Source organism: Methylocella sp., from assembly GCA_037200525.1.
Taxonomy (GTDB): Bacteria; Pseudomonadota; Alphaproteobacteria; order Rhizobiales; family Beijerinckiaceae; genus Methylocapsa.
The window spans coordinates 807,403-865,073 of record JBBCGG010000001.1 but is presented as its reverse complement, the minus strand read 5'-3'; the positions used below and the strand labels follow the sequence as shown (position 1 = coordinate 865,073).

49 protein-coding genes and 1 pseudogene (1 of these 50 running past the window's edge) are annotated in these 57,671 nt (G+C 59.4%); 30 read left to right on the top strand and 20 right to left on the bottom strand.

The window, feature by feature from the left end; genetic code table 11:
* Positions 1-289: 289 nt before the first annotated feature.
* Positions 290-2,158, top strand: coding sequence for an assimilatory sulfite reductase (NADPH) flavoprotein subunit (locus WDN46_03995; protein MEJ0092608.1), 1,869 nt, complete (start codon positions 290-292; stop codon positions 2,156-2,158).
* A gap of 10 nt (positions 2,159-2,168) precedes the next feature.
* A complete protein-coding gene (gene cysI, locus WDN46_03990; protein MEJ0092607.1) occupies positions 2,169-3,905 on the top strand; it encodes an assimilatory sulfite reductase (NADPH) hemoprotein subunit in 1,737 nt (578 codons plus the stop codon).
* A gap of 38 nt (positions 3,906-3,943) precedes the next feature.
* On the opposite strand, the gene epsC is transcribed toward cysI, so the two are convergent.
* The gene (epsC, locus tag WDN46_03985; GenBank protein ID MEJ0092606.1) at positions 3,944-4,888 is read right to left on the bottom strand and encodes a serine O-acetyltransferase EpsC; all 945 of its coding nucleotides are present in this window, start codon (positions 4,886-4,888) and stop codon (positions 3,944-3,946) included.
* 357 nt (positions 4,889-5,245) lie between these two features.
* Positions 5,246-7,582 carry an FdhF/YdeP family oxidoreductase gene (locus WDN46_03980; protein ID MEJ0092605.1) on the bottom strand — a complete coding sequence of 779 codons (2,337 nt, stop codon included), beginning with the start codon at positions 7,580-7,582 and terminating at the stop codon, positions 5,246-5,248.
* A 130-nt stretch (positions 7,583-7,712) separates the two neighbouring features.
* On the opposite strand from WDN46_03980, the gene WDN46_03975 reads away from it, so the two are divergent.
* Positions 7,713-7,889: a hypothetical protein gene (locus WDN46_03975; protein MEJ0092604.1), complete on the top strand. Its 177-nt coding sequence runs from the start codon at positions 7,713-7,715 to the stop codon at positions 7,887-7,889.
* Between the two features lie 279 nt (positions 7,890-8,168).
* Here WDN46_03975 and WDN46_03970 read toward each other — a convergent pair whose 3' ends face one another.
* Positions 8,169-9,599: a hypothetical protein gene (locus WDN46_03970; GenBank protein MEJ0092603.1), complete on the bottom strand. Its 1,431-nt coding sequence runs from the start codon at positions 9,597-9,599 to the stop codon at positions 8,169-8,171.
* A gap of 260 nt (positions 9,600-9,859) precedes the next feature.
* On the opposite strand from WDN46_03970, the gene WDN46_03965 reads away from it, so the two are divergent.
* The 3 genes from WDN46_03965 to WDN46_03955 all read left to right on the top strand — a co-directional run bounded on the left by WDN46_03965 (position 9,860) and on the right by WDN46_03955 (position 13,636).
* Positions 9,860-11,539 carry an FAD-dependent oxidoreductase gene (locus tag WDN46_03965; GenBank protein MEJ0092602.1) on the top strand — a complete coding sequence of 560 codons (1,680 nt, stop codon included), beginning with the start codon at positions 9,860-9,862 and terminating at the stop codon, positions 11,537-11,539.
* A 175-nt stretch (positions 11,540-11,714) separates the two neighbouring features.
* Complete coding sequence (locus WDN46_03960) at positions 11,715-12,212, top strand: host attachment protein (GenBank protein ID MEJ0092601.1); 498 nt, start codon at positions 11,715-11,717, stop codon at positions 12,210-12,212.
* Positions 12,213-12,346: 134 nt separating this feature from the next.
* Positions 12,347-13,636, top strand: coding sequence for a divalent metal cation transporter (locus WDN46_03955; GenBank protein ID MEJ0092600.1), 1,290 nt, complete (start codon positions 12,347-12,349; stop codon positions 13,634-13,636).
* Positions 13,637-13,663: 27 nt separating this feature from the next.
* Here WDN46_03955 and WDN46_03950 read toward each other — a convergent pair whose 3' ends face one another.
* The 4 genes from WDN46_03950 to WDN46_03935 form a co-directional block, all read right to left on the bottom strand.
* Entirely contained in the window at positions 13,664-14,425 is a 762-nt protein-coding gene (locus WDN46_03950; GenBank protein MEJ0092599.1) for an ABC transporter permease, read from the bottom strand.
* A gap of 2 nt (positions 14,426-14,427) precedes the next feature.
* Positions 14,428-15,348: an ABC transporter ATP-binding protein gene (locus tag WDN46_03945; GenBank protein MEJ0092598.1), complete on the bottom strand. Its 921-nt coding sequence runs from the start codon at positions 15,346-15,348 to the stop codon at positions 14,428-14,430.
* A gap of 137 nt (positions 15,349-15,485) precedes the next feature.
* The gene (pncA, locus tag WDN46_03940; protein ID MEJ0092597.1) at positions 15,486-16,124 is read right to left on the bottom strand and encodes a bifunctional nicotinamidase/pyrazinamidase; all 639 of its coding nucleotides are present in this window, start codon (positions 16,122-16,124) and stop codon (positions 15,486-15,488) included.
* A gap of 126 nt (positions 16,125-16,250) precedes the next feature.
* On the bottom strand, positions 16,251-17,246 hold the full coding sequence (locus WDN46_03935; protein ID MEJ0092596.1) for a zinc-dependent alcohol dehydrogenase family protein: 996 nt from the start codon (positions 17,244-17,246) through the stop codon (positions 16,251-16,253).
* A 336-nt stretch (positions 17,247-17,582) separates the two neighbouring features.
* Here WDN46_03935 and WDN46_03930 point away from each other — a divergent pair, with 336 nt between their 5' ends.
* The 7 genes and pseudogenes from WDN46_03930 to WDN46_03900 all read left to right on the top strand — a co-directional run bounded on the left by WDN46_03930 (position 17,583) and on the right by WDN46_03900 (position 29,663).
* Entirely contained in the window at positions 17,583-18,848 is a 1,266-nt protein-coding gene (locus WDN46_03930) for a glycosyltransferase family 4 protein (protein MEJ0092595.1), read from the top strand.
* 409 nt (positions 18,849-19,257) lie between these two features.
* A complete protein-coding gene (locus WDN46_03925) occupies positions 19,258-20,538 on the top strand; it encodes an oligosaccharide flippase family protein (protein ID MEJ0092594.1) in 1,281 nt (426 codons plus the stop codon).
* 413 nt (positions 20,539-20,951) lie between these two features.
* On the top strand, positions 20,952-24,275 hold the full coding sequence (gene carB, locus WDN46_03920; protein MEJ0092593.1) for a carbamoyl-phosphate synthase large subunit: 3,324 nt from the start codon (positions 20,952-20,954) through the stop codon (positions 24,273-24,275).
* 350 nt (positions 24,276-24,625) lie between these two features.
* Positions 24,626-25,099 carry a transcription elongation factor GreA gene (greA, locus tag WDN46_03915; GenBank protein MEJ0092592.1) on the top strand — a complete coding sequence of 158 codons (474 nt, stop codon included), beginning with the start codon at positions 24,626-24,628 and terminating at the stop codon, positions 25,097-25,099.
* Between the two features lie 353 nt (positions 25,100-25,452).
* Positions 25,453-26,219: pseudogene (locus WDN46_03910) on the top strand (IS5 family transposase).
* Positions 26,220-26,392: 173 nt separating this feature from the next.
* Positions 26,393-27,334 (top strand): family 2A encapsulin nanocompartment shell protein, encoded by a 942-nt coding sequence (locus WDN46_03905; protein ID MEJ0092591.1) that lies wholly within the window; start codon positions 26,393-26,395, stop codon positions 27,332-27,334.
* Positions 27,321-29,663, top strand: a complete 2,343-nt coding sequence (locus WDN46_03900) for a family 2A encapsulin nanocompartment cargo protein cysteine desulfurase (protein MEJ0092590.1) — start codon at positions 27,321-27,323, stop codon at positions 29,661-29,663. The genes WDN46_03905 and WDN46_03900 overlap by 14 nt, the downstream gene beginning before the upstream one ends.
* A 40-nt stretch (positions 29,664-29,703) precedes the next feature.
* Here the strand turns inward: WDN46_03900 and WDN46_03895 are convergent, their stop codons facing one another.
* The gene (locus tag WDN46_03895; protein MEJ0092589.1) at positions 29,704-29,895 is read right to left on the bottom strand and encodes a hypothetical protein; all 192 of its coding nucleotides are present in this window, start codon (positions 29,893-29,895) and stop codon (positions 29,704-29,706) included.
* Positions 29,896-30,757: 862 nt separating this feature from the next.
* On the opposite strand from WDN46_03895, the gene WDN46_03890 reads away from it, so the two are divergent.
* The 8 genes from WDN46_03890 to WDN46_03855 all read left to right on the top strand — a co-directional run bounded on the left by WDN46_03890 (position 30,758) and on the right by WDN46_03855 (position 37,423).
* On the top strand, positions 30,758-31,315 hold the full coding sequence (locus WDN46_03890) for a site-specific integrase (GenBank protein MEJ0092588.1): 558 nt from the start codon (positions 30,758-30,760) through the stop codon (positions 31,313-31,315).
* A gap of 1 nt (position 31,316) precedes the next feature.
* On the top strand, positions 31,317-32,123 hold the full coding sequence (locus tag WDN46_03885) for a hypothetical protein (GenBank protein MEJ0092587.1): 807 nt from the start codon (positions 31,317-31,319) through the stop codon (positions 32,121-32,123).
* 68 nt (positions 32,124-32,191) lie between these two features.
* The gene (locus tag WDN46_03880; protein ID MEJ0092586.1) at positions 32,192-32,449 is read left to right on the top strand and encodes a hypothetical protein; all 258 of its coding nucleotides are present in this window, start codon (positions 32,192-32,194) and stop codon (positions 32,447-32,449) included.
* Positions 32,450-32,452: 3 nt separating this feature from the next.
* On the top strand, positions 32,453-33,733 hold the full coding sequence (locus tag WDN46_03875) for a hypothetical protein (GenBank protein ID MEJ0092585.1): 1,281 nt from the start codon (positions 32,453-32,455) through the stop codon (positions 33,731-33,733).
* Between the two features lie 47 nt (positions 33,734-33,780).
* Positions 33,781-34,269: a hypothetical protein gene (locus WDN46_03870; GenBank protein ID MEJ0092584.1), complete on the top strand. Its 489-nt coding sequence runs from the start codon at positions 33,781-33,783 to the stop codon at positions 34,267-34,269.
* Positions 34,269-34,946: a hypothetical protein gene (locus tag WDN46_03865; GenBank protein ID MEJ0092583.1), complete on the top strand. Its 678-nt coding sequence runs from the start codon at positions 34,269-34,271 to the stop codon at positions 34,944-34,946. The genes WDN46_03870 and WDN46_03865 overlap by 1 nt, the downstream gene beginning before the upstream one ends.
* A 273-nt stretch (positions 34,947-35,219) precedes the next feature.
* Positions 35,220-35,477 (top strand): hypothetical protein, encoded by a 258-nt coding sequence (locus tag WDN46_03860; protein ID MEJ0092582.1) that lies wholly within the window; start codon positions 35,220-35,222, stop codon positions 35,475-35,477.
* Positions 35,477-37,423 (top strand): hypothetical protein, encoded by a 1,947-nt coding sequence (locus tag WDN46_03855; GenBank protein MEJ0092581.1) that lies wholly within the window; start codon positions 35,477-35,479, stop codon positions 37,421-37,423. Before WDN46_03860 ends, WDN46_03855 begins: the two co-directional genes overlap by 1 nt.
* 101 nt (positions 37,424-37,524) lie before the next feature.
* Here the strand turns inward: WDN46_03855 and WDN46_03850 are convergent, their stop codons facing one another.
* The 3 genes from WDN46_03850 to WDN46_03840 all read right to left on the bottom strand — a co-directional run bounded on the left by WDN46_03850 (position 37,525) and on the right by WDN46_03840 (position 39,959).
* The gene (locus WDN46_03850) at positions 37,525-37,770 is read right to left on the bottom strand and encodes a DUF3892 domain-containing protein (GenBank protein MEJ0092580.1); all 246 of its coding nucleotides are present in this window, start codon (positions 37,768-37,770) and stop codon (positions 37,525-37,527) included.
* A 1,288-nt stretch (positions 37,771-39,058) separates the two neighbouring features.
* The gene (locus WDN46_03845) at positions 39,059-39,271 is read right to left on the bottom strand and encodes a hypothetical protein (protein MEJ0092579.1); all 213 of its coding nucleotides are present in this window, start codon (positions 39,269-39,271) and stop codon (positions 39,059-39,061) included.
* A gap of 463 nt (positions 39,272-39,734) precedes the next feature.
* Positions 39,735-39,959 (bottom strand): helix-turn-helix domain-containing protein, encoded by a 225-nt coding sequence (locus tag WDN46_03840; protein MEJ0092578.1) that lies wholly within the window; start codon positions 39,957-39,959, stop codon positions 39,735-39,737.
* A gap of 246 nt (positions 39,960-40,205) precedes the next feature.
* Here WDN46_03840 and WDN46_03835 point away from each other — a divergent pair, with 246 nt between their 5' ends.
* From WDN46_03835 to WDN46_03810, 6 genes are all read left to right on the top strand, one after another.
* Positions 40,206-40,391 (top strand): hypothetical protein, encoded by a 186-nt coding sequence (locus WDN46_03835; protein MEJ0092577.1) that lies wholly within the window; start codon positions 40,206-40,208, stop codon positions 40,389-40,391.
* 1 nt (position 40,392) lies between these two features.
* Positions 40,393-40,764 (top strand): hypothetical protein, encoded by a 372-nt coding sequence (locus tag WDN46_03830; protein MEJ0092576.1) that lies wholly within the window; start codon positions 40,393-40,395, stop codon positions 40,762-40,764.
* Positions 40,761-40,991 (top strand): hypothetical protein, encoded by a 231-nt coding sequence (locus WDN46_03825; GenBank protein MEJ0092575.1) that lies wholly within the window; start codon positions 40,761-40,763, stop codon positions 40,989-40,991. Before WDN46_03830 ends, WDN46_03825 begins: the two co-directional genes overlap by 4 nt.
* Positions 40,988-41,248 (top strand): hypothetical protein, encoded by a 261-nt coding sequence (locus WDN46_03820; GenBank protein ID MEJ0092574.1) that lies wholly within the window; start codon positions 40,988-40,990, stop codon positions 41,246-41,248. The genes WDN46_03825 and WDN46_03820 overlap by 4 nt, the downstream gene beginning before the upstream one ends.
* A 356-nt stretch (positions 41,249-41,604) precedes the next feature.
* Complete coding sequence (locus WDN46_03815) at positions 41,605-42,321, top strand: Pr6Pr family membrane protein (protein MEJ0092573.1); 717 nt, start codon at positions 41,605-41,607, stop codon at positions 42,319-42,321.
* Between the two features lie 296 nt (positions 42,322-42,617).
* Positions 42,618-42,995: a hypothetical protein gene (locus WDN46_03810; protein ID MEJ0092572.1), complete on the top strand. Its 378-nt coding sequence runs from the start codon at positions 42,618-42,620 to the stop codon at positions 42,993-42,995.
* Positions 42,996-43,850: 855 nt separating this feature from the next.
* Here the strand turns inward: WDN46_03810 and WDN46_03805 are convergent.
* The gene (locus tag WDN46_03805) at positions 43,851-44,300 is read right to left on the bottom strand and encodes a hypothetical protein (GenBank protein MEJ0092571.1); all 450 of its coding nucleotides are present in this window, start codon (positions 44,298-44,300) and stop codon (positions 43,851-43,853) included.
* A 186-nt stretch (positions 44,301-44,486) separates the two neighbouring features.
* On the bottom strand, positions 44,487-44,906 hold the full coding sequence (locus WDN46_03800; protein ID MEJ0092570.1) for a phospholipase D-like domain-containing protein: 420 nt from the start codon (positions 44,904-44,906) through the stop codon (positions 44,487-44,489).
* A 174-nt stretch (positions 44,907-45,080) separates the two neighbouring features.
* Here WDN46_03800 and WDN46_03795 point away from each other — a divergent pair, with 174 nt between their 5' ends.
* A complete protein-coding gene (locus WDN46_03795) occupies positions 45,081-45,602 on the top strand; it encodes a hypothetical protein (GenBank protein MEJ0092569.1) in 522 nt (173 codons plus the stop codon).
* Between the two features lie 121 nt (positions 45,603-45,723).
* On the opposite strand, the gene WDN46_03790 is transcribed toward WDN46_03795, so the two are convergent.
* From WDN46_03790 to guaB, 7 genes are all read right to left on the bottom strand, one after another.
* Positions 45,724-46,605, bottom strand: a complete 882-nt coding sequence (locus tag WDN46_03790) for a sterol desaturase family protein (protein MEJ0092568.1) — start codon at positions 46,603-46,605, stop codon at positions 45,724-45,726.
* Between the two features lie 271 nt (positions 46,606-46,876).
* Positions 46,877-47,254 (bottom strand): DUF779 domain-containing protein, encoded by a 378-nt coding sequence (locus tag WDN46_03785; GenBank protein ID MEJ0092567.1) that lies wholly within the window; start codon positions 47,252-47,254, stop codon positions 46,877-46,879.
* A 61-nt stretch (positions 47,255-47,315) separates the two neighbouring features.
* Positions 47,316-48,836, bottom strand: a complete 1,521-nt coding sequence (gene adh, locus WDN46_03780) for an aldehyde dehydrogenase (protein ID MEJ0092566.1) — start codon at positions 48,834-48,836, stop codon at positions 47,316-47,318.
* Between the two features lie 369 nt (positions 48,837-49,205).
* Positions 49,206-49,694, bottom strand: a complete 489-nt coding sequence (locus WDN46_03775; GenBank protein ID MEJ0092565.1) for a Spy/CpxP family protein refolding chaperone — start codon at positions 49,692-49,694, stop codon at positions 49,206-49,208.
* A 617-nt stretch (positions 49,695-50,311) separates the two neighbouring features.
* The gene (locus WDN46_03770) at positions 50,312-52,474 is read right to left on the bottom strand and encodes a malate synthase G (GenBank protein MEJ0092564.1); all 2,163 of its coding nucleotides are present in this window, start codon (positions 52,472-52,474) and stop codon (positions 50,312-50,314) included.
* Between the two features lie 271 nt (positions 52,475-52,745).
* Positions 52,746-54,038 carry an RsmB/NOP family class I SAM-dependent RNA methyltransferase gene (locus WDN46_03765; GenBank protein MEJ0092563.1) on the bottom strand — a complete coding sequence of 431 codons (1,293 nt, stop codon included), beginning with the start codon at positions 54,036-54,038 and terminating at the stop codon, positions 52,746-52,748.
* A gap of 146 nt (positions 54,039-54,184) precedes the next feature.
* Positions 54,185-55,675 carry an IMP dehydrogenase gene (gene guaB / locus WDN46_03760; protein ID MEJ0092562.1) on the bottom strand — a complete coding sequence of 497 codons (1,491 nt, stop codon included), beginning with the start codon at positions 55,673-55,675 and terminating at the stop codon, positions 54,185-54,187.
* A 222-nt stretch (positions 55,676-55,897) separates the two neighbouring features.
* On the opposite strand from guaB, the gene WDN46_03755 reads away from it, so the two are divergent.
* Complete coding sequence (locus WDN46_03755; protein MEJ0092561.1) at positions 55,898-56,392, top strand: SRPBCC family protein; 495 nt, start codon at positions 55,898-55,900, stop codon at positions 56,390-56,392.
* Between the two features lie 93 nt (positions 56,393-56,485).
* Positions 56,486-57,671 carry the 5' portion of an MFS transporter gene (locus tag WDN46_03750; GenBank protein ID MEJ0092560.1) on the top strand. 236 nt of this gene lie beyond the right edge of the window, so the window shows 1,186 of its 1,422 coding nt (coding positions 1-1,186); the start codon lies at positions 56,486-56,488; its stop codon lies beyond the right edge, outside the window.

Genomic DNA, 57,671 nt, shown 5'->3' with positions numbered 1-57,671 from the left:
TCATATTGGATCACGTGGCAACTCGTTGAATTAGCTTATATTTACCAAGGATCCCCCAAGCCTAAGCTGGAAGTTATAGAGTCGCCGCAAAATTGACAAGTCCGTCAATCCGCTTGTTTCCAAGACATTGGGCCCTCTGCCGCGCAATTCCCGTCGATTTACCGCAAGTTTATCGCGGTTTGAATTCTGTACGATGGATTTAGCAAGCATCCTGGACAATCCTCGCGACCTTGGGTTGTGGCGGCTGGCGGAAACTGACAAAATAAATCCGAGGTTTGCAGATAATTACATGACGAGGACGCTAAACAGGAAAGCGAATTTGCAAAGTTGGGACCCAACTAAGCTTCCCGGAACGGAACTAATCGCCACGCAGCAATGGGATCAGATCGACGCTCTAGCTGCGACATTGAGTCCGCGGCAAGCGCTTTGGTTGAGCGGCTATTTCGCGGGCCTTGCGAGCGCGCGCGGCCTGACGGAGGCCACGCTGTCCGGGGCGACGACTCCGATCCCGCCGACGCCCGCCCAATCTGTGGCGGCGCGCACGCTAACAATCCTCTATGGCACGGAGACCGGCAACAGCGCGGCCCTGGCGCGAACCGCGGCTTCCGAGGCGAAAGCCCTAGGCCTCGAGGCGGTCATCGCCGACATGGGCGATTACAAGCCGCGCCGACTGAAGGACGAGCAGGACCTCCTTATCATCGTGAGCACTTATGGCGAAGGCGACCCGCCGCAGCCGGCTGTGGATTTCTTCGAGTTCATTGAGGGACGCAAAGCGCCCTCGCTGACCGGAGTGCGCTACGGGGTGCTGGCGCTTGGCGATTCTACCTACGAGCGCTTCTGCGAGGCGGGCAAGCGTCTGGACCGGCGCTTTGAGGAGCTTGGCGCGATCCGGCTTCTGCCGCGCGTTGATTGCGATGTTGATTATGACGACCCCGCCGCGGCCTGGACCGCCGACGCGCTGGCGCGCGTTGCTCTTGATCGCGGCCAGAGCGCTGAAAAAACCGTAGCTGCGGCGCTGACCGCGGCGGAGCCGCGACGCGGCGGTTTTGACAAGCGCAATCCGTTTCAGGCGACGATCATCGGCAATATCGTCTTGACTGGGCGCGGCTCCTCCAAAGAGACGCGTCACATCGAATTGTCTCTTGCAGGCTCGGGCCTCGGCTTCGAGCCCGGCGACGCGCTCGGCATTGCGCCGCGCAACGATCCCGCGCTGGTCGCGACAATCGCGGCGACCCTCGGATTTGATCCGGCGACGCCGCTAAAGCTCAAGGATGGTCAGGCACCGCTCGGAGAAGCTCTGGAGCGGAGATACGAGATCGCCGCCGCCACGCCCCGTTTCCTCGAGCATTGGGCGGAATTGACGGGCGCGAGCGCCTTGAAAGAGCTGCTGGGAGAACGCGCGGAGGAACGCGCCGTCTTTCTCCACGAGCACCACATTGTCGATCTTATCCGGCGGTTCCCGGTTCCGGGGCTGGAGCCTCAAACTTTCGTCGCTGGCTTGCGGCCATTGCAGCCGCGCCTTTACTCGATCGCCTCGAGCCTCGCGGCGAACCCGGATGAGGCGCATCTCACAGTCTCGACGGTGCGCTATATCCTGAATGGCGAAGTCCGCGCGGGCGTGGCGTCGGGTTATTTCGCCAAGCACGGCGAGCCGGATAGTCTCGCGCCTGTCTATGTCCAGGCCAATCCGCATTTTCGTCTGCCAGCGGACGACATTGCGATCATCATGATCGGGGCCGGCACCGGCGTCGCGCCCTATCGCGCCTTTATGCAAGAGCGCGAAGCGCGGGGCGCGCGGGGCCGTTCCTGGCTATTCTTTGGCGAACGCAACTTTCGCACCGATTTCCTTTACCAGACCGAATGGCAGGCCTACCTTAAAGACAAAGCGTTGAGCCGCATGGATGTCGCCTTCTCGCGCGACGGCGCAGAAAAGGCATATGTTCAGCACAGATTGCTGGAGCATGGCCGCGAGGTCTTCGCCTGGCTCGAAGAAGGCGCGCATGTCTATGTCTGCGGCGACGCCGCCCGGCTCGCCCCAGACGTCCACGCTGCTCTGATCGCCGTTGTAGAAGCCCATGGCAGCCTTGGCCGCGACGCCGCGGATGAATATGTGCGCGGCCTGCAACGCGACCACCGCTATCAGCGCGACGTCTATTGAGGACGACGAGATGACCAAGACCTTGCCTCATCCGGATCGCAGCCGCGATATCTCGCAGCCGCTTGACAAGCTAAGTCCCGATGAGCGGATGAAGGCGCGCAGCGATTATTTGCGCGGCACGATCAAAGAGGGGCTCCTCGACGCGATCACCGGCGCCGTCTCCGGCGAGGACAACAACAAGCTGATGAAGTTTCATGGCATCTATGTGCAGGACGATCGGGACCTGCGCGACGAGCGCCGCCGCCAGAAGCTTGAGCCTGCTTATCAGTTCCTCATCCGCCTGCGTCTCCCCGGCGGCGTTTGCACGGCCGCGCAATGGCGAAAGCTAGACGAACTCGCGCGGGCTTACGGCGCTGGTTCGCTGCGCGTCACGACGCGGCAGACGTTTCAATTTCATTGGGTGCTGAAGAATAATCTGAAGACGACCATCCAGGGTTTGCACGAAGCGCTGATCGATACGATCTCCGCCTGCGGCGATGATGTGCGCGGCGTCATGTGCTCGATCAATCCGAAGCTTTCCGCGCTTCACGCCAAAGTTTATCATGCTGCCAAGCAGGTCAGCGCTCATGTCATTCCGAACATGCGCGCCTATCACGAAATCTGGTACGGCGAGGAACGCGTGGCGACGTCCGAACCGGAAGAGCCGTTCTATGGCCCGACGTATCTGCCGCGAAAGTTCAAAATCGGTCTGGTCATTCCGCCAAGCAATGACATCGACGTCTATACGCAGGATCTCGGCTTCATCGCCATTACAGGAAGTGATGGCCTCGAAGGCTATAATGTCGTGATCGGCGGCGGCATGGGTCGCACGGACCAAGCGCCCAAGACATATCCGCGGCTTGGCGACGTGATTGGATTCATTCCCAAAGACGGACTGCTCGCCGCCGCCGACGCCGTGCTCGGCGTCCAGCGCGACCATGGCGATCGCGTCGACCGCGCTCACGCCCGTTTCAAATATACGATCGACGATCTTGGGCTGGATTGGGTCAAGCAGGACATCGAGACACGAATGGGTTTCGTCTTTGAGCCGGCGCGGCCTTTCCACTTCACGACCAATGGCGACGCGCTCGGCTGGGCTAAGGGCAAGGATGGCCGCCACCATTTCACTCTGTTCATCGAGAACGGTCGTATCGTCAATCGCGAGGGTTTTGCGCTTCTCGACGGGCTACGCGCCATCGCCGAGGTTCATGCCGGCTCATTCCGGCTGACGCCCAACCAGAATCTCGTGATCGCCGATATTCCGGCAAAAGCGCGTCCGAAGATTGCAGCGCTGCTGAAAGCATATGGGCTGGATCAACGCAATAAGCAGAGCGCTTTGCGCTTAAATTCCATGGCTTGCGTCGCACTGCCGACCTGCGGCCTCGCGATGGCGGAGAGCGAACGCTATCTGCCCTCGCTCGTCACCAAGATCGAAAAGATCCTCGCCGACAACGCGCTGGAGAAGGAGCCGATCACCATTCGCATGACTGGCTGCCCCAATGGCTGCGCGCGGCCCTATGTTGCGGAAATCGGCCTTACCGGCCGCGCCCCCGGCAAATACAATCTCTATTTCGGCGGCGGCTTTCACGGCGAGCGCCTGAACAAAATGTATCTCGAAAATATCGGCGAGGACTCCATTCTGGCGGCGATCGCCGAGGTCGCCGCCCATTATGCCCGTGACAGGCGCGCGGGCGAGCACTTCGGCGACTTCACCATCCGCGCCGGCTACGTGAAAGAAGTGCGGGCGGGGCGCGAGTTCAACGACTGAGCGCCGCGCCTTCCTGAAGCGGATACGCAGCAAACAACTCAAATGCCGCCGCCGTCATGGAAATGTTCGCTGCGCACGTGCGCCTGCGAGATCGTGCTGCCGGGAGGCACGCTCCGCGTCAACCAGACGTTGCCGCCGATGGAGGAGCCGCGGCCGATGGTGATGCGGCCAAGTATAGTCGCGCCGGCGTAGATCACGACGTCGTCTTCGACGATCGGATGGCGGGCGCCGCCCTTCATCAATGCGCCATGATCGTCCGTCGGAAAGCGCTTGGCCCCCAGCGTAACGGCCTGATAAAGACGCACCCGCTGGCCGATGACCGTCGTTTCCCCGATCACGACCCCGGTGCCGTGGTCGATGAAAAAGCTCTCGCTGATCTGGGCGCCGGGATGAATGTCGATCCCTGTCGTTGAATGCGCGATTTCGGCGATCATGCGCGACAACAGCGGCGCATCAAGCCCATAGAGAACATGAGCGAGCCGGTGATGAATCATCGCCGTGACGCCCGGGTAGCAAATCAGCACTTCGTCGATGCTGTGCGCCGCCGGGTCGCCGTCGTAGGCCGCGCGTATGTCGGTTTCCAGCAAACAGCGCACTCGCGGCAACTCGCTGGCGAAGGCATGAGTGACTTTGATCGCCCGGTCGAAATCGCTTTTGCTGATGTCGTCGCGGCCCGACCTGAATTCGAACTCAAGGCGAATCTGCTTGAGCAATTCCCTCAAGGTCACATCGAGCGTGTGTCCGACAAAGAAATCGACCCCCTCGCCGGTTAGGTCGGGCAGTCCCAGACGGTTGGGGAATAGAGCGGCGCTAAGGCCCTCCGTGATGCCGATCAACGCCTTGCGGGACGGTAGTTTGCAGGGCCCTTCTCGCCTCTCGTGATCCTTCAATCGCAAATTGCGCAGATCCGCGACTACTCCTTCGATATCCCAGTAGGGGCTGGCGCCTGCGCATGCGCTGAGCTTTTTGATCCTTGGGTTCATGCTGCGACCTTTTCTGATGGACGCCTTCGACCGAATGCCCGAGCGACTCTGCCTCGCCCGGATGCGAGCCCCCGCCGTTTGAAGGGGCTCCTTGTCGGACGTTACTTACCAGACCGCATTCATATAGTTAAATTTTGCGTCCTGCGCAGCCCAACGAGCAAGGCTGCGGCAGCAGAAGTCCCCACCGCCCAAGTGAACGATGTCGCGAGCGAGGATCGATAGTTCTGACGCTGACCATCATGGCCATCCCATGGAGGAGCGCCTTAAATCGGATCGATCGCGCCGACCGTCTCTTGGATTAGGTCAAAAAGCCGGCCGGAAAAGTTTGCGCCTTTTTTTCGCCGCTCCCCAGTTGACCTAAAGCTGAGCCAATCTCGGGAGAGCATCGCTTCGGTGCGCGTCATTTGCCGCCCTAAGCGTCACCGGAATGGACTTATAAGCTGGCGTGCCGCTTTTCGGATCAAAGGAATGTAGCGCCACCAATACGTTCCCCTCGGGATAATAGGCGGCGATCGAACCTTCGGCGATGTTGTAGGACACCGCCGTGAAGCCGCGCAGCGCACGCGGCTCCATGTTCGTTCCGGGCTCGTCCAAGGCTTCCAAATCCACTTTATCGCCGTGTTTGAGGCCGCGATCCTCCAAATCCTTCGGGCTCACAAAGATGACGTCTCGCCGGCCGGTGACGCCGCGATAGCGATCGTTGAGGCTGTAGATCGTCGTATTATATTGGTCGTGGCTGCGGATCGTCGTCAGCGTGAGGCTGTCCTCCACCGTCGCAGGCGGATCTTCGGCGACGCCTTTGACAACGAGAAAATTCGCCTTGCCCGAATCCGTCAGCCATTGCCGCTCGGAAGATGCAACGCGGAGGCGAAAGCCGCCAGGACTGAGAATCTTCTCGTTATATCCAGCAAAATCGGAAAACACTGCTTCGATCTTGTCGCGGATGCGTCCGTAGTCCGCAACCAAATGGTCCCAATCCACTTTGGTATGGCGAAGAGCAGCTTTCGCAAGGCCGGCGACAATCGCGGGTTCGGAGCGCAGATGCTCCGACGCGGGCTTCAATCCGCCGCGAGACGCGTGCACCATCGACATGGAATCTTCGACGGTGACCGCCTGCGGCCCGCTCTCTTGGACGTCGATCTCCGTCCGGCCGAGGCACGGCAGAATGAAGGATTCTTTTGCGGTGAGGAGGTGACTGCGATTCAGCTTGGTCGCGATATGCACCACGAGGTCAAGCTTTCGCATCGCCGGGAAAGTGATGTCGGGATCGGGCATGGCGACCGCCAGATTGCCGCCAAGGCAGATCATCGCTTTCGATCTGCCTTCGCTGATGGCCTCGACGGCCTCGACGGCGTTGTGTCCTTTGCCTCGCGGAGATTTTATGTCGAACACGCTGTCGAGCTGGCTCAAAAAAGCCTCCGTCGGAATTTCCGTGATCCCAACGGTGCGATCGCCCTGCACATTGGAATGGCCGCGCAACGGACAGATCCCGGCGCCCTCGCGGCCGATATTGCCTCTCAGCAGCAGAAGATTGGCGAGCTGCTGGACATTGGAGGTGCCGCGCCGATGCTGGGTTATGCCCATCCCATAGCAGAGGATGACGCGTTCGGCCTTGACGTAGACGGCCGCAGCCGCCTCGATATCCTCCCGCTTTAATCCAGAGCTCTGTTCGATCTCCTCCCAAGTTGTCTTTTCGAGATCGGCAACAAGAGCATCGAATCCGGTCGTATGCTCGGCGATGAACGCGCGATCGAGAACTCCTTCTCCGCCGGACTCCAGAGATTCCGCATCGGTGGCGAGGACAGCCTTCATCATCCCTTTCAGGAGGCCGGCGTCGCCGCCCACCTTGACCTGATAATATGCGGTGGCGATGTCCGTGGAGCGCATCGTTAACATTTCAAACGGACTTTGCGGCGAAGCAAAGCGCTCAAGTCCGCGCTCGCGCAGAGGGTTGAAGACGACGATTGGAACGTTTCGCTTTGCCGCCTCCCGCAGCGTCGCGAGCATTCGAGGGTGGTTGGTTCCCGGATTATGTCCGATGCAGAAGATCGCATCGCAATGATCAAAGTCCTTGAGCGTAACCGTGCCTTTGCCAACGCCGACCGATTCCGGCAGACCAACGCTCGTCGCCTCGTGGCACATGTTCGAGCAATCGGGGAAATTATTGGTGCCGAATTCGCGAACGAAAAGCTGATACAGAAAAGCAGCCTCGTTCGAGGCGCGTCCAGAGGTGTAAAACTCCACCGCGTCGGGGTCGGGGATAGCTTTTAGCCCCTCTCCTATGCGCCGGAATGCTTCGTCCCATTCGATTGCGACATAGCGGTCGCTCTGACGATCATAGACCATCGGATGGGTAAGCCGTCCCGCTCCTTCCAGCTCGAAATCCGTCCAAGTCCAGAGTTCGGATACCGTATGGCTTATGAAAAATTCGGGCAGCGTGCGCTTTGCCGTCGCCTCCCACGCGACGGCCTTGGCGCCGTTCTCGCAAAACTCAAATGAGGATCGATGATTTGGATCAGGCCAAGCGCAGCCGGGGCAGTCAAACCCTGTCGGCTGATTGGCCTTGAGAAGCGCGCGCACGTCCGTTCCAACGGCGGATTGCTCCTTAATCGCTTTTGCTACCGCATGGAGCGCCCCCCATCCGCCCGCGGGGCCGTAATAATTGCCAATGCCTGGAACGTCGTGCTTCGTCATTTCGAAATTTCCCAGCTTTAGCGGATGACTTCAGCCTGATCCGATAAGTCAACTGCGCCTCGGACGAGGCTCGCACTGCTTCAGCGCCTCTCGCCCGCGGCGGGTCCGTTTATTTCTCGTGAACCCGTGCTTGCAACGGGCCATCAAGTCATATTCAGACGATCTTCTGGAACCAAAAATGGCGGCAATTTCCGTTGCGTACAATGATTTGCTGCGCGGCAGCGTCAATATGCCGCCTCAGCTCCGCCCGCGCTGGGCGGTCCAGAGCAGAACAGGCGCCATTGCCGCAGTCCTGCCTAAAAATTGAGTGATTTTCGGCGTATCGAGCGGCAAGAATTTATGCTGCGCGCCCATCCGTCGGCCCAACGCAAAAAACACGATCGCGGGACGGCGCGATCATGTGCATGACGAATGAGGATTTCGGTAAGGCCGGCGACCGGTCGGAGCGACCCTCGCGAGCCAGGCCAGAACGACGCGTTCCGCCAAGCGCTTCAAACAGGGTAGCTTTCAGCTGTCGGAACGACGCATGATCGGCTGAAGTCCACCGATCATGCGCAAATCCGTCATCGCCGTTGATCGCAAGCGATCATTGCGGACCTGTTTTGCCCCAATCCAGCAGCTTCGAGGTAGCGCCTGTGATTGAATTCACTGCGGAATTTACGATGCCGAACGGCCCATCGCCCCCCGAGGCCGGCTGTTTTGGCGACGGTGGAGCTGCGACGGGGCCAGCGTCAACGACCTGAGCCGGCTTGGCGTCCGTCGCGCTCGCCGGCTTCGCGGCGTCCGCGTTCGCTTTGTGCGCGGGCTGGGGGCCCCCGGTCAATGCGGCCGTGGCGGAGGGTTTTGCTGTCGTCGTCGCATGGGCGGCCGCTTTCGCCGCCGGGGTTTTGGCGGCGGAAGCCTCGCGCGGCACGGGAAGAGGCGCGGCCTTTGCTGCGGCGTGAGCCGTCGCGTCTTTGGGAAGCGATGCCTTCGGGATAGAATTTTTTGGGGGAGCGTTTTGGTTAGAGAAATCCTGGAGCGCCGCGTCCTGGGAAATGACAGAGCCGTCCGGCCTGACCGACGCCGTCTTTACCCTTTTGGGTTCGATCGCAGCCGCGCCCTCGACCGGCGCCGCAAAACTCGGCGCCGGCGGCGCGAGGATGCTCGGCGCTTCAGTCACGGGCTCGCTCGCCGCCGGGCCCGTTGGCTCGGTCAGCGCGATCACGCGCGGCGTTTTTTCTTGTCCGGCAATGCCGGCGGTGGAGAATGATTGCGGCGAGGGAGCAAGGTTGGACGCGTCTTGGGTCGCTGCATTCTCGGTTGACGAAGCGTTGCCCGCATCCGCGGCGTCCGTCTCAGGCGCGGCAAACTTGGCGGCTCCGGGCTGAGCCTTGATGGTTGCAACCTCGGGCTGAGCCGGGACGTCGCGCTTCGAACCGGAATGAATCGCCAGGCCGGCGACTCCGCCAATTCCCGCAAGCACGATCGCCGCCATGAAATACAGCGGACGGCGCGAGCGGACCTCCGCCGCGCCGCTCAGCCGCGACGTCATTGTTTCATTCACATCGCGCAAATAGTCCGGCGCATCGATGGTGATCGGCAGAAAAGTCTCGGCTCCGGTCGCCATCGACATCGGCGCGGCGTCCTGTTGCAGCGCGCTCAGCAATCCGGCCTCGATCTCCGAGAAATCGCCGCTAATCAGCGGCGCCTCGGCTTCAGCTTCGCGAACGGGTTCCGCATTCGCCTCTGTGGTCGCCAATGGCCCTGCAGCGCGTTGGGCGGCCAGCAGAGCGGCCTCGATCTCGGCAAAGTCGCCGCCGATGAGAGGCGATTGCGCTTCAGCCTCAGTCGATGCATCTTCGCGCGCTTGCGCGGAAGGCTGTCCGGCGTCGAGGATTTCATGGCCGCGAAAGAGATGGATCAGTTCGGCGAGGGGTTCGCCATCCATTTGGTTCATAGGGCGTGGCCGGCGCAGGCGCCTTTCAAACTCTTCCAAATCGATCATTGGCTGCCGTTTCGTAACAGGCTCGCTCATGGTTCTGATCCCTCATTGCGCCCGCGTGGCGGACCACCAAGCCTCACATTTTGTTAAAGCTTCGCCTTAGTCTTTAAGTATTTATTAAGAGATCCGAATTGTGGCTGATCTTTGCCGTACACGCCATGCGAGCGTAAATGCGCTAAAAAAATATCGGTAATGGAACAGGCTAGACCACAGCAGGTAAAGACTTTACCAAAAACGAGACAGCATCCAGAAGTTTCTACTGTTATGCTTAATGCAACTTATAGGGATCTATCATGTCTACGTTCGAAGCGCGTTATGACCAGATGTTTCCGAAGCTTCGGCCGGAGGAGATCGATCGGCTGCGCCGCTTCGGCGAAGTCCGCCGATACCCCGCAGGAAGCCGCTTATTCGCTACTGGCGAACCCAGCCCAGGAATGGTGGTCGTGCTATCTGGGACGATCGTTATCGCGTCACACGATGGTTTGGATCACATTCTTCCGATCGGGCAGAGAGTGCCGGGCGACTTTCTTGCCGAAATCGGCCAATTATCCGGCGCCCCGTCGCTGATCGACGCAAACGCCAAGACTGACGTCGAGGCGCTGGTGATTGCGCCCTATAATTTGCGCGCGGTGCTGATCGCCGAGGCGGAGCTCGGCGAGCGGATCGTCCGGGCGTTGATCCTGCGCCGGGTCTCCTTGATCGAGAGCGGCGCCGGCGGCCCCGTTTTGATCGGGCCAGCGTTGAACCGCGACATGCTGCGGCTGCAAGGCTTCCTCGCGCGCAATGGACACCCGCATCAGGTGCTTGACCCGGATGAGGACAAAGACGCGAAAGCGCTCATCGAGCGCTATTCGCCGCAGCTGTCGGACCTGCCGCTGGTTGTCTGTCCCGATGGCACGGTGCTCAAAAATCCGAGCGAAGGGGAGCTTGCGCGTTGCCTCGGCGTGGCGGGAACGGACGCTTCCGACCGCATCTACGACGTGGCGATTGTCGGAGCCGGACCCGCCGGTCTTGCGACGGCTGTCTACGGCGCATCGGAAGGGCTGTCTGTGACCGTCCTCGACTCGCGCGCCTTTGGCGGACAGGCGGGAGCCAGCGCGCGCATCGAAAACTATCTTGGATTTCCAACCGGGATCTCAGGGCAGGCTCTTGCCGGGCGGGCATTTGTGCAGGCGCTGAAATTCGGCGCCGACATGGCGATCCCAACCGAAGTCACCCGGCTCAATTGCTCGGCCTCGCCCCTGACGCTGGATCTGGCGGACGGCCGCAAAATCGAGGCGCGCGCTGTCGTCGTCGCGTCCGGGGCCCGCTACCGGCGGCCGAATATTCCGCGCCTTGAGGAATTCGAAGGCCGCGGCGTCTGGTATTGGGTCTCGCCGATCGAGGCGCGGATGTGCCGGCAAGAGGAAATCGTTCTGGTCGGCGGCGGCAATTCGGCCGGGCAAGCCGCCGTCTTCCTCGCCGCCTACGCCAAAAAGATATGGATGTTGGTGCGAGGCGAAGGGCTCGCCGCCACCATGTCGCGTTATTTGATCGATCGCATTGCATCCACGCCAAACATAGAACTGCTCGCCCGGACCGAAATCGTCGCTCTCGAAGGCTCAATCGAGAAAAGGCTGGAAGGCGTAAAATGGCGCCACGCTCCAAGCGGCAAGGAGACGGAATTGCCGATCCGCAATGTCTTCCTGTTCATCGGCGCGGATCCGGCGACGGCCTGGCTAGACGACTGCGGCGTGGCGCTCGACGATAAGGGGTTCGTCCGAACCGGCTTCGATGCGGCGCCGAAGGGTAATTCGACGCAAGCGGAGGCTCGTCTCGACTTGCCGCTGCAATCGAGCGTCCGGGGCGTGTTCGCAGTAGGCGATGCCAGGTCCGGCTCGGTCAAACGGGTCGGCGGGGCAATCGGCGAGGGAGCCGCCGTAGTCGCTCAACTGCACTCTTTTCTCTCCGGCCTTCCCGGCAGCACGGCGTAACTATCAGACCCTTTGTCCTGATCGGAGCGCAGACGGGACCGGCGCGGCGCTGAAGGTTCGCCCAGCCTCAAGCAAGACAGATCGATCTTGCAGCGCGGCCGGAACGGAACGCCGGCTCAGCCGTTACGCGAGCGGGGCGACTCTAGCGTCGCCGTTTGCGAAGGGGCCGCGCGCGGTGACCGGCCGCGCAAGCGTTGAGGAAAAGTACGTTATGCCAAAACAGCACAGACTATGGTTCATTGTCGCCGATGGGGAGCATGCGCGGATTGTTGCGCCGGCGGAGGATGGCGCGCTGCGCACCGTGGACCGGATCGATTCCGCGACCGCCCATCTGCGATCGTCTGATCTTGGAACCGACAGGCCGGGCCGCGTCGATGAGAGCGGGTCATCGGCGCATCATGGCGTGACGCCCCGCACGGATCCCCATGAAGCCGCCAAGGAACTCTTCGCAAAGCATGTCGCTCATCTGCTGGTTGAGGCTTCCAAGCGGGAGGAATTTCGAGAACTCGTGCTCGTCGCGCCCAGCCATATTTTGAACGACCTGCGCGATAGCCTCGACATTTCGACCAAAGAGAAGCTGCGCGGCGCGCTCGCCAAGGATCTGACCAATACGCCGGATCACGAGCTCCAGCCCCACCTCGCTGAATGGGCCCGACCGGTGCACCGATTGTAGGGCCGCGTTCGGAAAGGCTGTTCCTGCGTCAACCTTTAGGTTGTGGGCGTTTTGTTGCGGTTGGCGCTTAGCCAAAACGCCCACTCCGCCTCAACTGTTCTCGCGGTCGCCGCCCGTTTTCAAATTGGGATCAGATGACCGATCGCATCGACGCAGATAACGAAGAGGCGCCGCGCGGCGGAGCTTTGCGCACCGTCTTCCGAGCCTTGGGACCTGGTCTCGTGACGGGCGCTGCGGACGACGACCCCAGCGGAATTGCGACCTATAGCCAGGTCGGCGCGCAATTTGGCTATCAGCTGTCATGGATCATGCTGTTCAGTTATCCGCTGATGGCGGTGACGCAGGCGATCGCCGCCCGCATCGGGTGCGTAACGGGACGCGGCATCGCGCAGAATTTGCGCCGTCACTATCCGCGCTGGCTGCTGCGAATCATCGTATTGCTGTTGCTGATCGCCAACGTCGCCAATCTCGGAGCAGACCTTGGCGCGATGGGTTCGGCGCTTCAGCTTCTCGTCGGCGGCCCCGCGCTGATCTATACGATCGCATTCGCGGCAATCTGCATTCTTCTCCAGGTGTTTTTGAATTACGCCCGATATGCGGCGGTGTTGAAATGGATGACGCTTTCGCTGTTTTCTTATGTCGTCGTCGTCATAGCCGTGGAGGTTCCATGGGGCGAAGCGCTCAAGAGCATTTTCATTCCGACGGTCGTACTTGATTCCGCACATGCGATGGCCATTGTCGCGGTGCTCGGCACCACCATCAGTCCTTATCTCTTCTTTTGGCAGGCCTCGCAGGAAATCGAGGAACAACTCCGCCGAGCGACGAACCCGCTCTACATCACCCCAGGCAAAGCGGCTCCCGAGTTTCAACGCATGAGCATCGACACCTGGGTGGGCATGGGGCTCTCCAACCTGATCTCCTTGTTCATCATCCTCGCCACGGCGGCGACCCTGCACGCCAGCGGAATGACCGAAATACAGACATCCGCGCAAGCGGCCGAAGCGTTGCGTCCGATCGCCGGGCCCCTGACCTTCGTCATATTCGCCGCCGGCATTATCGGCGCAGGACTTTTGGCCGTGCCAGTGCTGGCTGGGTCCGCCGCCTATGCCGTCTGCGAGACCTTCGATTGGGTAGAAGGCCTCGACCGCAAACTCGAGGACGCCCGCGCCTTTTATGGCGTCATTGCGCTGGCGACGCTCATTGGTCTCGCGCTTAATTTTGTAGGCATCGATCCGATCAAGGCGCTTTACTGGAGCGCGGTCCTGAACGGTCTTCTGGCAGCGCCCCTCATGATGGCGATGTTGCTGATCGCCAACAACCGGCGCATCATGGGAGAGCTTGTCCTGCCGTGGCCGATGACCGCAATTGGATGGTTGGCGACAGCCGTCATGCTGGTCGCGAGCATCGCCTTTCTGGCGCTTTGATCGTCGGCGCCGCGCTCGCGCCCGCAATCAGGCTCTGAGCTTATATCCCGTCCTGAAAATCCACCAGATCGCCGCCAGACACAGAATCAGAAAGGCGAGGGTCATCCCGAGGCTGACGCCGACGCTGACGTCGGACGTCTCATAAAAACTCCAGCGAAATCCGCTGACGAGGTAGACGACCGGATTGGCCAAGGTGACCGTTCGCCAGAACGGCGGCAACATATCGATGGAATAGAAGCTGCCGCCCAAAAACGTCAGCGGCGTCACAATCAGCAGCGGCGTCAATTGCAGCATTTCAAACCCTTCGGCCCATATGCCGATGATGAATCCGAACAGACTGAAAGTGATGGCGGTGAGAATCAGGAAACTCAGCATCCAAAATGGATGCGCTACGTCGAACGCCACGAACAGCCTTGCGGTGATGAGGATGATGACGCCGATAAGAATAGACTTGGTCGCAGAGGCGCCGACATAGCCGCAGACGATCTCTACAGCTGAAGCCGGGGCCGAAAGAATCTCATAGATCGTCCCCGTAAATTTCGGGAAGAATATGCCGAAGGACGCGTTGGCGATGCTCTGCGTCAGCAGCGAAAGCATGATCAGCCCCGGCACGATGAAGGCTCCGTAGCTGACCCCATCAATCGACGTCATATGCGCGCCGATGGCTGCGCCAAAGACGATGAAATAGAGCGCCGTCGAGATCACAGGCGAAACGATGCTTTGCAGCAAGGTGCGCCAGGTGCGGGCCATCTCAAAAAGGTAGATCGCTCGGATGGCGTGAACATTCATGGCTACGCCCTCACCAGACTGACGAAAATTTCTTCGAGCGAGCTTTGGCGCGTGTGAAGATCCTTGAAATCGATCCCAAGTTCGCCAAGCTGCCTCATCAACGCGGCGATTCCCGTTCCATCGCCTTCCGCGTCAAACGTGTAAACGAGCTGACATCCATCCGCCGACAGCTCTAGCTTGAACCCCGAAAGCTCCTTCGGAATGCGCTCCAATCTGCTGCGCAGCGCAAGCGTCAGCTGCTTCTCGCCGAACTTCTCCATCAAGGTCGCCTTATCCTCAACCAGAATGATTTCGCCCTTGCGAATCACCCCGATCCGGTCAGCCATTTCTTCGGCCTCTTCGATGTAATGGGTTGTGAGGATGATAGTGACTCCGGTGGCGCGCAAGGATCGCACCATCTCCCACATATCCCGCCGAAGCTCGACGTCAACGCCCGCCGAAGGCTCGTCGAGAAACAAAATTGTCGGTTCATGCGATAACGCCTTGGCGATCATGACGCGGCGCTTCATGCCGCCCGACAATGTCATGATCTTATTGTCTTTCTTGTCCCACAAGGACAGGTCCCTCAGCACCTTTTCGATATAGGCCTCGTTGGCGGCTTTGCCGAAAAGACCGCGGCTGAATCGGACCGTGGCCAACACCGTCTCGAACGAGTCCGTCGATAGCTCCTGCGGCACGAGGCCGATCTTTGATCGCGCGGCTCGGTAGTCGCGAACGATGTCATGCCCGCCCGCCAGCGCAACGCCGCTCGTTGGGTTGACGATCCCGCAGATGATGTTGATCAGCGTCGTTTTGCCCGCGCCGTTTGGCCCGAGCAAAGCGAATATCTCGCCCTGGCGGATCTCGAGATTAACAGCCTTCAGCGCCTGGAAACCGGAAGCGTAGGTCTTTGTCAGATCGGAAACGGAAATAATCGACGTCACGTTGATGCCTGATGGAGAAGATCTAAGTCGGGGTCGGCGCCCGACGACGCTAGGGCAATTGCTTCAATCGGGCGCGCTGGCCCGACGCGTCTTTAGATGTTTTAATGCATGATCTGACCCAAACTCCGGCTAACGCTCTAGCCGATGGCTTCAGCCGCGACAACCCTGACGCCTTGCGCGACGAAACTCTCTCGGGTCGCCTGTACGGAGCCATCCATATCAATTCCCCGGCAGGCATCCTCAATGACGATGGCTGCGAATCCTTGGCGTTGCGCATCCTGCGCTGAATAGCGCACGCAGAAGTCAAAGGCGAGCCCCGCGAGAAAAACCCTTTGAAATCCGCGTTCGCGCAAATAGCCGGCGAGCCCTGTCGGCGTTGTGCGATCGCTCTCGAAGAAAGCCGAATAGGAATCGATAGCCGGCCTAAAACCTTTGCGCAGGATCAGCTCCGCATGCGGGATCCTCAAATCCTCATGGAACGCCGCGCCGGGCGTTCCCCAGACGCAATGGTCGGGCCACAGGATCTGCGCGCCGTAATCCGCTTCGATTGCTTCGTAAACTTCTCGTCCCTGATGCGAGGCGGCGAAGGAGCGATGCGCGGGCGGATGCCAGTCCTGCGTCAGCACCACATGATCAAAACTCCGCGCGAGGCGATTGATCGGCGCGACAACTTCATCGCCATGCGGAACAGGCAGGCGGCCGCCGGGACAAAAGTCGTTTTGGACGTCTACGACGAGGAAGATATCGCTGGGCTCGATCCTGATCTTGGCTGTCATCGCCTCTCCATTACGCGCCTGGCTTGCGCACGCGCAGCTTGGCCCCTTGGCGATGCTCCATAGCACAATCTTCCGGCGCGTCGGAGAATGCGCCGCGACGCAGCCGAAGGGTCATGCGCTAGCCAATCATTCTACCGGCGGCGGCGTGAGAACGGCGGCGCCGGAGATGCGGCTGTGACGAAGATCGTCGAGCGCCTCATTGGCTCGTTCCAACGGATAGGAAACCGTCCTTGTTTTGACGGGAACCTGCGGCGCCAGGGCAAGGAACTCCTCGGCGTCCCGGCGCGTCAGATTGGCCACGGAGCGGATGACCCGCTCCTCCCATAGGTCGGCATAGGGGAATGCGGGTATGTCGCTCATGTGGATGCCGCCGCACACAACGGTTCCCCCTTTTCCCAGCGCGCGGAGCGCGGCCGGAACCAGCGACCCCACAGGCGCAAAGATCAGCGCCGCGTCAAGGGGCTGAGGCGGGGGCGTCAACGAGCCGCCAGCCCAGACGGCGCCGAGCTCCCGCGCAAAATCCTCGGCCGCCGCATCGCCCGGCCGGGTGAAGGCGTAGATCTCCCAGCCCTGATGCTCGGCTACCTGAGCGACGATATGCGCCGCGGCGCCAAAGCCATAAATGCCGAGACGGCGCCCTTCCCCGGCGAGGCGCAGCGAGCGATAGCCGATCAATCCGGCGCAAAGCAACGGAGCCGCTTCAACGTCAGTATAGAAATCGGGAAGCGCAAAACAGAAACGCTGATTTGCGACGGTGAATTGCGCAAATCCGCCGTCGATCTGGTAGCCCGTAAAGCCCGCTTTATCGCATAGATTTTCTCGACCCGAACGGCAGAACTCACAGACGCCGCAGGTCCAGCCGAGCCACGGGACGCCAACGCGATCCCCCAGTTTGAAGCGATCGACCCGCGCGCCTTTGCCCGCCACCACGCCGACGATTTCATGGCCGGGGATAAGCGGAAGCTTCGGCTGCGCAAGTTCGCCGTCAATGATGTGGAGATCCGTGCGGCAGACGGCGCAGGCGCGGACGCGGATCAGGACCTGATCTTCGTCAGGTTGAGGCATGGGCGTTTCCCGGAAAACCAGAGGTTTGCGCGGGCCTTCAAAAATCATCGCTTTCATTATGCGCAAACCTTTCTCAACTTTGGGCGCAACCGAACGCCGGCGCTTCGCAACTCGATCGATGCGCCGCCGCATTGCGATGATGGTCAGGGAGTTCGGCGCCGTCCATTCAGCCTGATTATTTGCCGCGCTTCCGTTTTCAACGCGACAGAGCTCAACGCTCCATCGCTGCTTCAAGATTTTTCCGTTGTTGACGCCGTGCCAATTGCGGAGGAATAGTTATTGTAGACGGAGTATCACGAGACCGCGAACCGGCCACGTCCGAAAATACAGCGTTCCCTAAGACTAAATTCCGACCTGCGCAGCGTCAAACCGTACCGGAAAATTGCGGATCGCATGACGATGAGGGTAGCGTTCGTCAACCAGCCGATTGATGTCATCCTGCCGCCGTACCAAACCTCGGTGGGAGCTTGCACCTACGGGACAGTTGGTTGCCTCGCTAAGTTCTGCGAGGTCGTTGTCTACGGGCAGCAACACCGGCATGGCGGCGCTCCCACATATTTGGTTGACCGCGGGGTGCGCTTCCACTTCTTCCCTCCAAACATGAGAGACCGCGTCCTTTATAAAACTGGACGCGAACTCATGAAACTCGGAATGACGACAACGCCCGCATCCTCCGCTGCCTGGTCGTTTCCCGCGTATGGCCGCCAGGTTGCGGCCGATCTCCAAAAGCAGCGCTGCGACATCATTCACGTCCAGCACAGCTCGCAATATGTTTCTGTGATTCGGTCCTTCAATCCCAAAGTGAAAATTGTCCTGCAACTGCACGCCGAGTGGTTTTCGCAGAACGATTATCCCACTCTCGCGCGGCGTCTCCGGAATGTCGATCTGATAGCCACAGTCAGCAATTACATCACCCAGAAAACCCGCCGGGATTTCCCGATGATCGCCAATCGCGTGGTGACCGCCTACAACGGCATCGACGCCGAAGAGTTCAGTCGCGACAGGGATTACCGGGTCGGCAGTCAGCGCGAGGAGAAGCGGATATTATATGCCGGCGCCGTTTCGCCTCATAAGGGAATCCACATTTTGCTGGACGCCTTCAGCATGGTCGTTCAGCGCTACCCTCGCGTCCGCCTGGACGTCGTCGGCCCCCATGGCGGCTATCCGCTCAGCGAGAACTTTGACCTTGCGGATAAGGCGACAATTTCGAGCCTCGCTCCTTGGTATGGCAGCGACTATCTATCCCATTTGAAGTCTCTCCTGACGGCGGACGTCGCCCCCAAAGTCGCATTTCTCGGCATGATCCCGCGCGCGGAGCTGGTCGACCGCTATTTCGACGCGGACATCTTCGCCTTTCCCCCAATTTGGGATGAAGGTTTCGGCATACCTCCCGTGGAGGCGATGGCGGCGGGCGCTCCCGTCGTGGCCAGCCGGTCCGGAGCCGTAGTCGAAACCGTCAAGGATGGCGAGACGGGGCTGCTGGTCGCCAAGAACGATGCGCCGGCCTTGGCGCGAGCGCTTCTTGAGATGCTTGAGAATGATGTCGCCAGAGAAGCCATGGGCCGGGCCGCGCGCCAGCGGGCGTTCAGCTGCTTCACTTGGGAGCGCGTCACCGGCGATCTTCTCAAAGAGTACGAAGGCCTCTCCAGAGCGAACTGAAGATCGCCTGGGGTTTTGGCGAACCGCGCCCGCCTTTCAACAACATGCCTTCCCAGCTGTTCCTCGCAGGGCGCTTGAACGCGAAGCTGCGCGCGGCGGCTGACTGAAGCCGCCCAGATCGTAACTCTGCATGGAGGCGGCTACAGACACAAGGCGTTGCTCCATGATATGAAAAGAAGGAGGGGCTGGAATTTGCGCCCTGAAAAGGCGATCTTCTCGTCCTCATTGACGCACTCAATTCAAAGGACCCCTCGCTGCTCAGTTTTAAACGCCTCATGTCCTCTCGTCGCTCGACGCCTTTCATTTAAATTCGTCGCTCGGATAAACGCGCCGACGGCCGGGACGGCGCAATGCTTTGCTTGTTGCTCATTGCTTTTACCTTTTGCAATCGCACACATGGGCTCCGCCGTTGAAAAAGGCATTTCTTTCACTGTATTGCGCGTTTGTAGCGCGTTACCTGATCTCATTTGCCTCCCTGCCGTTCTTGGCGCGGGTGCTCGGTCCATCGGGCCTAGGCGTGCTTGCGATTGCGACGTCTCTGGCGACGGCTATATCGATCATTGTTGAATATGGCTTCAGCATATCCGCGCTGAGGGAGATTTCCTCAGCCGAAGCCGACGATCGGAGCGGAATCTTGATAGGCGTCACCACGGTAAAGCTGGCGCTATTTGGCTTGGTGGGACTTGTTTTCGGAGTTTTGGCGCTTTTTGCCCCCTCAATCTTTCAGTTTCCCGCGAGCCTTAGCTTGATTGTCCTCCTCGGCGGAGCGCAAGGATTCAGCCTCAGCTGGTACTTTATTGGCACTGGCCGCGCGACAGCCTCCGCCGCTCTTGATGTCTCCGCCCAATTGATGTGGTTCATCCCTGTCTTTTTCTTGGTCCATTCGACCTCGGATATAAATACGGTTCTGCTTTGCCAGCTCGTCGCTCAGGTCATTGTTTTGGCTGTTGGACACGCGATGGCGTTGGGCAAGCTCAAGCGCATCTCGATCGACTGGCGCAAGTTGCTCGACCATTTAAAGTCCGGCGCCCCAATGTTCATTTTCAGGGCCGGAGGATCTGTCCATGCCGCGGCTATCGCGCTTATTCTTGGAGCGATGGCTGGTCCGGCCCAAGTTGGATTTTTGAACGCGGCCGATAGATTCGCAGGAACGATCATCAACGCCTTCAGCCCCGCCACTCAGGCTCTGATGCCCTATGTGTACAATCAAGCAGCGAAAGGCGGTCCGGATACGATGTATTTGGTGGCTAGATATATTTTGATAGTTTTGCTAGCCGTCAGCATTATTTTTACGTTAGGAACATTTTTCAGCGCAGGAATACTAATTCATATGTTTACCGGCTTTCAGTTTACTGAGTCAGTGCAAGTCTTGCAGATCCTCTCATTTATATTCCCGATCATCGCCATAAATTACGCGCTTGGATTATACTTGATGCTGCCTTTGCGGCTTGACGTCAGTTTCGTAGCGGCGGTTTCCCTCGGTCAGTGCGGCAGCCTAGGCTTCACCTATCTTTTGGCGCCGACCTATGGCGCCGCGGGCATCGCCTTCATTCGCGTGGTCACGGAGGCGGCAGTCGGAATGATGTTCGCCCTTGTGCTTTACAGGAAAGGGCATTTGAAGAAGCTGCTGGCTCAAGCGCCGATAAATCTCGGTGACTCAACATTGCGCCGCTATTTCCGATTGAAATGAGGCTTTGGATATCCAGCGCGCAATCCGATTGCGGACTGTGGATTAGGCTATCGCCGCGGGGGCAGTTTTGTTGCGGGCGGCCTTTTGGCCGATGCTTCGAAGTCCCGCACGCGACCTCGATTATTCTGGCCGGGATTTGCGCCCGGCTGGCGCAATCCGCGTCATTGCCGCTGCAAAGGCCAGCGGGTTCACAATCGCGAGATTCTAGTTTAGAGACACTTCGTTCTTCTTGACCGCGCTCGATCGCGCGGGCTTTGGCTCATCGCCAAAACTCGCTCGGGGAGCCTCCAACACTCGAAACGACCCTGTTTTGAGCCTTGGCGCAAGGACGCGTTGGCCGGATGGGCCCGGCGCGGCCCTTTTTTGCGCGCCGCCAACGTCTAACGCCCGCCGCAACGGGGAAAGAGTTTTTTGTGCCGAAGCGGACTGATATTTCGACGGTTTTGATCATCGGCGCAGGGCCGATCATCATCGGACAGGCCTGTGAGTTCGACTATTCAGGCACCCAGGCCTGTAAGGCGCTGCGGGAAGAGGGCTATCGAATCGTCCTCGTCAATTCCAATCCGGCGACGATCATGACCGACCCGGATATGGCCGATCGCACCTATGTCGAGCCGATCACGCCGGAAATCGTCGCCAAAATCATCGCCAAGGAGCGTTACTCCCACCCGGGCGGCTTCGCGCTTTTGCCCACCATGGGCGGCCAGACCGCGCTCAACTGCGCCCTCTCCTTGAAAAAAATGGGCGTTCTCGACGAATTCAATGTCGAAATGATCGGCGCCAGCGCCGATGCGATCGACATGGCCGAAGATCGCGAACGGTTTCGCGAAGCAATGACGCGAATTGGCCTTTCGACGCCGCGCTCGCATCAAGTCAAGACCTTGAGCCAGGCGCTGGCGATTGTCGACGATATCGGCCTCCCCGCCATCATCCGCCCCTCGTTCACCATGGGCGGCACCGGCGGCGGCATCGCCTACAACAAAAACGAATTCATCGACATTATCGAGCGCGGCATCGATGCATCCCCGACCAACGAGGTTCTGGTCGAGGAGAGCGTGCTCGGCTGGAAAGAATATGAGATGGAGGTCGTCCGCGATAAGGCGGACAATTGCATCATCGTCTGTTCGATCGAAAACATCGACCCGATGGGCATTCATACCGGGGATTCGATCACCGTCGCCCCCGCCCTGACCTTGACCGACAAGGAATATCAGGTCATGCGCGACGCCTCGCTGGCGGTGCTGCGCGAGATCGGGGTCGAGACTGGCGGCTCCAACGTGCAATTCGCGGTCAACCCGGTCGATGGCCGCATGATCGTGATTGAAATGAATCCGCGAGTCTCGCGGTCGTCCGCTTTGGCGTCAAAAGCGACTGGCTTCCCGATCGCCAAGGTCGCGGCGAAGCTCGCCGTCGGCTATACGCTCGACGAAATCGCCAATGACATTACCGGTGGGGCGACGCCGGCCTCATTCGAGCCGACGATCGATTACGTCGTGACCAAAATCCCGCGCTTCGCCTTTGAGAAATTTCCCGGCGCGGACAATATCTTGACGACGGCGATGAAGTCCGTCGGCGAGACGATGGCGATTGGGCGCACTTTCGCCGAAAGCCTGCAAAAAGCGCTGCGCTCGCTCGACACCGGGCTCAATGGCCTCGATGAAATCGAGATCGACGGTCTTGGCCTTGGGGACGACATGAACGTTCTCCGCGCGGCTTTGGGACGCCCGACGCCGGATCGGCTGCTGGTGGCGGCGCAAGCGTTGCGCTACGGCATGTCGCCTCGCGAAATCAATGAGGCGTGTCAGATCGACCTCTGGTTCATCGAGCGCCTGCAAGAAATCCTCGAGCTTGAGGCGATGGTCCGCGCTCATGGCGTGCCGCACGACGCGGCCAACTTGCGGATGTTGAAGGCGGCGGGCTTTTCCGACGGGCGTCTCGCCGATCTTTCTCGGGCGCCGCGAACCGAGATCACCGCGCTGCGGCACAAACTCGGGGTGCGGCCCGTGTTCAAGCGGATCGACACCTGCGCCGCCGAGTTCGCCTCGCCCACGGCCTATATGTACTCGACCTACGCGCCGCCCTTCGCCGGCGCCCCGGCCGACGAAGCCCGTCCGTCAGAGCGCGAAAAAATCGTGATTCTGGGCGGGGGTCCGAACCGGATCGGACAGGGCATCGAGTTCGACTATTGCTGTTGCCACGCCTGCTTCGCCTTAAGCGAGGCTGGGTACGAAACCATCATGATCAACTGCAATCCGGAGACGGTCTCGACCGATTACGACACCTCGGACCGGCTTTATTTCGAACCTCTGACGCCGGAAGACGTGCTTGAAATCCTCGCCAAGGAAAGCGAGGCGGGAAAGCTCAAGGGCGTCATCGTGCAGTTTGGCGGACAGACGCCGCTGAAACTTGCCCACGCGCTCGAAAAAGCCGGCATTCCCATTCTCGGCACATCGGTCGATTCAATCGATCTCGCCGAAGATCGCGACCGGTTCAAGCGCCTGCTCGACAAGATCGGCCTGAAGCAGCCAATGAACGGAATCGCCTATTCGGTCGAGCAAGCGCGCACCATCGCGGGAGAACTCGGCCTGCCGCTCGTCGTGCGTCCTTCCTATGTGTTGGGCGGCCGCGCGATGTCGATCATCCACGACAATGGCGCCTTGGACGATTATCTGCTCGGCACGCTGCCCGGCCTTGTCCCCGCCGACGTCAAGGCTCGCTATCCGAACGATAAAACCGGGCAGATCAACACTGTCCTCGGCAAGAATCCGCTGCTGTTTGACCGTTATCTGTCCGACGCCGTCGAGGTCGACGCCGATGCGATTTGCGACGGGAAAGATGTCTTCATCTGCGGCATCATGGAGCATATCGAGGAGGCGGGGATTCATTCTGGCGACAGCGCCTCCTCGCTGCCGCCGCGCTCGCTCTCGGCCGAAAAGATCGCCCAACTTGAGCAGCAGACGCGCGAGCTCGCCCTGGCGCTCGGCGTCGGCGGATTGATGAATGTGCAATATGCGCTGAAGGACGGCGAGATCTACGTGCTCGAGGTTAACCCGCGCGCGGCGCGGACGGTGCCCTTCGTCGCGAAGGTCATCGGCGCGCCGATCGCCAAGATCGCGGCGCGAATCATGGCGGGAGAATCCTTGCAAAGCTTCGGCTTGCGGACGCCTCGTTTCGATCATGTCGGAGTCAAGGAATCAGTGTTTCCTTTCGCCCGCTTTCCCGGCGTCGACACCGTGCTTGGGCCGGAGATGCGCTCGACCGGCGAAGTCATGGGCCTTGATCGCTCATTCGCGGTCGCTTTCGCGAAAAGCCAACTCGGCAGCGGCGCCAATGTGCCGACGTCCGGCTCGGTTTTCGTTTCAGTGCGCGATGTCGACAAGCCGCGCGTCCTCGGCACAATGAAGCTTCTCAAAGCGCTCGGCTTCAGGATCTTCGCCACCGGCGGCACATCGCGGTATCTCGAATCGAAAGGCGTTTCGGCGCACCGGATCAACAAGGTGTCGGAGGGCCGCCCGCATGTCGTGGACGCCATCAAGAATGGCGGCATCCAACTTGTTCTGAATACGACAGAGGGTAAGCAGGCGCTGGCTGATTCGCGCTCGCTGCGCCGCGCCGCCCTGCTGCACAAGGTGCCTTACTATACCACTCTTGCCGGAGCGATCGCCGCCTCTGAGGGCATCAAGGCCTATATGGCCGGCGATCTGGAAGTCCGGGCGCTGCAGGATTATTTTGATTGAATCCTGCATGGTCCTGAAAAATTTGTGATTTTTCTACAAGATCTTAACTTCGGAGCGGCGGTTCTCGACGAACCGCCGCGAAGTTGCATCGATCCTCTTTGAGAAAGCGGACCCGCAGACGTCACGCTGCGGCCGCCGCCGACCTTGAGAAAACGCCCCTCTTGCAGTGGGCATCATGAAGGTGTCTGCTATTCGGCGAACGGGTTCCGAGCGGTGATGCGCTCGAACCCGGAGCAGGCGTATGTGCGCCCGCGCAAAAAAGCCGACCATTCCCGGACGTGAGCGCACCTTGCGCCACGGCGAAGCGGTCACCATTGGTCAAGAAGAACAAAGACGCGAAAGAGAATCACATGGACAAGTTCCCCATGACGGCCGGCGGATATATCGCTCTCGAAGAGGAGTTGAAGCGGCGCCAGCAGATCGAGCGGCCGCGCATCATCCAGGCGATTGCGGAAGCGCGCTCGCACGGGGATCTTTCCGAGAACGCCGAATATCATTCCGCCAAGGAGGCCCAGTCGCTGAACGAGGGCCGAGTCGCCGAGCTTGAGGATAAATTGTCCCGCGCCGAGGTAATCGACGTGTCGAAGCTGTCCGGCACAACGGTGATGTTCGGCGCGACGGTGACGCTGGTCGATGAGGACACCGAGGAGCAGAAAACCTATCAGATCGTCGGCGAAAACGAGGCCGACGTGAAGGCCGGCCGGGTCTCGATTACATCGCCGACCGCGCGCGCCCTGATCGGCAAAAAAGTCGGCGATACCGTCGAGGTGAATACGCCCGGCGGCGGCAAGAGCTATGAAATCCTGAAAGTGGCTTTCGTCTGAGCCGTTTGAAGAAGCTGAGCCTTATGCTTCTGGACGCAGGCTTTGCCTGCGTCCAGGCAGGAAGGTTGCGCCGCACAAAAACTTGGCCGCCTTTTGCTTATAAGGCGATCCTGGTTGCTTAGGCCATCTTGCCAGCGCTCGCCGCTCGCTTCTGGTCAGGCGGCTGCTTTGGTTTGGAGCGTTTATAGTTGAGAAGCGCATCTCAGCCGGCGGTCAAACGGGCTTGCGCGCGCTCGTGTTCACAAAAACTATAAAGAACCCGCCAACTAGGCCGTTGTGACGAATTCGGCGTTTGGGGGATTCTCGCGAGGATCTTTCCATGATTCAAGGCTGATTTTTGGAGATCAGCCTTGATGATTCGGGATGTCGATGCGCTGCGAGACGATCAATGGGAGCGGCTTTGTGATCTTGTGCCAGGCGGAAGAGCCGGCCAGCGCGGGCCGCGCTGCGACAATCGACGCTTCGTCGACGCGCTGTTATGGATGGCCCGCTCGGGCGGCCGCTGGCGCGATCTGCCCGAACGCTTCGGCGACCATCAGGCGGTGAAACGCCGCTACTATCGCTGGATCGAGCGCGGCGCCTTGGACGGATTTCTTGAGGCATTCACCGCCGAGGCCGATCTCGAATGGCTGATGATCGACTCAACAATCGTGCGCGCCCATCAGCACGCGGCCGGCGCAAGGATCGCCAAAGGGGGGCGGATGCCCAAGGCCTGGGCCGCTCTCGCGGTGGTTTGAGCACCAAAATCCACGCCGCGACAGACGCGCTCGGCAACCCCGTTCGGCTCCTTCTCGGACCTGGGCAGCGCAACGACATCACAAAAGCGCACGCCCTGATCGAAGGCTTTGCGGCCGATGCGATCATCGCCGATAAAGGTTATGACGCCAATCACTTGCGCAAGGCTGTTCTTATGCGTGAGGCTGAGCCGGTGATCCCATCAAAATCCAATCGCCGCGCGCCGCTCCCCTACGACAAGGCGCTCTACAAGGAGCGCAATCTCGTCGAGCGTTTCTTCAATAAACTGAAGCAGTTCCGGCGCGTCGCAACCCGATACGACAAGCTCCTCGCAAACTACCGAGGCTTCGTATTGCTCGCCGCTATTGCTATCATGCTCAGGTAATTCGTCACTACTGCCTAGACTGTCGCAGCGAACGTTTTCAGCGTCGAAAATTGATAGAATTTGTAGACTCATCATTTTTCGCAGTAAACTCAAATAAAGGAGAATATTCTACGCAAGAAGTGCTACATCAGCTTCAGCTAGAGATCAGGCGATTCTAGACAAGGAGCTGTTAGATGGTCGACGAACCCGAGGGCCGCAGAACTCTGAGCGAACCGGCTGCGCGTCAGCTTGCCAACGCCACGAAAACACGGGCGCAATGGTCGGGAATTACCCCGCGCTGGCTCGTTTCTTTCCTTCCCTGGGTGCCTGTCGAAGCCGGCATTTATCGGCTAAACCGCGTCAAGGACACCGAAGGCGATGGCGACGTCGAATGCAGCCCGAGTCGGGAGCGCGATAGCGACCTGCCGGAGACCTTCGTCGACTACGAGACTGCGCCGCGCGAATACTTCCTCAACGCAGTCACCACTGTCCTCGACGTGCAGACCCGCGTTTCCGATCTCTACAATCAGCCCTATGACCAGATCCAGGAGCAGCTGCGGCTGCTGATCGAGAAGGTCAAGGAGCGGCAGGAAAGCGAGCTCATCAATAATCCAGAGTACGGTCTGCTGCCGAATTCCTCTCCGGCGATGCGGATCAGCACGCGGCGCGGTCCGCCGACGCCCGATGATCTCGATGAGCTGATCGCCCGCGTCTGGAAAGAACCCGCCTTCTTCCTCGCCCATCCGCGCGCCATCGCCGCCTTCGGCCGGGAATGCACGCGCCGTGGCGTGCCGCCGCCAACGATCAATCTGTTCGGCACGCCGTTCTTGACTTGGCGCGGCCTTCCGCTGGTTCCAAGCGACAAGCTGAAGATCGCAGCTGGCCCCGATGGCGGCGGCACCACCGACATTCTGCTTTTGCGCACCGGCGAACGGAAACAGGGCGTCGTCGGCCTCTTCCAGCCAGGCGTCCCAGGCGAAGTCACGCCAAGCCTTTCGGTTCGATTCATGGGAATCAATCGCAAGGCGATCGCGTCCTACCTGATCTCGCTCTACTGCTCGTCGGCGATCCTCACCCCCGACGCGCTCGGGGTGCTCGAGAACGTCGAGGTGGGGCATTATCATGAGTACGCCTGATCCGAAGCAAGCGGCGGCAACGGCTCCCATCGCCGCTCCGGCGGCTCCGCAATACGGGGGACAGGGGCCTGCCGTCATCGATCCCGGATTGATCGCGCGGATGGCGAACTCGTTCTTCAACGCTGCGCCGGGGCAGATGGTCGATCCCCAGGCTCTGGCCAATTTCATGGTGCAGGATCGTCTGCCGATCCCGCCGACGTCAGCGCCGGGGACTATCGGCGCGGTGGTTGCAGCGCCGGGGACGAGCATTCCGGGCGCGCAGTCTGTTCCTTTTGTCACAGAATTGCCGGGCGTAACCGCGGGAACCGCTGGAGCGCCGATCAAGCACGCGCCTGCCGCCGGACACGCAGCCGCCGCGGCGGATTCGCCCGCCGTAACGACAACGCCGGAATCGTTCGCCGCTTCCGTTGGGCTTGCGCCGGAAGAAGGCCCCGACCTCCCGCACCCGCGAGCCCATTTGCGCGAGAAGGCGCTCCTCGCGCTGGTGCAGGGCCTTGGCGACGTGACGTCACTCACGCCGTCCACATTTCCTTCGGGATTTTCCCATAGCAGCGCGCCTGCCGGCGGCTTGTCTCCCGCGCCTTCTTTTCCCGCGGGGTTTTCGCATGGCTCTGTCCCCATGGGCTCGCCGAAGCCGCCGGAAACATCCCTGTCATTCCTCAAAGAAGCCGGATTGGCGTTCGCGCCGCCGTCGCCCTCGGCCCCGGCGCAGAGCGTGACCGCGCCTCCAACTCACGCCGGTCCACCAGGGGTTCGAGGGAGCGCTCCAGTTGCGGCTGAAGTTCCCGGCTCTTCCATCGAGCAGCATCCGGCGTTCGCTTCGACAAACTACCCGACCGAGACGGACCTACGCCCCCACGGCGTTGGCGATGTGAGTCTGTTGGGCGCGGCGGCCTCGCCGTCCGGATTTAGTCAGAAATCCTCGCCCGGCGGATATCCCGCCGTTCCGGGCGAATCCTTGTATTTTCTAAACGAGACGCAGACCGCCGCGGCGCCCGCCGCCGCCAACGCCCCGACCCAGCATTCTTTTTTCGCGCCGGTCGCGCCCGAACTTAAGCCGCTCCTCACGCCGGACCTCGTCTCTGGAACCCGAGCCTTCGACGCCTATGCGATCAAGCGCGATTTCCCGATTCTGCGCCAGCAGGTTCATGGCAAGCCGCTGATTTGGCTCGACAACGCCGCGACGACGCAAAAGCCGCAGGCGGTGATCGACCGCCTCGCGCAGTTCTACGAGACCGAAAACTCGAACATCCACAGAGGCGCGCATGCGCTCGCCGCGCGATCCACCGACGCCTATGAGGCGGCGCGCGAAAAAGTCCGCAGATTCCTTGGCGCAAGCTCGCCAAACGACATCGTCTTCGCGCGCGGCGCGACCGAGGCGATCAACCTCGTCGCGAAGGCGTGGGGAGTCCGCAACGTCCGTGAGGGCGACGAAATTGTCATCACCTGGCTCGAACATCACGCCAATATCGTGCCCTGGCAGATGCTGTGCGCCGAAACCGGCGCTGTTTTGCGCGTCGCTCCGGTCGACGACAGCGGCCAGATTTTGCTCGATGAATATACCAAGCTGCTCGGGCCGCGCACGCGGCTCGTCTCCTTGCCGCAGGTCTCGAACGCGCTCGGCACGGTGACTCCGGCGCAGGAGATGGTTGCGATAGCGCATCGCCACGGGGCCTGCGTGCTGGTCGATGGCGCTCAGGCCGTCTCGCACATGCCTGTCAATGTCCAGACGCTCGATTGCGATTTTTACGCCTTCTCGGGCCACAAAGTGTTCGGTCCGACCGGCATCGGCGTTCTTTACGGCAAGCCGGAGGTTTTGGCGGCGATGCCGCCTTGGCAGGGCGGCGGCAATATGATCGCCGACGTCACCTTCGAGAAGACGGTCTATCAGGGTCCGCCCCTGCGTTTCGAGGCGGGCACCGGCAACATCGCCGACGCCGTCGGGCTCGGCGCCGCCATCGACTATCTCGACCGCATCGGGATGGGAAACATCGCCGCCTATGAGCACGAGCTTCTCGGCTATGCGACGCAAGGGCTGCTCGGCTTGCCGGGCCTTAAAATCATCGGGACCGCAAAGGAAAAAGCCGGCGTCATCTCGTTCGTCCTCAATGGCTGCCGCAGCGAGGATGTCGGCGCGGCGCTCGATCGGGAAGGCATAGCCGTGCGCGCTGGACACCATTGCGCGCAACCGATTTTGCGCCGCTTCGGGCTCGAGACGACGGTGCGGCCTTCGCTTGCGCTCTACAACACTTTCGAGGACATAGACTGCCTCGTCGCCGCGCTGCATCGCATCCAGCCCCGGCAAGACTATGGGCGCGGCAGGACATAATCCCTTCTCCTCTCGACGGAGGAGAAGCCGATCGGGGTCGTCAGTTTTCTGCGGAGGGAGCCAGCGCTCGCGCTCGTTCCGACGCGTCGGGCGGCAAGGGCTCGCTGCCGGCGAAGATCGCCTCGAAATGGCGCGTGAAGGCCGCAGCCGCGACAGGGCTTTCGATGATGATGAGATCATTGTCCTGTCGCTTCAGCCCGGAAGCGGAAAAATTCGCCGCGCTGGTCCGCAATAGCCGGCCGTCGATCTGATAGGTTTTCAGATTGAATAGCGGGACAAACTACGTCATTCCAAGTCACCCGACACGACAATAACATCATGTTATTATTATACTTTCTAACAAAGACCCAGACAAATCAGGAAGCGCCTAGACAGACCATATCGTTACCCTTATATAGGTTGGGTAACTAGGGTAACGAAAGTCTCGAACCGTGGCGCTTACTGCTAAGTTTCTTGAGACGCTGAAGCCCGGACCCAAACGCCGCGAGATAGCAGATGGGACTGTCCGAGGCCTTTTCTTCGTTTCGCAGCCTAGCGGCCAAGCCTCGTGGGCTGTTCGATATCGGGTTGCGGGGCGCCCCCGGAAATTGACTCTAGGACCGTGGCCGTGGTTGGTCTTAAGACCGCGCGAGAACTCGCCGGGCGGGCATTGGTCGCCGTTGCCGATGGCAGAGACCCCGCGGCCGAAAAAAAAGAGGCACGTCGCTCCGCGCGCATTCCCGCGGACCAGGACCTAATTGAGAAGGTCGTCGCGTCGTTCTTGGCGAACTATGCCAAGCGCAGGTTGAAAGAGGCGACCTTTATCGAAGTCAAACGAATATTAAAAAACGAAATTGTTGATGCTTGGCCTAAGCGGAAGCTATCCGAGATTAAGCGGCAGGACGTCCACCGCCTGCTTGACGATATCATCGAGCGCGGAGCGCCGTATGCCGCGAACCGCGCTCTCGCCTGGTTTAAGAAACTGTGCTCGTGGTCGGTCGAACGAGGGATAATTGAGATTTCCCCATGCGCGACCGTCACTTCGCCATCGCCCGAAAAGTCCCGCGACCGAATCCTGAACGATGAGGAAATAAAAGCCGCAGGCGGCCGAAGCGATCGGTTGGCCTTATGGGCATGTCGCCCAAATTCTCATTCTCACAGGCCAGCGGCGCTCAGAGGTAACCGACTTAGCGTGGAGCGAGCTTGACCTTGACGCGCGGACCTGGACCCTCCCCGCCGTACGAGCCAAAAACAAGCGCGAGCACACTATCCCGCTTTCCGACCCTGCGATCGCGATCCTGAAGACAGCTCCCCGGATTGCCGGAAGCGAGTTCGTTTTCACATTTTCTGGGGATAATCCCTTGGTGGGCTATGCGCTGATCAAGCGGCGCCTCGATGATCTTCTCCCGAAAGATATGATTCCCTGGAGATTGCATGACCTTCGAAGGACGTTTGCGAGCAACCTCGCCCGCATGGGGATCGCCGTTCACGTCACGGAAAAGCTCCTAAATCACACCGGCGGAACCTTCGGCGGAATTACCGGTGTATATCAGCGTTTCAATTATGCCGACGAGCAGCGCAGCGCCGTCGAAGCATGGGCGCACTTTGTCGAGGAGCTCACGCGTAGCAGGCTCAGTGGAAATATTCTCGAATTATCCACCGTGCGGGGATAGAATGGCCACAGAAAATAGAGACCTGCGGAGTCAATTGGTTCGAGAGTTTGGGAAGCTCAAAATTCGCGCCAATAAAGAGCCCGATCTCGCGCGGGAGATCGACGATCTGGTATTATTCGCAAGTCATATGCGAATGGTCGAAGATAAATCACGTCGAGCTTTTAGACCGTGCGAAACAACCTTGGCGGTTAAAGAGCTTGCCAGCATTTCAACACGTGCTGGATCCTTGGCCCACGCATTGGAAAGCCCTTCGCGCCACGCCAGAAGGTCATGCCTGCAATTGGCTGTTCGTCTTGAGACGATGCATCAAACGACGATTGACGCCCTCGCAGATACTCCAGCCTTCAAGACAGATCGCGACGACTACGTGCTCCTTGACGTCGGCTACGTTCGAACGCAATTTCCTAATGAGCTTCGCGCCGTCGAAATAGATCGTCGGCGATTGGCGGAGGATTTGCGCCCTCTCGCACGCGCTGCATCGATGGCCACCCCAAAAGAATCCCAAGACGCTGGTAGAGCTAGGGATAACTTCGCACACGGTGTTGGAAGGCACTTGGCTTACAGTTATCAACGGCTAACCGAGAGGGAGCCGACGATAGTGGTTGACCCACCAGAGAAAGCCCTCAAAGCGATTCCATACGCTGGACTGCCGACTCGTAAAGCTCTGGATCGCGCCGGCTATCCGCGCGGCGTGTTTCTTGATCTCATCACCAACGTGTTCCTCGCAATGCACATAGATACTGACCCTCTTCATGTTGCTCGCTCCGCCATAGCGCATCTGAAGAAAGTACAGCCCTTATCGTCATAGCTTAGCGTACCTAATCGGCGGCCTCCGCGCCATTGTAAGTCCTGTTATGTCACGACAGGAACTCCACAATGAATATGCCACTGGAATCATTAAGCAGTGCCTCGTCAGCAATTTTGGCGAAGGACAATTCAGAGAAACTTGTACCTGCCATGGTCGTTGCGGCGGAATTCGGCATCGTCCGACGCACCCTTGCGCGATGGCTCGAATACTCCGATCTAAATTTCCCGAAACCAAACGTAATCAATGGTCGCTGGTATTTTAGGCGTGCCGAGATTGAAGCCTGGAAACTAAAACGCGTCCGACTCTCTGTCTCGGAGGCGGTATAGTCGATGGCTTTTGAAACAGCGAACCCCGCGCGCGATAGCGTCGCGGCGGGGCTTGGCGAGCGCGGGGTGCTGCCGATCCTGGCGGCCTCGATGCAGCAAGCGCAGACCCTGATGAACTTCGCGCGGGGCATCTTCACTGACATACCGCGCTTCGCAGCCATGGCTGGGAGCATCACGGCGGACACGATTTCATTAAAGAACCGCGTGGATATCCAAATCCGGCCGGCATCCTTTCGAACGATCCGCGGTTTCAGCGCGGTGGCGGTTATCGCCGAGGAAGCAAGCATGTGGCAGTCGGACGACAGCCGCAACCCCGATAAAGAGATCCTCGCCGCAGTCAAGCCAAGCTTGGCCACGACCGGAGGCCAATTGTTCTGCATCGGCTCTCCGCACGCCAGGCGGGGCGAGATGTGGCGCACCTACCAGAAGCACTTTGGCCCCAACGGCAACCCGGCGATCTTGGTCGCCAACGGCCCGACAAAGCTTTTCAATCCGACGATCAAGCAGTCGGTTATCGACCGAGCCTATGAAGATGATGCCTCGGTTGCCGCAAGCGAATGGGGCGGCCAGTTCCGAAACGACCTGGAATCGTATGTTTCGCCGGAAATCGTCGACGCCTGCACAGTGAAGGGCGTTGCCCAAATCGAGTTCGCGAAGGGCAGATCATATGTTGCTCACGTTGATCCGTCGGGAGGCGGACAAGACAGCTTCACATTGGCGATAGGCCACGTCGAGGACAACGTCGGGGTTCTCGACCTGCTGCTTGAGAAGAGACCGCCATTCAGTCCTGAAGAGGTCGTCATTGAGCTCTGCGAGGCTCTCAAGACGTATGAGCTTCATGAGGTGACGGGTGATCGCTACGGCGCCGGATTCACTGTGGAGCTGTTTGGCAAGAACGGCGTCACCTACCGCCACAGCGAAATGACGACGAGCGACTATTTCAGCGGCTTCCTGCCGATCCTTAACAGTCGCCGGGTGCAATTGCTCGATCATCGTAGGCTCGCCGCTCAGCTGTGCGGGCTGGAGCGCCGCGCCTCCCGTGTCGGCGCGAAGGACAGTATCGGCCACCCACCTGGCGGACATGATGACCTTGCAGCCTCCGTGGCGGGATTAATGGCCCGGATTGTCGGCAACGACAACTGGTCCGAGCTATGGGGCAAATTCGATAAGGCGTTGGGCGGCGATTCTCCGCTGCCCGGACGAGATGACCTCGACGAAGACACCAGGGCGGCTTTGCAAGCGCGGGCGGCGCGTTTGCAGGCGCAGCACACATTCATTGGATAGATTTTGAAAGGCAGACCAGCATGAAAACGAGAGTGATTAAGAACGTAATGACCCATGACAAGCCAGAACCGCTTTGCGGCGCCAGAATGCGACATGTAAAGGACGGCGACCCGGCAATTGAGATCCTGCGGGGCTTCCGCGGCGCGTCACACAGCGGCCTTGAGTATGCCGGCGAACTCGGCGGGACGATGCCCACGCGTGGGGACGGCGCCACACGGGCTGTTTTGTGCAGCTGGACGCAGAACTGGGACGTCGAGATCGTTGAGGAAAACGGCACGAAATATTTCATCGCTTGGGTTCCGTTGCAGGGCGGCGAAGGCGGTCCACAAAGCATGTTCTCGGTCGACCCTATTACCAAACGGGCGACGTCCGTCGTCGGCGATAGCGTGCAGCGCAAGCCACGCGTGGCGCAATCGAACGTCGCTGCCGTGACCATGACCAAGTCGGCAAAAAAGGCGCTGGATACGATCGGCAGGAATACATCAGAGATGCGCTCGATTAACGAGATGAACGCCAAATTTTACGGTGTGAAATAATGGACAACGCGAGATACTGCATCGATGAGCTCGATACCGAGTCGCCATATCCCGCCCGTGACCGCCTTCGCGAGGCGCAGACGGCGCTGAAGACCGCGAATGCTTCATTGGAAGCGGCGGAAGCTGCATTGGGACGCGGCAAGGAACGGTTGGCTCTTCTTTCGGAGGAACGCGCTGCCGCCTTGGAAGAAGAGACCGCCGAGGCCCGCGCTCGGGCCGTCCACTTTGAGCACGGTGTGGCCGCTGTGATCCTCACGGGTTCAAGCCGTCGCCGCCGCGATCTGGATGACCAATTTCAAAGCCTTGAGGCCACGATTGCCCATCTCGCCGTCAAGCTCGACGAAGCCCAGCGGAAACGTGCTGATGCGGAATGTGAATTGAAGCGAGCCGTCCAAGCCGCAATTGACGAAGAGGCATCACCATTGCTTTCGCGCATGCTTGATTGCGAATTGGCTGCGGCCAGCCTTCGCACGGAGCTCCGAGCGCTGGCGTATAGCTGGGGGATAGCGCCAAGCGGTCTGGCCGACAAGCTGGCGCGCCGACCCGCAAATTACATCGACAACGCCCATCCGCTCTCGGCGGCGACGCAAAATCGTTCCGAAAAATGCAAGGTTGCATGGGCCGCGTTCGCCGCTCGCCTGCGGGACGATGCTGGTGCTCGTCTTGATCTTCCGTAATTCACCAGATTCGCCGCCGTGGGTGCACCTGGCAGCGATAGTCGCCGGCGAGTGGTTTCAGAGAAGCGCTGCTCGTCGGCGGCGCCAATTCAGTTCCGGCCCGGATGATAACCGGGCACACCACGCGGAAGCCGGCGTGCGGATAGATAGGCTAGCCGAGGCCGTTCCTACTCCGATTGGGACCGCGGGTCGGCGACAGAGGCCGCCGGTTAGGCTCCATACTTGGGGCCCCGGCGGCCCGTTCTATTCGCCCACAAGGCCAAGGAGACCGGAATGAACGATCTCGAAAAGGACGTGTCGCGACTAGCGGATTCACTGTTCGCCATGGCCCCGGTCAGACCGACGCGTCGTGACGAAATAATGATGGTTTTCGAGCAGTTCATACCGAATCTGACGAAGGTTGCCTTTGCGCCTGCGCCGTTGCCCCTTGAGCTTCGCAAGGCATTTTCTGGGTCAATGGAAGACATGGCCCGGCGAGCATTCATCAAGCGGCTCAACGCCCTGGAAGCGAAAAATAAGGACGCAAAATAATGAGTTCGGAAGTTTTAAAAGAATTTCTGGTCGCCATTAAGTACGACGTCGACGAAGCGTCGATCCGCAAATTCACGCAGGGGGTCGAAAGCGCGGCAGCTCGCCTCAGCGTCTTTGCTGCGGGCATTGTCGGTACCTTCGCTCTCGTCACCAAAGCGGTCGAGAGCTCGGCTGAATCGTTCGAGAAGCTCTTTTACGCGAGTCAGCGCACGGGAGCGAGCGCGGCTAACCTGAAAGCCCTCGCTTTCATCGCCTCCCAGTTCGGCTCATCCGCCGATGAGGCGTCGGCTGCAGTTGAAAACCTATCAAAAAGGCTCCGCGATACAGGGGGTGAGAATGGCGGCCTCGCCAAGCAGATGCGCAATATTGGCGTCAACATGTCGGGGGACAATGTCCAACGGCTTGAGTCCTTTATGGACCGTGTTGCGAAGATGCCTGTTGCGCAAAGGAATGCGTGGCTAGAGGCATACGGGTTCACTGAAAAGCTGTTTTATGCGCTGGAGAATCCTGCAGCCCGAAAGGCCTTTGACGATTATCTTAAGCGCACCAGACAAGCCGGCCTCGACGCCGATGGAGCGGCCAAGGGTTCGACGCGATTCATGCAGTCCTTGCGTGATCTCAGATCGATTATCGATAACCTTTGGGATAGCGCCGCTGCATCGCTTTTCGAAAAGTACGGCGATGTCCTGAAGCGGTTTGGCGATTATCTGATTGATCACCAGGCGCAGATAAAGGACGCAATCGTCAAGATCGCCGGAGCCGTCGTGAATCTCGCCGAGGAAGTCGGAAAGATTCTGCCGAGCATAGACTCCTTCGTCAGCAAGATTGGCGGATGGAACGTAGCGGTTAATCTCTTGGCCGGCGCACTCCTCCTCAAACTCATTCCGGGCCTTTCCCGCGTGTCGGCCCTCTTGCTTGAGCTCACGGCGGTTCGTATGCCGATCTGGCTGCTTGGACTGCTCGGCGTCTCCGGCGGCGCAGCGGCAGCGGTCGGCGTTGGCGTGGCTGCTGGTGTCGGTGGCTACATTGCTGGCGGCGATGACCCAGCCGATGCTGGCGACGGCAGCCTGTGGGGCAAGATTAGGGGCGTCGGCCGACGTATTGGGCGCGGCGTGAAGAACGTGCTCGGCTTGGGCGGCGACAAGACATCTGACGCCAGCACAGACGGCGGCGGTTCCGGAGCCAGTCACGGCGATGTCGAGGCGTATATTCGTCGCGCTGCTATTGCTCGCGGCATTGATCCCGATGTCGCAGTGAGAGTTGCGAACAGCGAAGGGCTCAGGGGCTACACGACGACAGGTCGCGATCCTGGCGGAGACTCGGGGACGTCCTTTGGCCCGTTCCAGTTGCACTACAAGAACAACATCCCCGGCCTGTCGAACCCTGGACTCGGGGACGCCTTTACGAAAGCGACTGGTCTGAACGCCCGCGACCGAAGCACCTGGCGTCAACAGGTCGACTTCGCCCTGGACGAGGCCGCAAAAGGTAGCTGGGGGCCGTGGCATGGCGCGGCCAATACTGGCATCGGCGCGCGACAGGGGCTGGCCGGCGCGCGTCCCATTGGCGTCAATATGACGAACCCGACGGCAGTAGCGAACAATGGCGCGCTTCCTCCCGGCGTTCCGAAAGCGGGGACTGGCTATCGCGCGATTCCTGGACTGGAGAATTGGGGGATCGGCGGCGCACAGGCTGCTGAGGGTAAAAACCCCTTTGGCGGACTAGACGTCGGTGGATTGCGTGACAAGTTCAAGACGGGAGGCCTCGGCGTTTCCGCTGCCAGCAATGCATGGCACAACACCACTAATAACAGTTACTCGCCGAGTCAGAACGTCACCATTCACGTCGATGGCGCGGCTAGCCCAACTGACACCGCGCAGGCAATTGGTGGAAACCTCAGAAAATCTGGCAGCGATCTAGTCCGCAATATGAGCCCGGAGGCGCAATGACGCCACCGAGCTCCTCGATCTTCGGATCTCTGCGCTGGGATACTTTCTATGATCCGGCCACTTTGACGACCAACGTCAGCCTCACGGACATTCGTCAAGCGCTAGAAGATTGTCATTCCATTCATTGTCGGCGTATGTCGTACATATTTGCCGTTCGGACCATTGATTACGCCAACGTTAGCTCTCTTTCCCTTGACCAAGGTATAAAATGTGTCTGACTTGGAGTCGATTAGGGCTATTACCTGCGAGCGGGGCAATTTGGAATTGCCGACACCCAAATGGGTTATGCCTTCGTGGGTGTCGTTGCGAGGCTGTTTGTTTATACACGTCACTTGTCTGTCTGCCATGATTGAAATTCCTTATAAGTAATATCGAGACAACAGCGGGCGCGACGGCAAGAGTCAATGTTCCGCTCAAGTCGCAGACGGAATCTCACAACAATCTTTGAAAGAGGGAGCGTTTCACGGTTGGCGCTATGGAGAAGCGCCGATCTGTCGAGGATAAATGAAATCTTTGCCGCGCAGACCCTAGCCCGGCAGACCGGGCGAAGCATTACCGCTCGGCGCAAGGATATCTACGAGGAGGTGTACCCAGAAACGAAACGCGGGGGGGACAGAAAATCAAACCGACAAGTTGGCGGTTTGAACCAGGGCGCGTTTGCCGCCGCGACGGCGGCTGCCACGGCAAGAGACCGGTCGCGCCTTGGTGATTGGTGTTCAACTCAACACCTAACCCGCCGGGAAACTGCCTTTACTTCGGTTGCGGAGGCGCGCACAATTCTGAAGCAATTTTCATTTATTTCGAGTGATTTCAATGCATAAGCCTAAGATGATTTCATCGGCAGCCGCGCTGACGCTGTGCTTGATGCCAACCTTCGTTGCATCCACAAGGGCTGCCGAGACGTGCGTGCAAAAATCAGTTCAGCCGATGAGTTTGGCTGACTTTGGTTGGGTTCGTGGAGTCCCGAGCTTATCTGGTAATGGCCTCTGGAAGTTAAGCCAAGGGTCGACCGTTCAATGGTGCGGCCTCATCCGGACTGACTTTCGCGGAATCACGTGGGCTTGGGTTAGTTTTAAATCGGTTCAAGAGCCTTGGGACCAAAAGGGCTGGATGAGCTCGCGCATTCTGTCTCCGTACAATTCGGTGCAGAGCACACCTGCACCCGCAGCACCGGTTGCCTCAGTCCCCATCCAGAACGGACGCTCCGCCTATGTCCCGCCAGCGGGTTACACGCTTCCACTTACAGAGACACCCGCATCTACCGAAGACAGGTCAGAGCTTGGACGCCCGCAAGATATCCCGGCGGAGGAGTTCAGGGAAATCCGCAGTAACTGCGCAACCAAGTGGAGTGACCAGGACTATGCCTACACGATGAGGGCAGATTGCGAGAAAACCGAATTCGACGCGATTCGCAAAATGCGAAGCAGCAACCGCTGACCTCTAAGAGCGTCAGACAAGTGACTTAACGCCCGGCAACCGTCGCAATTAGTGATTTGACAGTTGTAACATTCCGCCTAGAAATTGCCACATTATATAACGGCCAAATTTGCAGTAGTGGGGGGCGGTGGCCGAGCGTACGGCGGTCATCCCCTCCACCCGTCGTCTTGACGGAAACCTCGCGGCGCCGCGAGGCCCTTAGGGCCGTTCGAACGGTATGCCGGTCGCTTCGAGGTACTCAGTGAACCGTTTATCGAAGAGTTTTCTGATCTCCCGATTGGTGTTGGGATCGGGGATAAACATCTGATGATCTTCTCTAATTGGATCATCAGGCGGCATCTGCGCTTTCCACGCCTGATACGCTTCGTCCACCCGACCAGTCAGATCGGCATCAAATCTGACCCATTGCATCTGTTATCTCCTGACGACCTTCAACAGGGGGACTCGATCATCGTCGCGTCCAGCCTCCAGGGACGCCTCCTTGGCTTCTTCGGATAGGGCGGCGGCCTTTGGGACGCCCTGACCAATCCTTGACTATCTCTTGCGATCTTCGGGCGATTTCCCTATGGGAGCCGTCCGCTGGCAAGTCCAGAGTAAGTTCGACTCGTGCGATTATGTCATAGAGCGCCAAATAGGTATCGCCGCCTTCAATCCGTCGAAACAGTTCATATGCCCATTCATCCAGGACCGCTTGATGCTGTGGGGCCGTTAGATTCCAAACGTCCCTCATCACCACGACAATTCTGTCAGTGAGCTCGGCGCTCTTTTTCATCGTCGTGACCGCCAGCAGAGAGATTAGCGGTTCTTATGGCGTGGATTACTTCTCGTCCAGCAGATCCCTGAACTTTAGAATCTTTCGCAACTACAATAGCTTTCACTTCCGCAGCCTCACGCCAGGCCCTCCGCCGTTCTCGGCGATGAATTCGACGCCGGCAGCCTCAAGGGCCGCTCGAATGGCAGCAAGATTGTTGTCGATTGGCGTTGAACGTCCCGCCTCGAAGTTTCGAACGGTGCTCAACCCCACCCCCGCAGCAGCGGCCAGGTCAGCTTGGGACAGTTCAACAAGACCGCGGCCAGCGCGCGATTGGGCAGGAGTCATATGACCTCTCATAACGAATATCGTTCTCTATAACGTTTTTCGTTTGACAGGTCCACAAATAACGAATTAGCATCACCATAACGCAAATCGTTATAGCGCTAGGAGCAACCACGATGCCAAACAGCACAGTTCCGGCAGCCGATAGCGGCTTGCCAAATCTCAATCACGGAACGAAAGACCAGAAGCCATCGATGGCCGAACCCGCCCAGCTCGCGCGTCAATGGCCGGATTACATCGACGCTGAGCTTGCCATCGACCGCACCCAATACGCTCATGCTCATCGGAGGGCTTGCGGCGCGGAGCCTCGAAACCGCTTTCGGCGGCGAGCGGGAGGCGATGGAAGAGCTGTTTACGATGGCGCTGGACCAAATCACGACAGTTAAGACGTGGTTCCACGAGTTCATCACCGAAGCCAAGCGGGAGGGGCTATGACATGACGAGGAACCTCGAGGCGTCATTCAAACTCATCGGCTTTATTGAAGAGCACAGAAAGGCCCGCCTCTCGATCAATGAGGCAGAGGAGCGCCAGAAGGCCATCGAAAATACCCGCGGATATATGTCGGACTCCCAAAGCCGCGCCCTCTATGACGAGGCAACCAAAGCCTTCAATGATGGGGTCAGCGGCTATGACAGTGCCCTCAAGTCTATTTGCGAGCATCGGTGCGCGGAGCCCGAGGACGAGCTCATGAGGCTCAGATACCTGGCCGAAGCCGCTGCCGCCTACGGCTGGCCGGATTCAGGAGTCGACACCGACCTTTTTAAACCTTTGCTCGACGGCGTCCGCGAAGGGGAGGGCCTAAAATGACGAAAAATACCGTGCCGTCAAAAACCGAGTTGCACGAGTATGACTTATCTGACGCCACCGTTGACGTGACCAACCTTCGCAATCTGTTGGGAACAATCAATGATTTGGTGGCGGAGATGGATCTCGGCAGCGGTGCTAACCGAAATCACGCACTTGCGCGTGTTAATTCGCTTCTGAGAGTGGCGGAGGATTTCGCCGATCATATCCGCGAGAGGGCCGAAGCATGACCAAATCACTTAACCGGAAGTCAGAAGAGCCGATGATCGATCAAATCGACGCCGGTCTGGATCTGCTGAATACCGCCTTTCTTGCCTTGATGGCGGATCGCGGATTTCTTGATGACGACGCGATCAGCTCTGTCGCGGCGACTCTGCAGCACGCAATGAACCGTCTCGGGCCGATTCGGGAGAAAATCAATGACGAGCACGGACGGGACACGCTTGAGTATATTAGGCAAATTCAGGAAGAGAGAGTCGAAACATGACCCAGCCGCTTCACCGCACGTTATGGGCGCGCATTCGGATTCGGGTCGTCACGGGCTTATTGGCTCTGGCCTCTCGGATCACCGATGACCTCGAAAGGACGGCCAGCTGGCGCTAATTTCGGCGGATACGGACGGCACCCCCGCCAGCGCTAAGAGACGCGGCGGGCAACCAGACAGAAGCTACCCCCGTATAGTATGTACGCTATAACGTTACCGACGTCTTAAGATTTCGCTGGTTAGAAATAAAACTGCATTCTGAGTGGTTTACGAGGGAAACATTAAGGTGGTTGGCCGGTGCCTTTAACCGTTGAGTCGCCGATCAATCGTGAAGAGTTCAGAGATCTGATGAAGATCGCATGGGTGCTTCACGGAGGTCAGCTTTACGCTCATGGGAGACACCCGTAATAACGCTTTCGTCCACGCTTCACCGGATTTACGCAGGCGCCCTTGCCGTCATCGCGTGGCTGGGTCTTGGCGCTCAAGTCGCTCAGAGCACCGAGGACGCTTTGTCGGAACATGCTTCGATAGCGACGCAGCTTGTCGATCAGTTCAGTCGTTTCTCGATCCAAACCACTACGCTCGTGGCGCTGGTCGCGACCATCGCGTTTATACGGCCTCGGACCAAGTCTTTGCTGTTGAGGCCAAGCGTGCAAGCGGCGCTGGTCGTTTATGTCGCCGTCGTCGGCGTAGTTTTTGAGGTGCTGCTTCGGTCCGACGCACCAGGCCTGCAACTCGTCGACCGGGTTTTCCACGGGGTGATTCCGATTCTCTACCTGGTATATTGGTTGATATTCGCGCCCAAAGGGAATCTGTCGATGCTCGATCCCGCGCTGTGGCTAATTTATCCGCTTCTCTTTTTTGCCTATACGATGGTCCGCGGTGAGATCTTCGGCGTTTATCTTCGGCGCATCCAAGAAATCATCAAACACGGATATGGGGAATTTTTTACCGATGCGCTCGCTTTCTTTGCGGCGTTTCTCGCAATCGGTTTTATCCTCGTTGCGATCGATCAAGCATTTGGGGAATGGCAAAGCCGCCGTCGAAGCGAGCAGGGCCAAGTCCCCGAATCCTGAAAAAAGATCGATCAAATTTTTGGGATGTGAGACATAGCGGCCGTCTGAAAGTCCGATTGTCATACGAACGACATGCGTTTCCCCGTACAACTTGGCCTCTGGTTGTTCGGGCGGCGTAGCCAACCCTTTGATTTTCCCCACACTCAGCTGAAGCTCCGCGAGACTGGGTCGGCTCAGCGGATCAGAGTTGGGGCGGTGTCGCCGAACGAATCAACTGCTTAACGCGAAAAAGTGCGCCTTCCTGCGGCCCTGGCCCAGGGCTTGCATTTAACCCGCAGCACGATTTGTCACATTGTATGACAATTGCGCTGGCCCTTGGCGCTGCGGAAGGCGGTAACTGGCTTGTGGAGGCCAAAATGAAGACATGGATTATAGGCCTAAGGATCGCCTCGATATTCCTTTACGGCCTTAGCGTTGTTACGGCGCTATTTTCCTTTGAACTGTGCTTGAAGGGGAATTATTCGCTTCCAGCGTTAGATCGGATTTGGATCGCTAGTGGCGTTATATCTCTGCTCTTGGCTTTCCATGTCGAAAACGTGGAACAGAGAATCGCTGGCAACGGCCAGGACGAACAGCCTGTTGAATCGAAAACTGCATTATTCGCTAAATTCATAGCCCGTCGCGTCAGAAGTAGTTCAGATGCAATCTACCCCAACGCCACCCCTGCGGAATAAATGCAGTCGCGCTGTGCTCAAAAATAGCCTGGCGCTAAGCCAGGCTATTAGTTGGGGAAACGAGGAGGAATCCGAAAAGCCGCGACGGCGATTCCCGGCCGAGGCGCCTCGAGACAGAAGCAAGAACCGAGCCATATTTAAGATGGCGGCGCGTTATATCGAAAGGACGGGCAACTAGCTCTAAATTGAACTAGCGCTGTTCTGGCGAGTCGGCAGCTAAGGTGACACGAATCGCCGACCGCCTTGGACTCAACTCGAGAAAAACGAATGCGCGATAAGGACGGCAAATGACATCCCAGGAATGCGCATCCCATCAAATTCCATTTCTGCTCTTGTCGTAGAAGTTGCGCCTGAGTTTTCGCAAGATTCCGTACGGCCGAACTCGCGGTCTCCGGACCCAAATATTTAGAGATTGCATGTATTTGATTGATTGCTTGCCTTAGGCCTAGGCTATCAATGGGTGCCTTTGCCAATGCAAAAGCACCTAAAAGACCGAGTACGGCTGAAGTTGTTTCCGCATATCTTCCATACGTGATCGCGCCAATAGATTCGAGCATGTGCTGGCGAACCTAATACGCGACTGCGGCCGCTCGACGACTTTCGATCTCTAGACTTTTCGCTTCGGAATCGCAGTAGTAGGCGTACGCCGCAATTTGTTCCAAGGAAGGCGCGTCGCCCGGTCTCCCACTTTCAAGTTGAGCTATTCTCGGCTGGCTGACGCCTAACAGATCCGCCATCCTGGCCTGCGAAAGCTGCTTCTCCTCTCGCATTTCACGAAGTTTTTTGGCTACGTCGCGAATGAATTGGAGCTGAGACTTAGCGACGGTGACCGCTGGATTGCTCTTCGCGAGACGGTCAAGGTTGTTCATGTTCTTTGCCTTCTTTTATCCTAATTGCCATTTCACCTAGAAACTCGTTTCGCGCGCCGCAGGTTTCATGCGAGCACACGCCTTCGTTTTTCCTGATGCAGGTCCTAAATGCGCAAACTCCCGGCGCAAAATACTTCCATCCTATAAACGTCAAGTCTCTGGTTTGAACTCGTCCATTGCCCCGAACTTTCAGGGCCGCTATCATGCTAGACTCCACGCAGAAAAATATCTCGTTTGACCCCGCGCTCGACCAATCATTTTTTATGGTCGAAAAACCATCGCAAACCCAGTTATCAATAGAGGCCACAATAGCCACCGCACCCAAAAGGGGAGATGAAGTTCTTGGCGAGGCAGATAGTTCGGCCACTAAAGCGTCCATCTCCACATATGTATTAAATAACGTCGAGCCGATTGCTCCACTCAGAAAAAATAGCATTTTTGAACTCAGGAGTTATAAGGTGGGACTTATAATTTGTCAATTCGCCGCATTCAACGTGGGAATATTTGTCTCCTTCAGACAGAATGCGCTAACCGATAGGCTGCCGCAATAAGGTATCATCCGCCTGAACATCGGCGGTACAAACGGCACCAAGCGTCACGCAAGGACCCCACCCTCCTATTATCACCCCCACGTTACCCTTTTGGTCTGCGGCGAAAATTCTCCCCCTGTATCGATCTGATAGGTTTTGAGGTGCATCAACGGCGCTCCTGCGCGCTTCAGCCCGATTTCGATCGAGGGATCGGAAATCAGCTCGAGAAAGGGCGCGGCCGGCTCGCGCTCGCCGATGCGGCCATAGTCGAGATAGAGGCGAACCTTGACGCCGCGCCGCGCCGCGCGGCTCAGCGCCTGCATGACCGGCCAATCGGTCAGGACATAGGCGGCCATGTCGATGCTCGCTTTGGCCTGATCGATCAGCGCGACGTCAATATTCTCAAGGTTTTCCATTGGGGCATAGTGAACGATCGGCGCTTGATCGGAGGCCGTCGCCGCCAGCGCGACGAGAACAAGTCCGACGCCGAGAGAACCGTGAAATCCGGCCATGCATGCCTTTCACTCTGCAATTTCCGTTTCTCGGTGCCAGATTCGCCTGTCCCCACGCTGACGCGCGAAGTTTTGGCTTAAAGCGAGGGAGGCTCAGTGCGCTTGCTAACGCCGGAACGGCGCCGCAAGGTCGATTTGACCTAATGGGTCGTAACCTCAGAGGAGTGAGACGAAATGGGTCGAAGCCTTCGGCATGAACGTCAATTGCTGAACGTGGACGAAGTCGCGCTGGTCGCAGCCTCTCACCATCCAGCGCTCGGCGACTTGTCCGATAAGGAACTCGCTGAACTGCGGAAACTCGTTCGCGAACGCCGTGAACGCGCTCGCCAAATCGCCGCGCGCCAGCGGCGGGAGATGCGCGGCAAAGCGGAGCCGCGGGGGGCGCGCCCGGTCAGCGACGATACGGGATCGCGCGGCAAGCGCGACGTGCTCGCCGCAGCCGTGCAGAGGCTGAACAAAGAGGCTGCTCGCCGCGAGGCCAAAGCGGCGCGGGATGCGCTGAAAGATAGCGCCGTGCGGGCGCTCGAACTCCGCCGCGCGCGCGAGGCGAAGGCGAAGCGCCCCGCCTCAGGGCGCACGCCGGGCGAGGGCATGAAGGCGAAAGCCAAAACGCCGCGCGCGCCGCGCAACCCCGCCAAGGCCGGAGAGATCAGCAGCCGCACGAAGAGCGTGCAGGCCAAGCGCGACGCGAGATAGTTGCTGGCGCGGCGATTCCGACTAACGACCCTGTCGGATGGGGCAGCGCGCAGAGGCATGATCGCTTCAGGTTGAAACGATCATGCCCTCTCTAATTTCAAAGCATTCGGCGAGATTGAGGCTACGGCGCCCGGCCTGGCGGGCCCCAGACGCGGTCCCAGCCTTCGCGCCAGCTGCGCGCGCGAAATACATCCTTGGCCAACTCCCGAAGCTCCTCATAGGCGACGACGAACGGGTTGGCGGGCTTTGAGCGCGCTGGAATCATGCCATAGACGACCGGGATGTCCGCGCGCTCGGCCTGATAGGTTCCAAATAAATGATCCCACGCCAGCAGCACGCCGCCGAAGTTCTTGTCGATATATTGCGCGTTGCTGGCATGGTGCACGCGGTGCGCCGAGGGCGTGTTGATCACCCATTCCAACCAGCCGACGCGGGGCGCCAACTCGGTATGGATGAAGAACTGGTAGACAAGACTCGCCGACGCCATTCCGAACACCCATTGCGGCGGAAAGCCGAGCCAGACCAGCGGCAGGTAGAACAGGAATACGCCAGAGAGCAGCGGCGTCCAGGCGAGGCGGACGGCGGCGGTGAGCACCATGCGCTCGACGCTATGATGCACGCTGTGAGAGGCCCACATCAGCCGCACCCGGTGCGAGCAGCGGTGCTCCCAGTAGAAGGCGAAGTCGGTCAACAGGAATAAAGCGACCAGAGCCCCCATGTTGTGAAACGAAACGTCGATCGTAAAGATGCGGAAATGGTAGACCGTGACGGCGATGACCCCGAGGATCAGCCCGTTGGCCGCCGCCTGGGCGATGGTGTGGCCAAGCGCAATAGCCACGGAAACGAGGCTGCCTTTCCACGGATAGCGGCCGCCGCGCGCTTTGATAACCAGCATCTCGGCGAGGACGGCAAAGAGAATGACGGGAAGAAACGCCGCGACCACGTGGTTCGGCGCTCCATCGGCCAACTGCCGAAGCTGCGCGAAACTGAGATTGAGCTCCACGGCGACCCGCCTCTCTTGTTACATCGCTCGATCGAGGCCTCGCCTTGGTTAATCGCAAAGCGATGAACCGCTGGAGATTGGGAGGCGCCGCGTCGTGATGATTCGGGACTGAAATTGCGGAACTTGACGCCAAAGATTTCAAATAAATTCAGGGTATGAATTTATCGCTTATATCGTATTTATCCGAGTATTGGCCCTGATCCCAAATTCCATAAAATACTTGTCCCGCTGTCTTCAACACGGGAGGCCCGACTACGTTGCGCGCCGGGCATTACTCCGCGGCGATAGGCTTCGCCGCGTCGAGCTCTGCGAGTTCAGCTTCGTTGAACACATGGCCGCGCGTCAAAAACCGCACGCCGTCAGGAGCTTCGAGCGAAAAGCCGGAGCCGCGGCCTTTGACGACATCGATGATAAGTTGCGTGTGCGACCAGAGTTTGAACTGCGCCGCGTCGATGTAGACGGGGCAGCCCCCGATCTCTCCGAGCAGAACGTCGCTCGGTCCCGTTCGGAATTCCGCGAATGGGAAACACATCGGCGAGCTGCCGTCGCAGCAGCCGCCCGATTGATGAAACAGGAGAGCGCCGTTCTTCTCTTTGAGGCGGCCGATCAGCTCTAGCGCCTGCTCTGTCGCAATGACCCGCTCGACCATGCCGCGCGCTCCCGTTTCAGAAGGTATGGAGCATGATCGCGATGATCATGCTCCGGATGTCTTAAAAGAACCCGAGGGCTTTGTTGCTGTAGCTGACGAGCATGTTCTTAGTTTGCTGATAGTGATCGAGCATCATCTTATGGTTCTCGCGGCCGATGCCTGATTTCTTGTAGCCGCCGAACGCCGCATGAGCCGGATAGAGGTGGTAACAATTGGTCCAGACCCGTCCGGCCTGGATGGCGCGGCCCATGCGATAGGCCCGCGTGCCGTTGCGGGTCCAGACCCCCGCCCCGAGCCCGTAAAGCGTGTCATTGGCGATCGCCAAGGCTTCTTCATCGTCCTTGAAGGCCGTCACCGACAGCACCGGTCCAAAAATCTCTTCCTGGAATACCCGCATCTTGTTGTGGCCTTCGAGAATCGTCGGCTCGACATAAAAGCCTTTGGCGAGTTCGCCGCCGAGATTCGCCCGACCGCCGCCGGTCAAAACCTTGGCGCCTTCCTGCCGGCCGATGTCGAGATAAGAGAGTATCTTCTCGAGCTGGTCATTGGAGGCCTGCGCCCCGACCATTGTCGATGGGTCCAGCGGATTGCCTTGCTTGATGGTTTTGACCCGCGCCACGGCGCGCTCCATGAAGCGATCATAGATGCTCTCCTGCACCAGCGCGCGGGACGGACATGTGCACACCTCGCCCTGGTTCAGCGCGAACATGGAGAAGCCTTCAAGCGCCTTGTCGAAATAATCATCATCCGCGTCGGCGACGTCGGCGAAGAAGATGTTCGGCGATTTGCCGCCGAGCTCCAAGGTCACCGGAATGATGTTCTCCGAGGCGTATTGCATGATGAGGCGGCCCGTCGTCGTCTCGCCGGTGAAGGCGACCTTGGCGATCCGCTTGTTTTGCGCCAGCGGCTTGCCGCATTCGACGCCAAAGCCATTGATGACGTTGAGGACGCCGGGCGGCAGGAGATCGCCGATGACGTCCATCAGCACCATAATGCTCATGGGGGTTTGCTCGGCCGGCTTCAGCACGATGCAATTGCCGGCGGCGAGCGCCGGGGCGAGCTTCCACACCGCCACCAGCAGCGGGAAATTCCACGGGATGATCTGCGCCACGACGCCGAGAGGCTCATGGAAATGATAGGCGATGGTGTCGTGGTCTATCTCGCTGATGCCGCCTTCCTGAGCGCGCAGGGCGCCGGCGAAATAACGGAAATGATCGACCGCCAGCGGGAGATCCGCTGCCTTGGTCTCGCGGATGGGCTTGCCGTTGTCGACCGTCTCGACCATCGCCAGCACGTCGAGCTTCTGCTCGATCCGGTCGGCGATGCGCAACAACACAAGCGAGCGCTCGGCCGGCGACGTGCGGCCCCAGGCCTCGCGCGCGGCGTGGGCGGCGTCGAGGGCCAGTTCCACGTCTTCCGCGGTCGAGCGGGCGATGGTGCAGACGACATTGCCGTCAATCGGCGAAATATTCTCAAAGGTCTGGCCTTTGACGGCTGGGACCCACTTGCCGCCGATGTAGTTGTCGTAATGTGGACGGATCGCGATCTGACCCGCAAGATCCGCCAATAGCTTCTCAACCATGTCATTCCTCCCTGTCGCGGCTGCTTGGCCGATGTCTTTGTCGGGCACCTTACCATATCTATTGCGCCCTGGAGGAATGAGATAGATGATTTACGCGCAGCCCGCCAAAGCCTTTTTGCGCCTGTGATTTCGAGCGGCTTCTGCTAGCGCTCGCTCGCTGCGGGCTTTCGAGGCAAGCGGAGCCCGCCGCGCGGGGCTGAAGCCCTTCATGCGCTCGGTTGGCGGACCATTGATAATCAAAACGGGGCGATGAATGGGATTGGAAGAGTCTTACATTTCGAAACTTTGCCGGGCTTTGCTCGCGCTCGATGCGATCCGCCTGAGCGGATCGCTTGTTTTCATGAGGACTGCGTCATCGCTAACTGCAGCTCAACCGCGATTGTGCTGCCACTTGCCATGTTCGTTGTGGCCCATGCGGAGCAGAACGGCGAAACGTTGCTTCTGCGCATCATCAAGGCTCTTGTAAAGAGGCTCTGCGGCGGCGACGAGCGTCTTGATTTCTGCGGAGCGGGTGGCAAGATTGTCCGCCCTGAAGCTAAGACGCGCCAGCGCATCGGGGCGCTCGCTCTCATTTTTGCGTTTTTCACGCCAAACGGCAAAGCGGGCGAGGCGCGCATTGGCGGCGTCGCGAAGGGTCGCCTCTACCGGCGCCCAGTTCTTTTCCTGCTCCGCCGTCAGTCGAAGACCGGCTCTCAGCGCGGCGATTTTTGCGTCCTGGAAGGCCGAAAAGTTCTCGGCCGAGAAGCGGTGATGTTCAGCGCGGCCGTTTTCCTCGCTGGGAGCGGCATAGGCTCCGGCGGAAAAGCATTGAGCCGCCAGCAATGCTGATGTAGCGGCGATAGCGAAGATTTTCTTCATGGGTGAACCTCGACGGATCGACTAAGCGAAGACTAAAACAAGACGGAGGATGGCGCAGCCCTTGAAATGGGCAAATTAAATCTTCGTGAGAGGCCGATTCAATCAATTTGGCGCGTTCTTATGGTTAAGCCCGCAACGAAAGATTGCGGCGGCGCAGCGCAATTTGGTCTTTCGTGCAACAAAGCAATAAGATCAATGCGCGTTCATTCCAGCGGACACTTTGGCCCAATTGACACATTGATGTCGTCGAAACATTGCAATGGCCGACAAAGAGCAGCGGAGACTGGATCGACACCTCGACGGGTTTGAAGGAAAGCTGCCCAGCCCTTTCGGGCGATGGGTTTCCTGGCTTCGAAAACCGTCCGCGCGCGGGGTCCGCATTCCAGTCGGGGTTTTCTTCATTCTCGGCGGCATCTTCAGCGTCCTTCCGGTGCTGGGACTTTGGATGCTGCCGCTCGGCATTCTCCTGCTCGCCATAGACATTCCCGCGCTCCGGCGGCCGACCGGACGCGCGCTCGTTTGGGGAAGACGCCGATGGTCCAAATGGCGAAGGCCGCGACCTCCCCCTGGGTAAGTCGCGCGCGCCGCCGCGGAGTCCCGTCGCCGAAGGAATTTCCTCAGACCGTCGCCGCCTTGGCCTCTCGTCGCCTCGCGGTCAGGATTGCTTCGGTATAGCCGTTCGGCTGTTCGCGCCCCTGGAAGATCAGATCCACCGCCGCGTTAAAGGCTGGGCCGTCGAATTTCGGCGCCATGGGACGATAGAGCGGATCCTGCGCATTCTGCCGGTCGACCACCAGCGCCATGTTCTTCAAGGTCGCCATGACCTGCTCTTTCGTCGCGACGCCCTGATGCATCCAGTTGGCGATATGCTGGCTTGAAATACGCAAGGTCGCACGATCCTCCATCAGTCCGACATCATGAATGTCCGGCACTTTGGAGCAGCCGATCCCCTGATCGATCCAGCGCACGACATAGCCCAAGATGCCCTGGCAATTATTGTCGAGCTCCTGCTGAACGTCGTCGGGCGCCCAATTGGTCTTGGCGACCGGAATGGTGAGAATATCGGTCAAACGCGCAGGCGCGCGCTTGCGCAGAGCGACCTGGCGGGCGGCGACGTCGACCTTATGATAATGCAGCGCGTGCAAGGTCGCGGCCGTCGGCGAGGGAACCCAGGCCGTATTTGCGCCGGCCATCGGATGAGCGATTTTCAGCCTTATCATGTCAGCCATCATATCGGGTGCCGCCCACATGCCTTTGCCGATCTGCGCGCGTCCGGGCAGACCGCAGGCGAGGCCAACATCGACGTTGTTGTCCTCATAGGCCGCGATCCATGGCGTGCCCTTGATTTCGTCCTTGCGGATGATCGGGCCAGCCTCCATCGCGGTGTGGATTTCGTCCCCGGTGCGATCGAGAAAGCCGGTGTTGATGAAAAAGACGCGATCGGCGGCGGCTTGAATGCAGGCCTTGAGGTTGACGGTGGTGCGCCGCTCTTCGTCCATGACGCCCATTTTCAACGTATTCCGCTGCAGCCGGAGCATGTCTTCGACGCCGTCGAAAAGTTCATTGGCCAGCGCCACCTCGGCCGGTCCGTGCATCTTCGGCTTGACGATATAGACCGAACCGCTGCGGCTATTGTGAAGCGGCCCGGCGCTCTTCAGGTCATGAATGGCGATCAGGGCGGTCACGGCGGCGTCGACAATGGTCTCGGGAACCGGCCGCCCGGCTTCGTCAATAACGGCGTCGGTATACATATGATGCCCGACATTGCGCACCAGCAGCAGACTGCGCCCATGCAAAGTCATCGGGGCGCCATCTCGATCGATATAGGTGCGATCGGGCGCAAGCCGCCGTTCGATCAGCAAGCCATTCTTTTCGAGAGAGGCCGTCAGGTTCCCCTTCATCAGTCCAAGCCAATTGCGGTAGACCGCTGCCTTGTCCTGCGCATCGACCGCCGCAACGCTATCCTCGAGATCGACAATTGCGCTTAGCGCGGCCTCGAGAACGACATCGGCGAGTCCGGCCCTGTTTTCAGCGCCGACAAGAGTGTTGGGGTCGATCTCAAGCTCGATGTGCAATCCGTTCTGGCGCAAGAGCACTACGAACGAGGCGGACCCTGTCTTTCTCCAACCGGAGAAGCGGCCGGGGTGACGCAAACGCGTCTCCAGCCCATTGTCGAGATCGACGACAAGTTCGCCATTGGCGACTTTATAGCTGAGGACATTCTTGTGGCTGCCCTTGGCGAGCGGCGCCACCTCGTCGAGAAAAGCGCGCGCGAATTCAACGACCCGGCCGCCGCGCACTTTATTGTACCCTTTGCCGCGCTCCGCTCCGTCGGTTTCGGGGATTGCGTCGGTTCCGTAAAGCGCATCATAGAGACTGCCCCAGCGCGCGTTGGCGGCGTTGAGGACAAAGCGCGCATTCGAGGCCGGAACGACGAGCTGCGGACCCGAGACCCTCGCGACCTCCAGCGTATTTTCGGTTCGGATCGTGAAATCGGCCGGCTCCGGCGCAAGATAGCCGATCTCGTGCAGGAAGGCCTGATAATCGGCCATGTCGAATGGCTGTGCGGCGCGCTCGCGGTGATAGCGATCGATCTTGTCCTGCAATTCGTCGCGAAACTGAAGCTGTTCGCGAATGCGCGGAGCGAACGTTCTGATCAACCCCGAGAGCCCGGTCCAAAATTGGTCAGCCTCGATGCCCGTTCCAGGCAAGACTTCGTCAACGATAAAGTCCCGCAGCACATTCGCAACGCCGATGTTTCCGATCTGCGCGTAAGCCATCTACTTCCCGTCCATTTTCGTTTGATCATCGCCCGCTTGGCGCCGCCCCGTCAGCGCTTCATGTCATTAGTTTTGACGCGGGCCCCATAGCGAAGTCCGAACTTTTCGGGGATCAACTCAGATTGAAGCCTATCCCTCCAATACGGAAAGAAGGCAAAGACCGCGCCAGCTTACGTGGCGATGGGCGCTACTGTTCGCATGCGAAATGATCCTTTTGGTTTAGATCAAGGTTGCTTCGCGTTGAAGCCCGTTTTGTAGTGCGGATGTTTCCTTATCTGCGCGCGAGCATGGCGACGAAAAAGCCATCTGTCTGGCTCGTCAGGGGCGACAGCCGCAGACCTGGGCCGAAGCGCGATGCAAAGCCGGCGAGTTGAGGCAAATCCGCCCGTTCCGTCATCTCCTGCGCCGGGGCGCTGGCAAAATCGGGATGGCTGGCAAGAAAGGCCGCGACCCTTTCTTCGTTCTCCTCGCGCAGCAGCGAACAGGTCACGTAGAGAATCCGGCCCTGCGGCTTCACGAACCGCGCGGCGTCCGCCAGCGCCTGATCCTGATCGGAGATGCGTTGCTCGAGCGCCCCCGGCCGCATCCGCCATTTGGCGTCGGGGTTGCGCCGCCAGGCGCCTGTCCCGGTGCAAGGCGCATCAATGAGAACAAGATCGAAGCGCCCTTCGAGATCGGCGAGACTATCGCTGTTCCGGCGCTTTGGCCGGACCTGGACATTTCGCGCGCCGGCGCGCTCCAGCCGCGCATAGATCGGCATCAATCGCCGTCCATCGCTGTCGCTGGCGTAAATCTGCCCCTTGTTCTGCATCAAAGCGCTCAGAGCGAGGGTTTTGCCGCCCGCTCCCGCACAAAGATCCAGAACCTGTTCGCCGGGTTTTACGCCAGCCAGTTGGGCTGCGAGTTGCGAGCCCTCATCCTGAATTTCGACTTTGCCCTTGACGTAATCCGGCTCGGCGGCGAGAGCCGGGCCGCGTCCTTCCGCCGTCAAAGGCAGACGCAGGCCAAAGGGCGAGAGCGGCGTCGGCTCGGCGCCGACGTGAGCGAGGCTCGCCAAGGCCTTGTCCCGGGTGATTTTAAGCGTATTGACCCGCAGATCGACCGGCGCTCTCGTGGCCAACGCCGACGCTTCCGCCACCACAGCCTCGCCGAAGACGGCGATGAAAGAGGGCTCGAGCCATGCAGGAAAATCGCCCGCAACATGGATCGGAGCTCCAGAGAGATCGCCGGTCGCAAGGCGTTCAAACTCCAACGCATCGAGAGACGGCGGCGCGTGGCCCTCGCCCGAACATAGCGCCGATATTGCATCGGCGCTTAGGCCGCGCATCTGGCGCAGGGCGCCAAGAATTATCGCGCGAGGCGTCTCAGATCCCATGATGTAGGCGGAGGACGCGCGTTTGCGCAAGGCGTCAAAGACCAGCGAATTAATCGCGGAGCGATCCTTGGAGCCTGCGAAACGATGCCCCAGACCCCAATCCTTCAATGCGTCAGGCGCGGGCCTATGGCGCGCTTCGACATCTTCTAAAACTTCGATCGCCGCGGCGACTCGCGCGCCGGGGATCATAGCGCGCCCAGGGCGGGCGAGAAGAGAATGCGGAGCGCGAAAATCAGCGCAGCCTGAACAAATATGGGAAGAAGAATCGATTGAATGGACACGCGGCCTCTATTCACAAACAGGGAAATTCGACGGACGAAGGCGCATAACCGCGTTCAAGCGCTTGTCGGATAATTCGGGCTTTCTCTCGTGATCGCCACGTCGTGCACGTGACTCTCGCGCAGGCTCGCCGACGAAATGCGCACAAATTGCGCCCTCGATTGGAACGTCTGAATGTCGGGCGCGCCCACGTAACCCATGGCGGCGCGCAAACCGCCAGCCAGTTGATGCACGATCGCCCCCACAGGACCGCGATAAGGCACCTGTCCTTCGACGCCTTCCGGCACGAGCTTCAGATGATCCTTGATGTCTTGCTGGAAATAGCGATCGGCGGAGCCGCGCGACATCGCTCCGACGGAGCCCATGCCCCGATAGGATTTGAACGAACGGCCCTGGTAGAGATAGACCTCGCCGGGACTTTCATCAGTGCCGGCAAAGAGCGAGCCGATCATGACGCTATCGGCCCCGGCGGCGATCGCTTTGGCGAGATCGCCGGAATATTTTATGCCGCCGTCTGCAATGACCGGAACATTGGCCTCGCGCGCGGCTTCCGCGCTATCGAGGATCGCAGTGAGCTGCGGTACGCCGACGCCGGCGACGATCCGCGTCGTGCAGATGGAGCCGGGACCGATGCCAACCTTGATTGCATCCGCGCCGGCGTCAATCAGCGCCCTCGTTCCATCGGCCGTCGCCACATTGCCGGCGATAATCGAGACCTTGTTCGAGACGCGCTTTATCCGCGAGACCTGATCGAGCACGGCTTGCGAATGGCCATGCGCCGTATCGATGACGACGCAATCGACGCCGGCGTCGATCAGGATCAGCGCGCGCTCATATCCCTTATCGCCGACGGTCGACGCGGCGGCGACCCGCAGGCGTCCCTCGCCATCCTTAGAGGCGAGCGGATGCAAGGTTGCTTTGTCCATGTCCTTGACGGTGACGAGACCGACGCAGCGGAAATCCTCATCGACGACAATCAGTTTCTCGAGCCGATGCTGATGCAGCAGCCGGCGCGCCTCGTCCTGACTGACCCCTTCGCGGACGGTAATCAGGTTTTTGGTCATCAATTGCGACACCGGCTCCAGCGGGTTGTCGGCAAAGCGGACGTCGCGATTGGTCAAAATGCCGCAAAGCCGCGCCGGCTTGCCGCCGGGACCGCGTTCGACCACCGGGATTCCGGAAATTTCATGGCGGCGCATCAGCGCCAAGGCGTCGGCCAAGGTTTCATCGGGGAAAATCGTGATGGGATTGACCACCATCCCGCTCTCATAGCGCTTAACCTTGCGCACTTCCTCGGCCTGCTCAGCCGGTTCGAGATTGCGATGGATCACGCCGATGCCGCCGGCCTGGGCCAAAGCGATTGCGAGCTTCGCCTCGGTCACAGTGTCCATCGCCGAGGATATCACTGGAATGTTCAGGCTGATCGTCGAGGTGAATCGCGTCTTGAGATCAACGCCGCTCGGCATGACATTGGAATGGCCCGGCAAGAGCAGCACATCGTCAAAGGTAAAGGCTTCGCTGAACGAGGGTCGCGTGATAAGGGCCAATTGCCAACTCCAAAATTGCCTCTGCGGCAGCGCCGCGAAAGTTCCTGCGGGAGCGATTCTTCTCAAGATTCGCATCGACCAAGAGTTGCGGGCGGCTCTTAGCACGCCCAGCGCCAAGCGCAAAGGCGACCTCTGCGCAATGCGAAGCTTGACCGCAATCAAAAGGAAACTCCGGCGCGCCTTCTCGCGTTTCCGGCTCGGTTCAATAAGATATGGGGTCACATGCCCGGTTTTTCAGCGCAGATAAGCATAAATGCCCCGGCCCGGCGGGTCTTCGATTTTGTGTCAAAAATCGAAAATCTGCCGCGTTACCTGCCAACGGTTGAAAAAGTCGGCCGCGTCGACGACGATCACGTTTATTTGCAAGGCGCGCTGCGGGGCGTCCCCTATGCGTTCGCGGGCGCATTCAGCGTCGACGAAGACGCGCTGCAAATTTCCTGGGGATCGAACGAATCGAATAATTATCACGGTGAGTTTCAGGCGTTCGACACGGACGAAGGTTCCGAACTCGCCTGCCGGATCGAGTTCGACCCTAATTTCGAGTCTATGCGGCGCCTCGCTGGGGCGGATGGAGTTGGCGAGGCTTTCATCGAGGCGAAACTCAACGCGGTGCTGCAAAACATAAAGACAGAGATCGAAAGCTCTCCGCAGGACGGCGCGACGGACGAGGCCGATTTGGCTAACGGAAAAAAAGCCGACTATAAGCTGCCGTTGTAACGGTTCGGCCACCCGAAGCCGGGCCTTCGGGTGGCCGATGATCCGGCCGCGGTCGGCGCGGAGGGAAATCGGCGCGTCAGGGAAGCAGCTTTGTTGCCTCGGTACGTCGTCACCGCCCTTATCGTCGCCTGCGCCCTGTTCATGGAGACGCTCGACGCGACCGTCATAGCGACATCCTTGCCGGCGATCGCGGCCGATCTGCACGAAGATCCGATCGCGCTGAAGCTCGCGCTGACCTCCTACCTTGTTTCGCTTGCGGTCTTCATCCCTGCCAGCGGTTGGGTGGCAGACCGCTTTGGCGCCCGGCTGATTTTCCGGAGCGCCATCCTGGTGTTCACCCTGGCGTCAATCGGCTGCGGCTTCGCCGCCACATTGCCGGAACTCGTCGCCGGGCGGCTGATTCAGGGTCTTGGCGGCGCAATGATGGTGCCGGTCGGACGCCTCTTGCTCCTGCGCTCCGTGGAGCGCGCCGACCTTGTGCGGGCGCTATCCTATTTGACCGTTCCGGCGCTGCTTGGACCCGTCGCCGGCCCGCTGCTCGGCGGCTTCATAACGACTTATTTTCATTGGCGCTGGATTTTCTGGATCAACGCGCCGATCGGCATCCTCGGCATAGTCCTCGCGACGATTTTCATCGAAGACATCAAGGAAGACAGACCCGGACCGCTCGATTCGGTCGGCTTTGCGCTTTCCGGCGTCGGGCTCGCTTCGCTGCTGTTTGGGCTCGCCGCGGCCGGAGCGGGCCTTGCTCCCGTTAAGGTGACGGTCGGGTTGCTTTGCCTTGGAGCGCTGGCCGTGACCGCCTATGTCTTTCACGCCCGCCGCACGCAATTTCCGATCCTCGACCTTCGTTTGCTCTCCTTGCGGACATTTGGCGCCAGCATTGCGGGAGGCTCGCTGTTTCGCATAGGGATCGGATCGCTCCCCTTCCTGCTTCCATTGATGATGCAGATGGCCTTCGGCATGACCCCGTTCCAATCGGGCTCGGTCACCTTCGTCGCCTCAGCCGGCGCGATTTTGATGAAAACAACCGCGACGCCAATTCTGCGCCGCTTTGGGTTTCGACGCGTGCTGGTTTTCGACGGAATTCTGAGCGCCGTCCTTCTGTGCAGCTATGGTTTTTTTACGCCGGCGACCCCGAGCCTCCTCATGATGGGCATTCTTCTCATGGGCGGATTCGTTAATTCGCTGCAATTCACAGGAATCAACGCGATTGCCTATGCCGAAATCGACAATGCGGACATGAGCCGCGCCGTCAGCTTCGCCTCGGTCGCGCAGC

Coding starts and splice junctions, on each gene's coding strand:
- WDN46_03995 (MEJ0092608.1), top strand. CDS start 290: ATGACGAGGACGCTAAACAGGAAAGCGAATTTGCAAAGTTGGGACCCA.
- cysI (MEJ0092607.1), top strand. CDS start 2,169: ATGACCAAGACCTTGCCTCATCCGGATCGCAGCCGCGATATCTCGCAG.
- epsC (MEJ0092606.1), bottom strand. CDS start 4,888: ATGAACCCAAGGATCAAAAAGCTCAGCGCATGCGCAGGCGCCAGCCCC.
- WDN46_03980 (MEJ0092605.1), bottom strand. CDS start 7,582: ATGACGAAGCACGACGTTCCAGGCATTGGCAATTATTACGGCCCCGCG.
- WDN46_03970 (MEJ0092603.1), bottom strand. CDS start 9,599: ATGAGCGAGCCTGTTACGAAACGGCAGCCAATGATCGATTTGGAAGAG.
- WDN46_03965 (MEJ0092602.1), top strand. CDS start 9,860: ATGTCTACGTTCGAAGCGCGTTATGACCAGATGTTTCCGAAGCTTCGG.
- WDN46_03955 (MEJ0092600.1), top strand. CDS start 12,347: ATGACCGATCGCATCGACGCAGATAACGAAGAGGCGCCGCGCGGCGGA.
- WDN46_03950 (MEJ0092599.1), bottom strand. CDS start 14,425: ATGAATGTTCACGCCATCCGAGCGATCTACCTTTTTGAGATGGCCCGC.
- pncA (MEJ0092597.1), bottom strand. CDS start 16,124: ATGACAGCCAAGATCAGGATCGAGCCCAGCGATATCTTCCTCGTCGTA.
- WDN46_03935 (MEJ0092596.1), bottom strand. CDS start 17,246: ATGAAAGCGATGATTTTTGAAGGCCCGCGCAAACCTCTGGTTTTCCGG.
- WDN46_03930 (MEJ0092595.1), top strand. CDS start 17,583: ATGACGATGAGGGTAGCGTTCGTCAACCAGCCGATTGATGTCATCCTG.
- greA (MEJ0092592.1), top strand. CDS start 24,626: ATGGACAAGTTCCCCATGACGGCCGGCGGATATATCGCTCTCGAAGAG.
- WDN46_03905 (MEJ0092591.1), top strand. CDS start 26,393: ATGGTCGACGAACCCGAGGGCCGCAGAACTCTGAGCGAACCGGCTGCG.
- WDN46_03900 (MEJ0092590.1), top strand. CDS start 27,321: ATGAGTACGCCTGATCCGAAGCAAGCGGCGGCAACGGCTCCCATCGCC.
- WDN46_03885 (MEJ0092587.1), top strand. CDS start 31,317: ATGGCCACAGAAAATAGAGACCTGCGGAGTCAATTGGTTCGAGAGTTT.
- WDN46_03880 (MEJ0092586.1), top strand. CDS start 32,192: ATGAATATGCCACTGGAATCATTAAGCAGTGCCTCGTCAGCAATTTTG.
- WDN46_03875 (MEJ0092585.1), top strand. CDS start 32,453: ATGGCTTTTGAAACAGCGAACCCCGCGCGCGATAGCGTCGCGGCGGGG.
- WDN46_03870 (MEJ0092584.1), top strand. CDS start 33,781: ATGACCCATGACAAGCCAGAACCGCTTTGCGGCGCCAGAATGCGACAT.
- WDN46_03865 (MEJ0092583.1), top strand. CDS start 34,269: ATGGACAACGCGAGATACTGCATCGATGAGCTCGATACCGAGTCGCCA.
- WDN46_03860 (MEJ0092582.1), top strand. CDS start 35,220: ATGAACGATCTCGAAAAGGACGTGTCGCGACTAGCGGATTCACTGTTC.
- WDN46_03855 (MEJ0092581.1), top strand. CDS start 35,477: ATGAGTTCGGAAGTTTTAAAAGAATTTCTGGTCGCCATTAAGTACGAC.
- WDN46_03850 (MEJ0092580.1), bottom strand. CDS start 37,770: ATGGCAGACAGACAAGTGACGTGTATAAACAAACAGCCTCGCAACGAC.
- WDN46_03845 (MEJ0092579.1), bottom strand. CDS start 39,271: ATGCAATGGGTCAGATTTGATGCCGATCTGACTGGTCGGGTGGACGAA.
- WDN46_03840 (MEJ0092578.1), bottom strand. CDS start 39,959: ATGACTCCTGCCCAATCGCGCGCTGGCCGCGGTCTTGTTGAACTGTCC.
- WDN46_03830 (MEJ0092576.1), top strand. CDS start 40,393: ATGACGAGGAACCTCGAGGCGTCATTCAAACTCATCGGCTTTATTGAA.
- WDN46_03825 (MEJ0092575.1), top strand. CDS start 40,761: ATGACGAAAAATACCGTGCCGTCAAAAACCGAGTTGCACGAGTATGAC.
- WDN46_03820 (MEJ0092574.1), top strand. CDS start 40,988: ATGACCAAATCACTTAACCGGAAGTCAGAAGAGCCGATGATCGATCAA.
- WDN46_03815 (MEJ0092573.1), top strand. CDS start 41,605: ATGGGTGCTTCACGGAGGTCAGCTTTACGCTCATGGGAGACACCCGTA.
- WDN46_03810 (MEJ0092572.1), top strand. CDS start 42,618: ATGACAATTGCGCTGGCCCTTGGCGCTGCGGAAGGCGGTAACTGGCTT.
- WDN46_03805 (MEJ0092571.1), bottom strand. CDS start 44,300: ATGCTATTTTTTCTGAGTGGAGCAATCGGCTCGACGTTATTTAATACA.
- WDN46_03800 (MEJ0092570.1), bottom strand. CDS start 44,906: ATGGCCGGATTTCACGGTTCTCTCGGCGTCGGACTTGTTCTCGTCGCG.
- WDN46_03795 (MEJ0092569.1), top strand. CDS start 45,081: ATGGGTCGAAGCCTTCGGCATGAACGTCAATTGCTGAACGTGGACGAA.
- WDN46_03785 (MEJ0092567.1), bottom strand. CDS start 47,254: ATGGTCGAGCGGGTCATTGCGACAGAGCAGGCGCTAGAGCTGATCGGC.
- adh (MEJ0092566.1), bottom strand. CDS start 48,836: ATGGTTGAGAAGCTATTGGCGGATCTTGCGGGTCAGATCGCGATCCGT.
- WDN46_03775 (MEJ0092565.1), bottom strand. CDS start 49,694: ATGAAGAAAATCTTCGCTATCGCCGCTACATCAGCATTGCTGGCGGCT.
- WDN46_03770 (MEJ0092564.1), bottom strand. CDS start 52,474: ATGGCTTACGCGCAGATCGGAAACATCGGCGTTGCGAATGTGCTGCGG.
- WDN46_03765 (MEJ0092563.1), bottom strand. CDS start 54,038: ATGATCCCCGGCGCGCGAGTCGCCGCGGCGATCGAAGTTTTAGAAGAT.
- WDN46_03755 (MEJ0092561.1), top strand. CDS start 55,898: ATGCCCGGTTTTTCAGCGCAGATAAGCATAAATGCCCCGGCCCGGCGG.